Origin of the sequence: Mesorhizobium sp. M0571 (assembly GCF_040320985.1) — a bacterium.
Classification (GTDB): Bacteria; Pseudomonadota; Alphaproteobacteria; order Rhizobiales; family Rhizobiaceae; genus Mesorhizobium.
In genome coordinates, this window is sequence record NZ_JAMYQT010000040.1 from 1 (window position 1) to 47,666 (window position 47,666).

A 47,666-nucleotide genomic window follows, 5' to 3' on the forward strand; every position below is an offset into this window, starting at 1 on the left:
TGCCCATCCAGGTGCGGCCGGTGACCAGCTGGAACGGCCGCGTCGAGATCTCCTGGCCGGCGCCGGCCACGCCGATGACGACCGACTTGCCCCAGCCGCGGTGCGACGATTCAAGCGCCTGCCGCATGACTTTCGTGTTGCCGGTGCAGTCGAAGGTGTAGTCGGCACCGCCGATCTGGTCGGCGCCGCGCTTGGTCATGTTGACGAGATGAGCCACGATATCGCCGTCGATCTCCTTCGGATTGACGAAATGCGTCATGCCGAATTTCTCGCCCCAGGCCTTCCTGTCGTTGTTCAGGTCGACGCCGATGATCATGTCGGCGCCGGCAAGCCGCAATCCCTGGATGACGTTGAGGCCGATGCCGCCGAGGCCGAAAACGACGGCCGTCGCGCCTTGCTCGACCTTGGCCGTGTTGATGACAGCACCGATGCCGGTGGTGACGCCGCAGCCGATGTAGCAGATCTTGTCGAAGGGGGCGTCGGCATTGACCTTGGCCACCGCGATCTCGGGCAGCACGGTGAAGTTGGAGAAGGTCGAGCAGCCCATATAGTGGAACAGCTTGTCCTTGCCGATCGAGAAGCGCGACGTGCCGTCGGGCATCAAGCCCTGTCCCTGGGTGGCGCGGATGGCGGTGCACAGATTGGTCTTGCGCGACAGGCAGGACGGGCACTGCCGGCATTCCGGCGTATAGAGCGGGATGACGTGGTCGCCCTTCTTGACCGAGGTGACGCCCTTGCCGACGTCGACGACGATGCCGGCGCCCTCATGGCCGAGGATCGCCGGAAACAGGCCTTCCGGGTCGGCGCCCGACAAAGTGAACTCGTCGGTGTGGCAGATGCCGGTTGCCTTGATCTCGACCAGCACCTCGCCATCACGAGGACCGTCGAGGTCGACCTCCATGATCTGCAGCGGCTTTCCGGCGGCGACAGCGACTGCGGCGCGGGTTTTCATCAGGCAATCCTCCCAAGGCAATCGACAAAGTTTCACGTTCCGACATTGTTGCGGATGATCTCGAAGTCGAAGACCGCGATCCGCTCAGTCACCGTCGTATCCCCCCGCGAAAAGGCATAGGACTAAAGCAGACACGTAAGTCCACTTGCAGGGGTTTGATAAATTTTGTGGGTCCGCTAAGCTCATCGTGGGCACCTTGAATTCGCGCTGGTCCGGGAACAATCGGACTTTAGTGCAAGAACGGGCAGTTTTATCGATGACGAGCGCGGTGCCAGGCACTCTCGCGGCCTTTTTGTGCTTTTTTTCCCAGACCGCCAACGTTCCGGACGTGATGGCCCAGGAAGTGACGGGCAAGCAACCGGCTGCAACGGACAGGCCGGAAAAAAAGATAACCGAAATCAAGATAGGTTATTTGCGGGCCTACGCGCCGCAACTGGCGCTTTCGCTGCTGGACCTGCCGCCACGCGACGAGGGTGTCGCCGGCGCCAATGTGGCGATCGGCGACAACAATACGACAGGAAAGTTCCTCAGCCAGAAATTCAGCCTCGACATAACCGAGATCAAGCCGGACGCCGACGCGGTCCAGGCGTTCAACGATCTGGTTGCCAAAGGTGACCGCTATGTGGTCGCGGACCTCTCGGCGAAGCAATTGCTGTCGATCGCCGACATCGCCCGCGACAAGGGCGTGCTGGTCTTCAATGTCGGTGCCACCGACGACAGCCTGCGCGAGGAAGACTGCCGCATAAATATTTTCCATGTCGCGCCGACGCGAAGCATGCTTGCCGACGCGCTGGCGCAGTATCTCGTGGTAAAGAAATGGCCGAATTGGGTGCTGCTCTACGGTTCGCATGAGCAGGATCATCTCTATGCGGACGCGTTGCGCCGCGCGGCGGCCCGCTTCGGCGGTCAGATCGTCGCCGAGAAGGAATTCAAGGACACCGGCACGGCGCGCCACACCGACACCGGTGCCACTCAGATACAGCAGCAGATCTCCGTGTTCACGCAGGATCTGCCGGAGCATGACGTGGTGCTTGTCGCCGATGAGAGCGAGGTGTTCGGAACCTACGTGCCCTACCGCACCTGGACACCGCGGCTGGTCGCCGGCACGGCCGGGCTTGTCGCATCGTCCTGGCATCCCGCGAGCGAGCAATGGGGCGGCATCCAGATGCAGAGCCGTTTCCTGAGGACGACCGGCCGGCGAATGCTGTCCAAGGACATGTCGGCCTGGACGGCGGTGCGGGCCGTGGGCGAAGCCAGCACGCGGACCAATGGCGACGATCCGAAGAAGATCAGCGACTACATCCGTTCGGACGATTTCTCGGTCGCCGCCTTCAAGGGACAGAAGCTGACCTTCCGCAAATGGAACCATCAGCTTCGCCAGCCCATCCTGCTCGGCGATACCAAATCGGTCGTCTCGACATCGCCACAGGAGGGTTATCTCCACCAGATCTCCGAGCTCGATACGCTCGGCGTCGATCAGCCGGAAACGAAATGCGTGCTTAAGTAGAACCAATCGGGAGGAATTTTCGTGCAGAGACGAGCTTGCGCACTCGCCATTCTCGCAATCGGCTTCATGGCCAATCCGGCGTCGGCCTACACGGTCTATGTCTCCAACGAGAAAGACAATACGATAACCGTGGTCGACACGGCGACGATGCAAGTGGTGAAGACCGTCGAAGTCGGCCAGAGGCCGCGCGGCATCACCATCTCGCATGACGGCAAGTTCATCTATTTGTGCGCCAGCGATGACGATACGATCGAAATCATCGATACCGCGACGCTGCAGATCGTCGGCACGCTGCCTTCCGGCCCAGATCCTGAATTGTTCGTGCTTTCGCCCGACGGCAAGACGCTCTACGTCGCCAACGAGGACGACAATCTCGTCACCGCGATCGACATCGAGCGCAAGCAAGTCATGACCGAGATTCCCGTTGGCGTGGAGCCTGAAGGCATGGCCGTCAGTCCCGACGGCAAAACCATGGTCAACACCTCCGAAACCACCAGCATGGCGCATTTCATCGACACCGACAGCCATGAGGTGACCGACAATGTGCTGGTCGACACGCGTCCGCGGTTTGCGCAATTCAAGCCCGACGGATCACAGATCTGGGTCAGTGCCGAGATCGGCGGCACCGTCAGCGTCATCGACAGTTCCAAACGCGAGGTGGTGAAGAAGATCCAGTTCGCGATTGCGGGATTGCGGCCCGAAACCATCCAGCCGGTCGGCATCGCCATCAGCGCCGACGGCAAGAAAGCCTATGTCGCGCTCGGCCCGGCGAACCATGTCGCCGTGATCGACACCGAAACCTACGAGGTGGAAAAATACATCCTCGTCGGCCAGCGCGTCTGGCATCTCGACTTCACCCCCGATCAGAAGACGCTGATCACCACCAACGGCAATTCCAACGACATCACCTTCATCGACACGGCGACCGACGAGCCGGTTCAATCGGTCACGGTGGGCCAGCAGCCTTGGGGCGTGGCCATATCGCCCCAATAGACCGCAGTGATTATCAGGGAGGCCGACATGATGAATGTTTGCCGCGTGGTTGCTGCAAGTGCACTAGATAACCAGCACGCCCCGAAGGAGTCAGCGGCATGCAGCATGTGAGGACAAGCGGCCCTGGAGACGAGGTGGCGGCGCTCGATGTTGCCGGCGTCAGCCATTCCTATGGCCCAAAGCGGGCGCTCGACGACGTCTCGTTCTCGATCGCGCCGGGAACTTTCACCGTTCTGCTCGGCCTCAACGGCGCCGGCAAGACAACTTTGTTCTCGCTGATCAGCCATCTTTACGACACCCGCCGCGGATCGATCCGCATCTTCGGCCATGATGTCAGCCGCGCTTCCGGCGAAGCGCTCAGGCGTGTCGGCATCGTGTTCCAGGCACGCACGCTCGACCTCGACCTCAGCGTCCACCAGAACCTCTCCTACCACGCCTCGCTGCATGGCATTGGCGGACACGAAGCCCGGCAGCGCATTGCCGCGCTGCTCGATACAGTCAACATGCAGGGACGTCAGCATGACAAGGCACGCAGTCTTTCCGGCGGCCAGATTCGGCGCATCGAGATCGCGAGGGCGCTGCTCCACCGCCCTTCCCTGCTGCTGCTCGACGAGGCGACGGTCGGTCTCGACATCCAATCGCGTGCGGGCATTCTCGCCACCATCCGCAAGCTCGTCGAAACCGAGGGCATTGGCGTGCTGTGGGCGACGCATCTGATCGATGAGGTTGAAGACGGCGACCATGTCGTCGTGCTGCGGCAGGGCGACCTGGTTGCCAAGGGCAAGGTCGCCGACGTCGTCATGGCCACGAGCGCCAATTCGATCCGCGATGCCTTTTCGAAGCTCAACCGCATCGGACCCGCCGACATGGCGGAGATATCGTCATGAGCGCTCCCGCAATGCCCGGAAAAGTCGCCGCCCTCACGCCGGTGAAGTTCGAACAATTTGGCCTCCGCCACTATCTCATTTGCCTCAAAGGGATCGTCCTGCGGGAGTGCCTGCGCTTCCTGCACCAGCGCGAGCGCTTCATATCCTCGCTGGTTCGGCCGCTTGTCTGGCTGTTCATTTTTGCAGCCGGATTCCGGCAGGTGCTCGGTGTATCGATCATCCCGCCCTACAAGACCTACGTGCTCTATGAGGTCTACATCACGCCGGGCCTGTGCGGCATGATCCTGTTGTTTTCGGGCATGCAGTCTTCGCTGTCGATGGTCTATGACCGCGAAATGGGCAACATGCGCACCCTGCTGGTCAGCCCCTTCCCGCGTTGGTTCTTACTGATGTCGAAGATGCTCGCCGGTGTCGCCGTGTCGATCGCGCAGGTTTACGCGTTTCTGATCGTTGCCTGGTTTTGGGGCGTCAAGGCGCCGCCGCTCGGCTATCTCACGGTACTGCCGGCGCTGTTCCTGTCGGGCATGATGCTGTGCGCGCTCGGCATGCTTTTGTCTTCGATGATCAAGCAACTCGAAAACTTCGCCGGCATCATGAACTTCGTCATCTTTCCCGGCTATTTCGCTTCTCCGGCCCTCTATCCCTTGTGGCGCATCCAGGAGGCGAGTCCGCTGCTTTACAAGATCTGCCTCGCCAATCCGTTCACCTATGCCGTCGAACTGATCCGCTTCGCCTTCTACGGCCAGGTTGACTGGCTGTCGTTGGGCGTGGTTGCCGGCTGCACGCTGCTGTTTTTTGCCGGGGCCATCATTGCCTACGACCCTTCGCGCGGCCTGATGACCCGCAAACAGGACACGGGAGGAAATGCCTGATGGCACGAATGAGCCTTGTTCGCAGCCTGGCTGTGGTTGCCATGCTCGCGCCGGGCGTGAACGCCATGGCGGCGAACACCGATCCGGACTGGCCTTGCATACAGCGCAAGGTACCGCAACTCTCGCTCGGCCAGATCTGGAACGGTCCGGAGCTTCCGCCAGGGGCAAAGGACTTGTCGAAGGACCCCGCCGTCTCCGCCCTGGTCGAGGAGGTGGCAGCCCGGCGGATGCCGATTGCCGAAGCCCAAAAGAAGATCAAGGTTTTCGCCGGCTCGCTGCCGGCCGAGCAGCTTGCACCGAAAATGGCGATGCTGGTGCAAGGCATGTTCGATCACATGGACGCCGAGCGTTCGCACGTGATCTCCGGCATTTCCCGTTACGCCCACAAGCAGCTCGAAATGGCCGCCGCGTTGCGCAAGGAAGCGTCCGACGTCGATGCGTTGCGAGCAAAGCCGGATGCAGATCCCGACGAGATCGAACGGCGAAGCGAACAGCTGAAATTCGCAACGCGAATTTTCAATGAACGCGTACAGTCGCTGACTTACGTCTGCGATGTGCCGACGATCATCGAGCAGCGGCTCTATCAATTGTCCAAGACTGTCTCGGACGCGCTCGCCGCGAAGAAATAAGCTCTCATTCGGTCTTCGCGGCGGATCTCACGATCCCTGGCCGGGCAGCACGCGCCAGCGCTGCACGAAATAACCGGGATGCATCTCGATCCACTGGGCTACCAGCGGCTGCGCCTGCATGAAGGCGGTCCCGGGATTCATCGCCAGGCCGTCCACCATCTGTTCGCGTTGTTCACAGGTCTGCGGCACATCCGTCAGGCAGACCATCATAACGAGCGTGTAAAGCATTACCCCTTGTCCCCATCGAATCCCGAACCCCATGCCCGGGAGGTTTCCGTGATACCGACCAATTTGCAGGGGTCGCACATACAGATCGCTTACGGGTGTGAAAGGACGTGGCCCCCGCTCTTTCGCGCCGCAACATAACATGCCGCTAATCTAACGCCAATGATCGCAGGGCGTTCTCCACTCCCTTCGCAGCTATCACGACGATCTTTGGCGTTCGGTATGCGGTCGTTCAGGTTGAATTTCGCCCGTCCAACGTCATCCCGCTCCGGTGTGCGGATAGAGTTTGCCGAACAGGGGCAGATACATCGCGCCCTTGCGCATCAGGAAATCGTGGAATGTCGCCATGGCCGGCGAGATCGCGTGATCGCTGCGCATCACCGAAAACCATTGCCGCCGGATCGGCATGCCGACAACATCGAGGATAACCAGCCGGCCGGCTTCGGTTTCGGCAGCGATGGTATGGGCAGAGATGAAGGCGATGCCGAGCCCGGCCATCACCGCCTGCTTGATCGTCTCGTTCGAACCCATCTCGACGCCGAGTTCGTCGATGCGGCCGGGCACGTCGCTCAGGAATATTTCCAGCGAGATGCGCGTGCCGGAGCCGGGCTCGCGAATGAGGAAATGTTCCTCGGCGATCCGTTCCTTGGATATCTCGCGTGCCGACGCAAGCGGGTGGTCTGGCGGCGCGATGATGACCAGCGGGTGATCGCCGAAAACCGAAGCTCGCACCGGGACTTCCTTCGCCGGGCGTCCCATCAGTGCGATATCGATGTCGTGGTTCTTCAGACTGTCGATCGTTTCGGCGCGGTTGCCGATGGCAAGCCGCATGTCGATGTCGGGATGCTCCTTCATGAAGCCGGCCATCAGCCGCGGCGCGAAATATTTGGCGGTGGAAACGACGCCGAGCCGCAAGCTGCCGATGCGCACGCCCTTGATCGCATCCATCTTGTCTTCGAGCAGACGAAGCCGCTCTTCGATGGCCTGTGCCGTCTCGACGAAGGCCAGACCCGCGGCAGTGGGACGCATGCCGTCCGACGTCCGGTCGAACAAGGCCAGTTGGAACTCCTCCTCCACCTGCCGCAACTGGATCGTCACCGCTGGAGGAGACAGGCCTAACGCCTTGGCTGCGCTGACGATTTTTCCGTGGCTGATGATTGCCTGAACGGTCTTGAATTGCTTGAGCGTGAGGTTTCTCATATGGCATACTAAATTTTTTTTAGTGCCAAAGTAAAGTTATTGAATTTTACTTATCCAATATCATTTGTTTTTCATTTCCCAATCCGGCCGATCCGAGGAGAGGCGGCTGGATCGGGAGGTTACGATGCCAGCGGCAACGCTCGACGCTTTTCTGAACTCCTATCTCGGCGAGCCGGACGAACTGCGCGCTGCGGTCGTGATGACCGTCCGTCGGCTGACGCAGGCGGCCACCACGATCCGCAATACCATCAATCAAGGGGTACTCGGCACCGCCTTTGCCGGAACCCGTGGCGCCAATGCTGACGGCGATGTTCAGAAGGATCTCGATATCTTCGCTGACGACATCTTCCTCGACGCCATGCGCCACGCTCCGGTCGCGCTCTACGCTTCCGAAGAACTGGAGCAGCCGGTGCTGCTCGACAAGCAAGCGCCTCTTGCCATCGCCATCGACCCGCTCGACGGCTCATCCAACATCGACACCAACGTGTCGATCGGAACGATCTTCTCGCTCCTGCCTGCAATTGGCGCGCCGGATGGGAATCCGGCCGCCTCTTTTTTGCAGGCAGGGGTGAACCAGCTGGGCGCCGGTTTCTTCATCTACGGCCCGCAGCTGGCGCTCGTTCTGTCGCTCGGCAGCGGCACGCATGTCTTCGTTCTCTCGACCAGGCTCGGCACATTCGTCCAGGCCTACGAGAGCCGGATCATCCCGCAGCGCACCGAGGAGTTCGCCATCAACGCCGCCAACTACCGGCATTGGGACGAGGCGGTGCGGCTCTATATCGACGACTGCCTCGAAGGCACCGAAGGCCCACGCGAGAAGGACTTCAACATGCGCTGGATCGCCTCCCTGGTCGCTGACTGCTACCGCATATTGATGCGCGGCGGCGTATTCCTGTATCCAGGCGACAAGCGCAAGGGCTACAGGCAGGGGCGACTTCGCCTCGTCTATGAAGCCAACCCGATCGCTTATCTCATCGAACAGGCGGCCGGTGCCGCCACCGATACGATCACCCGCATCCTCGAAATCCAACCCGAGAGCCTGCACCAGCGCGTGCCGATGGTTTTCGGATCGGCGCGGGAAGTGGCGCGCATCACCCGCTATCACACCGAGCCGAGCGCCATCGGCGAGCGCGCGCCGCTGTTCAGCCGCCGCGGCCTTTTCAGGGCCTGAACACCATGTCGGCAAAGCACCCCATCATCACCATCACCGGGTCGTCGGGCGCAGGCACCACCTCGGTCAAGCGCATCTTCGAGTTGATCTTCCGGCGTGAGAACATCGAGGCCGCCTTCATCGAAGGCGACGCTTTCCATCGCTACGACCGCGCCGCGATGAAGGCGAAGGTGGCCGACGAAGAGAAGGCGGGCAATCCCAACTTCACCCACTTCCATGCCGAAGCCAATGAACTCGGAATCCTGGAAGAGGTGTTTGACGAATATGGCCGCCGGGGAAGGGGAAGAACCCGCACCTACATCCATGACGAGGACGAGGAAAAGCAGTACGGCACGCCGCCGGGCAATTTTACCGAATGGCGCGAATTTCCTCCCAGCGACTTGCTCTTCTACGAGGGCCTGCATGGCTGCGTCGTCACCGACAAGATCAACCTGGCCAGACACGCGGACCTCAAGATCGGCGTCGTGCCGGTCATAAATCTCGAATGGATCCAGAAGATCCATCGCGACCGCGCAACGCGCGGCTATTCCACCGAGGCGGTGATGGACGTGATCCTGCGCCGCATGCCGGACTATGTCCGCTACATCGTCCCGCAGTTTTCGCAGACCGCCATCAACTTCCAGCGCGTGCCGATCGTCGACACCTCGAACCCTTTCATCGCGCGCTGGATTCCGACGCCCGACGAATCGATGCTGGTGATCCGCTTCGCCAATCCCCGCGGCATTGATTTCCCCTACCTGCTTTCGATGATCCACGACTCGTTTATGTCGCGGCCGAATTCCATAGTGGTGCCAGGCAACAAGCTCGACCTTGCCATGCAGCTGATCCTGACGCCGCTCATCCTGCAATTGATCGAACGCAAGAATCGCGTGTCGTGAGGAGGACGCCATGAACAGCCAAGCAGCAGCCCTGAAGCCTGTCGCCGCCGTCTCGGAGCGCGAGATGGCGAACGCCATTCGCGCACTGGCGATGGACAGCGTCCAAAAGGCCAATTCCGGTCATCCGGGCATGCCGATGGGCATGGCCGACGTCGCGACGGTGCTGTTCAGCCGCTTCATCAACATCGACCCGACGATGCCGGACTGGCCCGATCGCGACCGCTTCGTGCTTTCGGCCGGGCACGGCTCGATGCTGCAATATGCGCTGCATTACCTGCTCGGCTACGAAGACATGCCGATCGAGGAACTGCAGCGGTTTCGCCAGCTGGGCAGCCGCACCGCCGGACATCCGGAATATGGCCATGCCCTTGGCATCGAGACGACGACTGGTCCGCTTGGACAAGGCATTTCGACCGCCGTCGGCATGGCGCTGGCGGAGCGCATGCTTGCTGCCCGCCACGGCGCCGATCTCGTCGACCATTTCACCTACGTGATCGCCGGCGACGGCTGCCTGCAGGAAGGCATCAGCCACGAGGCGATCGACCTTGCCGGTCACCTGAAGCTCTCCCGGCTGATCGTCTTCTGGGACGACAATGCGATCTCGATCGACGGACCGACTTCGCTGTCGACGTCGATGGACCAGCCGGCACGGTTCAAAGCCGCTGGATGGCATGTCCAATCGGTGGACGGCCACGACACAGAAGCCGTTGGAGCGGCAATCGAAGCGGCGCAGCAATCGGACCAGCCGTCTCTGATCGCCTGCCGCACGGTGATCGGCAAGGGAGCGCCCAATCTGGGCGGCTCGGAAAAGACGCATGGCGCGCCGCTGGGCGATGCGGAGATGGCAGCGACGCGCGAAAACATCGGCTGGGCCTACGCGCCGTTCGAGGTGCCGGACGACATCCTTTTTGCCTGGCGCGAGATTGCCGACCGCGGTCAAGCGGCGCGGCGCACCTGGGAGCAGCGGCTTGCCGCTTCGCCAGGGCGCCAGGCCTTCGAGAGCGCGGTCGCCGGCAGACTGCCCGACGCGGTCTTCGAAGCGCTCGGCGCTTTCCGCAAGGAGCATGTCGAGAAGGCGACCAAGGTTGCAACGCGAAAAGCCTCCGAAATGGCGCTCGCCGCAATCAACACCGCAACCGACCTGACCGTCGGCGGCTCCGCCGATCTGACGCATTCGAACCTGACGATCACCAGGGGCATGGCTCGCATAGCACCGGATGAATATACCGGCCGCTACATTCACTACGGCATCCGTGAGCACGGCATGGCCGCGGCCATGAACGGCATCGCACTGCATGGCGGCTTCGTACCTTACGGCGGCACGTTCTTGTGCTTCGCCGACTATGCGCGCGGCGCGATGCGGCTCTCGGCGCTCATGGGCCAGCGCGTCATCTATGTGATGACGCATGATTCCATCGGTCTTGGCGAGGACGGCCCGACCCACCAGCCGGTCGAGCATCTGGCGATGCTGCGGGCGACGCCAAACCTCAACGTCTTCCGTCCGGCCGACATCATCGAAACGGCGGAGTGCTGGGAATTGGCGCTGAAGAGCGAAAACCGTCCGAGCGTGCTGGTGCTCTCGCGCCAGAACCTGCCGATGCTGCGCCAGACACAGAGCGACGAGAACCGGTCGAGCCAGGGCGCCTACATCCTGCGCGAGCCAGCCGAGCACCGCGCCGTGACGCTGATCGCCACCGGCTCGGAGGTCGAAATCGCTGTTGCCGCCGCCGAACGGCTGGAAACCGAGCACGGCATCGCCGCCGCGGTCGTCTCGATGCCGTGCTGGGAGCTTTTCGAGGAACAGGATGCCGGTACCCGCAAGGCGGTCCTCGGCTCGGCGCCACGCATTGCCGTCGAAGCCGCGGCGCGGCTCGGCTGGGACCGCTGGATCGGCGACACCGGCGCTTTCGTCGGCATGGCCGGTTTCGGCGCCAGCGCCCCTGCCCCGGATCTTTACCGGCATTTCGACATCACGCCCGAAGCCGTCGCGGCAGCGGCGCTGAAGCTCATCATCTAGGAGGACCCGACAATGGCCCGCATCACCCTTCGCCAGCTTCTCGATCATGCCGCCGAGCACGGCTACGGCGTGCCGGCATTCAACATCAACAACATGGAACAGGGCCTCGCCATCATGGAGGCGGCCAAGGCCTGCGACGCGCCGGTCATCATCCAGGCCTCGCGCGGCGCCCGCTCCTATGCCAACGACATCATGCTGGCGAAGATGATGGAGGCGTTGACCGAAATCCATCCGGCCATTCCGCTATGCATCCATCAGGATCACGGCAACAACGAAGCCACCTGCCTTTCGGCGATCCGCCACGGCTTCACCTCGGTGATGATGGACGGGTCGCTGATGGCAGACGCCAAGACGCCAGCAAGCTACGATTACAACGTCGCCATCACCGAACGTGTCGCACGCATGGCGCATTGGGTCGGCGCTTCCGTCGAAGGCGAGCTCGGCGTGCTCGGCTCGCTGGAAACCGGCCAGGGCGAGGCCGAGGACGGGCACGGCGCCGAAGGCGCGCTTTCCCACGACCAGCTTTTGACCGATCCCGATCAGGCGGTCGACTTCGTGACCACCACCCAGGTCGACGCGCTGGCGATCGCCTGCGGTACCTCGCACGGCGCCTACAAATTCAGCCGCAAGCCCGACGGCGGCATTCTGGCCATGCAGGTGATCGAGGCGATCCACGAAAAGCTGCCCAACACGCATCTGGTCATGCATGGCTCTTCCTCGGTGCCGCAGGAACTGCAGGACATCATCAACAAGTATGGCGGCGAGATGCCTCAGACCTTTGGCGTTCCGGTCGAGGAGATCGAGCGCGGCATTCGTTACGGCGTGCGCAAGGTCAACATCGACACCGATTGCCGCATGGCCATGGCCGGGCAGTTCCGCCGCATCGCGACGGAGGACCCGCGCGAATTCGATCCGCGAAAATTCCTGAAACCCGCCATGGACGCCCTGCGCGACCTTTGCCGTGATCGCTTCGAGCGCTTCGGCACCGCGGGCAATGCCTCGAAGATCAGGGTCATCGCCATGGACGAGATGGCGAAACGTTACGCCGCAGGAAAACTCGACCCGCATATCGCAACTGCGAAAGCCGCCTGAGCGGCAACAGGAGACCTGTCATGAACAAGATGGACATGCCGTCAGCAGGCACGCTCAAGGAAGGCAGCGAACGCTACAAGTCGGGCGTCATTCCCTACAAGAAGATGGGCTACTGGGAGCCGGACTACCGGCCCAAGGAGACCGACCTGATCGCCATGTTTCGGATCACCCCGCAGCCCGGCGTCGACCACGAGGAGGCGGCCGCCGCCATCGCCGGTGAATCCTCTACCGCGACATGGACGGTGGTGTGGACCGACAGGCTGACCGCCTGCGAGCTTTATCGTGCCAAGGCGTTCAAATCCGAGCCGGTGCCAAACACAGGTCCCGGCACCAGGATCGAGCAGCAGTACTTCGCCTATATCGCCTACGACCTCGACCTGTTCGAGCCAGGCTCAATCGCCAACCTGACTGCATCGATCATCGGCAACGTGTTCGGCTTCAAGGCAGTCAAGGCCTTGCGGCTCGAGGACATGCGCATTCCGGTGGCTTACCTCAAAACCTTCCAGGGCCCGGCGACCGGCATCGTGGTGGAACGCGAGCGGCTCGACAAGTTCGGCCGGCCGCTGCTCGGCGCGACGACGAAGCCAAAGCTTGGCCTGTCAGGCCGCAACTACGGCCGCGTCGTCTACGAGGCGCTGAAGGGTGGCCTCGACTTCGTCAAGGACGACGAGAATATCAACTCGCAGCCCTTCATGCACTGGCGCGACCGCTTCCTCTACTGCATGGAGGCTGTGAACAAGGCGTCGGCCGCCACCGGCGAAGTCAAGGGCCATTATCTCAACGTCACCGCCGGCACGATGGAGGAGATGTACGAGCGCGCCGAATTCGCAAAACAGCTTGGCTCCTGCATCGTCATGATCGATCTCGTCATTGGCTACACGGCGATCCAGTCGATGGCCAAGTGGGCACGCCGCAACGACATGATCCTGCACCTGCACCGCGCCGGCAACTCGACCTATTCGCGCCAGAAGAACCACGGCATGAATTTTCGCGTCATCTGCAAATGGATGCGGATGGCCGGCGTCGATCACATCCATGCCGGCACGGTGGTCGGCAAGCTGGAAGGCGACCCGCTGATGATCAAGGGTTTTTATGACACGCTGCGCGAGGAGCGCACGCCGCAGAACCTCGAAACCGGGCTGTTCTTCGATCAGGACTGGGCCTCGCTCAACAAGGTGATGCCCGTCGCCTCGGGCGGCATCCATGCCGGCCAGATGCACCAGTTGATCCATTATCTCGGCGAGGACGTCATCCTGCAGTTCGGCGGCGGCACGATCGGCCATCCGGACGGCATCCAGGCCGGCGCGACGGCCAATCGCGTCGCGTTGGAGGCGATGATCCTCGCCCGCAACGAGGGCCGCGACTATCTGCGCGAAGGGACCAGAATCCTCGAACAGGCGGCCAGATGGTGCACGCCGCTGAAGGCGGCCCTGGAGACCTGGAAGGACGTCACCTTCAACTACGAATCGACCGACACGGCCGACTTCGTGCCAACCGCAACGCCCAGCTTCTAGACGAAAGGAACCGTCGCCATGATGACCAATCCGGGAAACAAGGTCACGCAGGGACAGTTTTCGTTCCTGCCCGACCTGACCGATGAGCAGATTTCGGCGCAGATCAAATACGCGCTGAAAAACCACTGGGCGGTCAGCGTCGAGTACACGGACGATCCGCATCCGCGAAACACCTATTGGGAAATGTACGGCAACCCGATGTTCGACCTGAAGGACCCGGCGGGCATCCTGCTGGAAGTGAACAATTGCCGGAAAGCCATGCCCAACATGTACGTCCGGGTGACCGCCTTCGATTCGACCAAGGGCTGGGAAGCGCCGCGCATGTCGTTCATCGTCAATCGGCCGCCCAACGAACCCGGGTTCCGGCTGCTGCGCCAGGAGCGCGACGGCCGCAGCCAGGGCTATTCGATCGTGCCCTATGCGACCGACAGGCCCGAAGGCGAGCGGAGCTAGCCCAAACCATGCTGGATGCGATAGCAAAGGGCGCTGCCGCGCAGGACGAATCGGTTGATCTGCAGGCCGAGTTCGAGGCCTCTAACATCGACGAGGTGATGGACAAGCTCGACCGCGAACTCGTTGGCCTGAAGCCCATCAAGAACCGCATCCGCGAGATCGCGGCTCTCCTCCTGGTCGACCGGCTTCGCCGCAAGTTCGGGCTGACCTCGGGCGCGCCGACGCTGCACATGAACTTTACGGGAAATCCCGGCACCGGAAAGACCACCGTGGCGCTGAGGATGGCCGAAATCCTGCATCGTCTCGGCTATATCCGCGAAGGCCACATGGTCGCGGTGACGCGAGACGATCTCGTCGGCCAGTATGTGGGCCACACCGCGCCAAAGACCCGCGAAGTGATCAAGCGCGCCATGGGCGGGGTGCTTTTCATCGACGAGGCCTACTATCTCTACAAGCCCGAGAACGAACGCGACTACGGCCAGGAATCGATCGAAATCCTGCTGCAATGCATGGAAAACAACCGAGACGATCTGGTTGTAATTCTTGCCGGCTACAAGAACAAGATGGACCGCTTCTTCGACAGCAATCCCGGCATGCGCTCGCGCATCGCCCACCACCTCGATTTTCCCGACTACGGCGTCACCGAGCTGAAATCGATCGCCGAGATCATGCTGGCGGAACAGAATTACCGTCTCAGCGAGGCGGCGGCCAAGGCGCTCGAAGAGTATCTCCCGATCCGCATGCGGCTGCCGCATTTCTCCAACGCTCGCTCGGTCCGCAATGGCCTCGACCGGGCGCGGCTTCGCCAGGCCAACCGCCTTTTCGCGTCGCGCGACCGGGCGTTGACGAAAACCGACCTTATCACCATTGAGGAATCCGACATTCGCGGCAGCCGCGTGTTCGCGGAAGGTAAGCTCGAAGGCGAACCGGAGACGAAGGCGCGCTGACAAGATGAGGCCGGTTGGTGTGCAGCGACCGGAAACGGAAGACAGAATGGGAGCCGACGACCATGGGTACTAAGACAATCATCGCGCCCTCGGTGCTTTCTGCGGACTTCTCGCGGCTCGGCGACGAGGTCGAAGCCGTCGTCCGGGCGGGTGCCGACTGGATCCACCTCGACGTCATGGACGGCCATTTCGTGCCCAACATCACCTTCGGTCCGCCGGTGATCAAGGCGATCCGTGATCGAACGGACAAGATCTTCGACTGCCATCTGATGATCGCGCCGGCCGACTCCTATCTCGCCGCCTTCGCCGATGCCGGCTGCGACATCATCACGGTGCATGCCGAGGCTGGGCCGCATCTCGACCGTTCGCTGCAGGCAATCAGGAATCTCGGCAAGAAGGCCGGCGTGTCGCTCAACCCGGCGACGCCGGAAAGCGTCATCGAGTATGTGCTCGACCGGCTCGATCTGGTGCTTCTGATGACGGTCAACCCAGGCTTCGGCGGCCAGGCGTTCATTTCGGCGGTCATCGACAAAGTCAGGCGGGTCAAGGCACTGGTCGCCAATCGCCCGATCGACATCGAGATCGACGGCGGCGTCACGCCCGAGACCGCTCCGTTGGTCACCGCGGCCGGCGCCAATGTGCTGGTCGCCGGCTCGGCCATCTTCAAGGGTGGCACCGAGGCTGCCTATCGTGCCAATATCGGCGCCATCAGACAGGCGGCCGACGGGGCGATCCGGAAAGCCGCGTAAACTGTTTCATCGGAGGGCGAACATGGCGGCAATTCCACCTGTCTGCGATTTCGGCTGGCAAGCCATCGATGCCGTCTTGCCAGGGGTCGACGGCAAATCCCATTCGATCTTCAGTCACGCCGGTCCGAACGGGCTGGTGGTGGCCTTCATCTGCAACCACTGCCCCTATGTGAAGGCAGTGATTTCACGCATGGTGCGCGACGCCAACGACCTCAAGGCCGAAGGCATCGGCTTTGTCGCGATCAACTCAAACGATGCCGACGCTTATCCGGATGATTCCTTCGACAACATGAAGCTCTTCGCCAAGACGAACGGCTTCACTTTCCCCTACCTCCACGACGAGCGCCAGACGGTGGCGCGTGCATACGGAGCCGTTTGCACTCCCGATTTCTTCGGGCTCAACAACGAGTTGACACTGCAATATCGCGGCCGGCTGGACGCCGCGCGGCGCGACGCTGGACCGCCCCGGCTGAGGCGCGACCTGTTCGAGGCGATGAAGCAGGTTGCCCGAACCGGCGACGGGCCGCTGGACCAGATCGCTTCGATCGGCTGCTCGATCAAGTGGAAGGATGCCGCATGAATGTCGGCGTGGGAAGGCCGTTGCGGTCGCCGAAAGCGATCCTGTTCGATCTCGACGGCACGCTGGTCGATTCGGCGCCCGATCTAGCGGCCGCCCTCAACGAGTTGCTGGCCGGCCGCGATCTGCCGCCGCTGCGCCTGGAACAGGTCAAAGCCATGATCGGCGGCGGCGTCAGGAAACTGGTCGAGCGCGCCTTCGCGGCTTCCGGTACGCCGCTCCTCGGCAGCGCGCTCGAAGAGGCCATCCGCGTCATGGCGCCGATCTATCGCAGACATCTGACCGGCCTGACAAAGCTGATGCCTGGCGTCAGGGAGGTTTTCACGCATTTCCATTTGAGCGGAATAGCCATGGGCGTGGTGACCAACAAGCCGCAGTTGGCGGCTCGCGAAATCCTGCTGCATTTTGGACTGACGGAATATCTCAGCGCGATCGTCGGCGGAGACGCGGTGACATACTTGAAACCGGCGCCCGACGCTCTGTTGCTGGCGCTCGACCAGCTTCAGGTCGAACCTCGTGACACGCTGATGGTCGGAGACAGCAGCGCCGACGTGGCCGCGGCGCGCGCCGCCGGCATACCCGTCATTCTGCTGCGTGGCGGCTACACCCAAATTCCCGTTGAAGAGCTTGGCGCCGACCTCGTTTGCGACAGCTTGCTCGATCTGCCGTCCGCGATGCAGAGGCTGCAAGACGCTGCTTTACCCCAAGCGTAAAGCCCAGGCAAACGCTGGCCGGACGCAGTCCAAATGGCCGGCGGAGCCGCGTTACTTCGAGAATTGCTTCAGATAAGCGATGACGTTGGCGACGTCCTCGTCCTTTTTGAGGCCGACAAACGCCATCTTCGTTCCCTTGACCATGGCTTTCGGATCGTGAAGGTAGGTGGCCAACGTGGCTTCGTCCCATTTAACACCGGATTTCCCTGCCGCGACCATGGCTTGCGAATAGCTGAATCCGGGATGCGTGCCTGCCGTCCGGCCGATGACGCCGTTCAACGATGGACCGATCTTGTTCTTATCCTGGTCGGCGATATGGCAAACCTTGCATTTGGTGAAGACTTTCTCACCTGCCGCGGCATCCTGTGCCTGGGATTGGCTCGTGAAGGTCACAACGGATACGACGGCGAAAAATGCGATTGCGCGCATGGCATTTCCTCATTTGATCGTCTGGGTGCCCTGGACGATTTGCGCGTGTCGATGCTTTGACCGCCGGCATCCGCTTTTACGCGGGAGAGCGAACTATTCGCCCTTCCTCCCTGGAATGGCAGCACATGCACGCCTCGAAAAGCTAGACTGCCGATGAAGGAAGTCAATCGTACAAAGGTCCTGTTTCGTTTCCCGACTGCGCAAAGTGGAAGTGCGTAGCGACATGCGGTTCACATTATTGACGCGTATTGGCCGAACGCGTAGCCTAACTTCAACCCGTTTCCTGTTTGGGCACCTTCAGGAAATCCGATGCAACTCCACAGCACGACTCTGGAGAGATCGCCGCAGAGGCGACGATAGGTGCCAAATGGACATGGTCGATCTCATATTAACGGTTTGCCTGAGCGCCAATCCGGGCAATTGCCGAGATGGACACCTCTATTTCGAGAGCCGCGGCTCTCTGTTCCAATGCATGTTCCTGGCGCCCGGCGAGATCGCAAAATGGTCTCAGGAACATCCAAGTCTCAAGATCGTGCGCTGGAAATGTGCCTTTGGGAGCAAGGAACGAGCGATTTGATCGACATCCCTGGTTCAGCGACGGCCCCAGGAAGAGGAGACGTCACGATGATTTCGCGGCGCAAAACGCTGCGTTTGGCGGCTCTTGGGACAGCCGCCATCCTCGCCTCAAGGCCGGTTGCTGTCTTTGCAGCAGCCAAGGTCCGAATTGGTGTCCTGAAGTTTGGCACCGTGAGCTGGGAACTCAATACGCTGAAACAACACAAGCTCGACGAGGCCAACAGGATCGATCTCGAAATTGTCTATTTCGCCGGGGAGGATGCGACCAACGTCGCGATGCTGGCCGGCGCGATTGACATGATCGTGACCGACTGGCTGTGGGTCTCGCGCCAGCGCTCCGAGGGCGGCGACCTTACAATGGCTCCTTATTCGACCGCCGTTGGGGCAATCATGGTGAAGGAGGAATCGCCGATCCGGACGATCGCCGACCTAAAGGAAAAGAAGATCGGTGTCGCCGGCGGCCCGCTCGACAAGAGCTGGCTACTGATTCAGGCGCTGGCCAGACGCGATCACGGCCTCGACCTGCCGACAGCCAGTGACGTCGCCTTTGGCGCGCCGCCGCTGATTTCGGAAAAGGCGATGCAGGGAGAACTCGATGCGGTACTCAATTTCTGGCATTTCTGCGCCCGGCTCGAGGCCAACGGCTTTCGTCGGTTGATCGGCGCGGATGATGCGGCGAAAGCGCTCGGAGCCTCGGGCGCCGTGTCGGCGCTCGGCTACGTCTTCCACGACCAATGGGCGAACGAGAATCCGGATGCCGCCCGGGGCTTTGTCAAGGCCTCCAAGCAGGCCAAGGACTTGCTGGCCAGATCCGACCATGAATGGCTGCGTCTGGCGCCGCTCATTCGCGCGGAAGGCAAGGAGCTGGAAAAACTGCGCGACCGCTATCGCCAGGGCATTCCCAGACGGCCGGTCGCCGAAGAAGCGGCCGATGCGGGCAAGCTCTATCACGTGCTGGCTGCGATAGGTGGCGAGAAGCTGGTTGGCAGGGCGCCAGAGATGGCGCCCGGCACGTTCTGGCCGGAACTCGCGAAATGACCGCACCGGAGGACATGTCCGGTCGATCCAGCCTTGCGACGGCACTGACGCCAGCGCTGACGGTAGCGGTTTCCCTGCTCGGACTTTGCCTGCTGTGGAGCCTCGCGGCCCATCTGTGGCAAAGCCGTGCTTTCCCCTCACCAGGGCAGGTCTGGCAGGTGCTGCTCAGGGAAGCGGCGAGCGGCGACCTTTTTTATCATCTTGGCGCGACGCTCGGACGGGTTGCCGCGGCATACGTCGTCGCAATGATTATCGGCTCGGTCATCGGTGTCCTCCTTGGCAGCTACCGCGGTGCGGACCGGTTCTTCAATCCCTGGGTGATCCTGTTTCTCAACATTCCCGCGCTGGTGATCATCGTGCTCGCCTATATCTGGTTCGGCCTCAACGAGGCGGCGGCGATAGGCGCTGTTGCAGTGAACAAGATCCCGAATGTCGTAGTGACCATGCGCGAGGGCGCCAGGACGCTTGACCCACGTTATGCCGAAATGGCCGCCGTCTACCGCTTCGGCCCACTCGACCGCATCCGCCATGTTCTGCTGCCCCAACTGCAGCCCTATTTTGCCGCTGCCTCGCGATCCGGCATCGCTCTCATCTGGAAGATCGTCCTGGTGGTTGAACTGCTCGGACGTTCCAATGGCGTCGGCTTCCAGATCTATCTCTATTTCCAACTCTTCGACGTCGCCGCCATTCTTGCCTACACGCTGGCTTTCGTGGCGGTGATGCTTGTCATCGAACTCATCCTGGTGCAGCCCGTTGAACGACATGCAACCCGTTGGCGCCATCGCCCCGCTTAAGGTCGATATCGCCGAAAAGACCTTCAGATCCGCGCGAGGTGTCTCGGTAACGGCGCTTCAGGGTCTGTCCTTCGAGGTCCGGCAGGGCGAATTCGCCTGTCTGCTCGGGCCGTCGGGCTGCGGCAAGACCACGACGTTGCGTATCTTGCTTGGATTGGACAAAGACTTTTCCGGCTCTTTCCAACTGCCGCAAGGCGGCTCGAACCGCATCGCCGCCGTGTTCCAAGAGCCGACTTTGCTGCCATGGCGGACGCTCGAGCAGAATGTCAGACTGGCGCTGCCGAAAGGACTGAGGACGAAAAATCTCGACGGACTGTTCGCCAGTCTCGGCCTCACCGGCATGCGCTCGCTCTATCCAACGGAGCTTTCGCTCGGCCTTGCGCGCAGGGCAGCGCTTGCCAGGGCCTTCGCCAACGAGCCGGCGGTGCTTTTCCTGGACGAACCCTTCGTCTCACTCGATGAGCGGACCGCCGTGCGGCTTCGTCACCTGCTTCTGTCGGTGTGGTCGGCGCGGCCAACCACCGCCTTGATGGTAACGCACAATTTGCATGAAGCGCTGATGCTGTCGGACCGCATTATCGTGCTCGCGCCGCAACCGACCCATGTGCTGGGCATGTTCGACGTGCGGCTGCCGCGGCAATATCGCAATGCACGGGTGATGAGCGACCTCTTGCGGTCGTTCCATCGAAAATTCCCGGGCGTGACCTGATCGCCGCGGCGGGCGAAATGCAGATCGGAAAAGCCATGTCGATCGATGGGGTACGGCGCAGGGCGTCAGGCGGCTGTTCGGCTCCCGCGGTCAAGGCATGGACGAGGCCATGGCGACGATGGGACAGATGAAACTGCGCCAGTTCCCGCCTCAAGAGACGATGACGAAGGTGCAGGAGTTGCAGTTGATGATCCGCCCCCAAACAATTCGGGCCTGCAGCGGGATTCGCTTACCCAGTATTTCATTCCCGCGCACTTCATCCACGAACTGTCGATCTCTCAAGCCGATCAGCCGATTCTCTCGATGGAGGGCGGAACATCGATTTCGGAGGATCCCAATTTCCGGTTCGATTTCACGGCGCACGGCAATGGCGAAATCCGTGTCGAGGCGACAGACACGGATGGCAAGGTATTTCGCGGCCATTGGCCGATGGAAACGGCGGGACTGTGAGGCACCGTCACGCGCCTATTCCGCCTGACTAGAAGCAACGTACGTCGGCTTCCGCCTGCGCGCGTTTCAGTTCTGTGCGCGCCGCCTTAGCTGGCGCGCTTTCGCGAAACAATCCTGCGGCCTCCCCTGTCGTCAGCGACATGCTTTTGAAGGTCTCCGCCCTCTCATAGTGATCGTAGGGAAGGATTGAGGCGATAACATCGATCGAGCAGGAACAGCTTTCAAGCGCCTGACGTGTCTGGCCATTTGTTTGCATGCAGCCGAGCACGTAGTCGGCAATGGTTGCCGTTGGGTAGTCTCCCGCGGCGCTGGCGGGGTTCGCAAAGGCCAGTGTCGCCGTAAAGACCAGCGGCAAGGTGGAAGATCCGACAGATCTGATCATGAGGAAACCTCCAGTTGGCCTGGACACTATGCATCCAGACAGGATCATCGCGCCAATTGGCGACGTGCCGCAAAGCCAGTCAAGCTCCCATGGCCTCTGTATAGGACCAAAGGAGGAATGCCCTATCGACCGACAAGAGGCCTTCACGGCAGCTTCATGGACCCGTTCCGCACCTCGCTTCCAGCGATCATTTCATGTCTCGCCCACTATCGGCAGCCAACGAGACGCACGCATACTTACCCCGAGACGCTTCGTAAAATATATCGAAACAAAATCAAATACGCACCGCACCGTGAATACGGGAGTAATAGGATCAATATATATATCGCAGCTTGCGGCCAGCCTATCAATAGTTTGACGTAAGATGCTTCTCTTATCTGCTTCTATATATTGCAGCGCATCATAATCGATATTGCGGTGCAAGAACGCGCTGCGGGTTTTTGCTTGCTTGGCCTTTTACGATGACATAGCTTTTTCCCTGTTTCCGGCTTCAAGAGCGCCATCGTCAGGGAGCGGTGGCAGTCTTTCGAAGGCCAAGTGGGGCGGGCAGTTACGGTGCCCTCTGCTTGTCGGGGTAGGTCGTGACAGCTGCCGGAAATACTTCCCCACATGAATCGCTTGGGCAAGCCCTTGTGGGCTTGACGGTCGATTTGTCACTGTGAACCTCGGGAGGATTTCGGATGCGTGTACTTGCGAAAGCTACCTATATTCTGACGACCGCGGCGTTTCTGTCGCTCGGCGCGGCCTATACGGCTTCGGCCAACGAAGACCTTGCAAAGCTCGCATCGGATGCGAAGAACTGGGCGATGCAGACGGGTGACTACGCCAACACCCGCTATTCCAAACTCAAGCAGATCACCGCGGACAATGTGAAGAACCTGCAGGTCAAATGGAGCTTTTCCACCGGCGTGCTGCGCGGTCACGAAGGCGGGCCGCTGATCATCGGCGATGTGATGTATGTCCACACGCCTTTCCCAAATAACGTCTTTGCTCTCGACCTCAAGAACGACGGGAAGATCCTCTGGAAATACGAACCCAAGCAGGATCCGAACGTTATAGCGATCATGTGCTGCGACACGGTCAATCGCGGTGTTGCCTATGGTGACGGCAAGATCATTCTCAACCAGGCCGACACCACCGTCGTCGCGCTCGATGCCAAGACCGGTAAGGTCGCCTGGTCGGTCAAGAACGGCGACAAGACCGATGGCGGCAAGGGCGAATCAGGCACCTCTGCGCCCGTTGTCATCAAGGACAAGGTGCTCGTCGGTGTCTCCGGCGCCGAATACGGCGTTCGCGGCTGGATAGCCGCCTACAATCTGAGTGACGGCAAGCTCGCATGGAAAGCCTATTCGGAAGGTCCGGACGCAGACACCCTGATCGATCCCGAGAAGACCACCCAGCTCGGCAAGCCTGTCGGAAAGGATTCCGGCACGAACACCTGGGAAGGCGAACAGTGGAAGACAGGCGGCGGCACGACATGGGGATGGTATTCCTATGATCCCAAGCTGAACCTCGTCTACTACGGTACCGGCAATCCCTCGACGTGGAACCCGGTCCAGCGCCCCGGCGACAATCGCTGGTCCATGACAATCATGGCTCGCGATGCGGATACTGGTGTTGCCAAATGGCTCTACCAGATGACCCCGCATGACGAATGGGACTTTGATGGCATCAACGAGATGATTCTCGTCGACGGCATGGAGGTCAATGGCGCCAAGCACGACGTGCTGGTGCATTTCGACCGCAACGGCTTTGCCTACACCATGGACCGCGCCACCGGCGAACTTCTCGTCGCCAAAAAATACGATCCGGCAGTGAACTGGGCGACGGAAGTCAACATGGATCCCAAGAGCGACCAGTATGGCCGCCCGCAGGTCGTGGCCAAATATTCGACCCAGCAGAACGGCGAAGACACCAACTCGACCGGCATCTGCCCGGCCGCGCTTGGAACCAAGGACCAGCAGCCGGCCGCCTACTCGCCGAAGACCGGGTTGTTCTATGTGCCGACCAACCATGTCTGCATGGACTATGAGCCTTACAAAGTGAGCTACACCGCCGGTCAGCCCTATGTGGGCGCCACCGTGTCGATGTATCCGGCGCCTGGCGGTGACGGCAACATGGGCAACTTCATTGCCTGGGATGCAGCCAAGGGTGAGATCGTCTGGTCGAAGCCCGAGCAGTTCTCGGTGTGGTCGGGCGCATTGGCGACAGATGGCGACGTCGTCTTCTACGGTACCCTCGAAGGCTACATCAAGGCGGTCGATAAGGACGGCAAGGAACTTTACAAGTTCAAGACCCCGTCCGGCATCATCGGCAACATCACGACCTACGAGCATGACGGCAAGCAGTACATCGCCGTTCTGTCCGGCGTCGGTGGATGGGCCGGTATCGGTCTGGCAGGTGGTCTGCTTTCGCCCGATAACGCCGCTGCCTGGCATGGCGCCGTCGATCAGGGCCGTGCGCAGGGCGACGAGACCGCAGTCGTTGGAACCGCAGGACTGGGTGCCGTCGGCGGTTACGCGGCACTTGCCGACTATACGACGCTGGGTGGTCAGCTCACCGTCTTCGGCCTCCCGGACTGATAGCCGGGAAGAGCCTTACGACTAGGCTTGAAAAACGAGAGCCCGGGTCACCGGGAAGCCGGGAACCGGGCTCTCGATTGCGCCGCGCACCCAACACCGATCAATGCCGCTGCACAACGGCAGCCAGTGTCCCTGGCAAATGAAGGAAGTGTCTGAATGATCGTTCGCATTGCAGTTTCCGCTCTCGCGCTGGTCCTGCTGCCTCTGGCCAGCTCAAGTCTGGCACGGGCCGAAGACAGCATGGAAAAAGCCAAGGCGGTGAAGCAAGAAGGAGGCAAATATTTAGATGCGGACGGAAATCCGACCTACAAGATCGAAAACGGAACCGTCGATTGGTACACGTTCAGCGGGTACCGCCGGTATCACTCCGATTGCCATGTCTGTCACGGACAGGACGCAACAGGCTCGAGCTATGCGCCTGCCCTGGTCAATAGTCTGAAAAACATGGATTACGCCACGTTCCTCTCGATCGTCGCCGAGGGCCGCAAGAATGTCGGCGGCGGCAAGGAAAACGTCATGCCTGCCTTTGGCGACAACAAGAACGTCTATTGCTACCTGGACGACCTCTACGTCTATCTGCGCGCGCGCGCCGATGGCGCGGCGCCCCGCGGCAGGCCGCCCAAGCATGAAGACAAGGCCCAGGCAGCCAAGGATGCCGAGGCATCCTGCATGGGTGGATGATATGACCGGCCGCGATGCATCGAAGCTGCGCGTCGTTCTGCCGATCCTCGGCGCCCTCGCCTTGCTGCCGTCGAACGCCCTGGCGCAAGGTGCCGGCCTTGGCGCTGCGGGCGAACTGGTCGATCCCGACATTCTGCGCGTGTGCGCAGATCCCTCGAACATGCCCTTCACCGACAAGAACGGCCAAGGCTTCGAAAACAAGCTGGCTGAACTGGTTGCCAAGAAGACGGGGCGGAAATCAGTCGCTTACACATGGTTTCCCACTGTCACCGGCTTCGTGCGCAACACGCTGGGGGCCAACCGATGCGACGTCATCATGGGCTACGCCCAAGGCGATGAACTGGTGCAGAACACCAACGCGTATTATCGCTCCGCCTATGTGCTGGTGCACCCGAAAGGCAAGGGCATGGAGGGCGTCGAGACGATCGAAGATCCGAAACTTTCCGGCAAGAGAATCGGCGTCGTCGAAAGCACGCCGCCAACCGCCAACATGGCCGCCAACAAGCTTTTGCGGACCGCCAAGATCTACCCGCTGGCGGTGGATACGCGCGTCACCCCTTCCATGGGAGAGGTCATGATCAAGGACATGCTCGCAGGTAAGATCGACGCGGCGGTCCTGTGGGGGCCGATGGCAGGCTACTATGCCAAGGAGCTCGGAGCCGATGTCACGATCGTTCCGCTGCTGAAGGAAAAGACCGGCTCGCGCATGTCTTACCGCATCACCATGGGCGTACGTCCGTCCGACCAGGAATGGAAGCGGACGCTCAACCGGGTGATCAGGGAAAACCAGGCGGAGATCACCAAGATCCTGCTGGGTTACAATGTGCCGCTGATCGACGAGCACGACAATCCGATCACGCAATAACTGGGATGGCCAGGCCGAGGCAGGAATGTGGCAGGCGATGAAAGGAAAGGAAGCGATTTTGTTGCCCACGGCGGGTATCCCGGGCCTTACAGAGCCTGCATGGGCAGGCGAGGTCGACGAGCCCGCCGGCTATCGGCTGGACGGAGCGGACCAATTTGCCTGCAGGAGCGATGAGGAGAGACAAGGTTAGAAAGGACGTTCGTGGCAGCACATGGCTAGCCAACCTGGGGGACGGCGCTATTTCGCAGGAGACCGCCAGCTATTTTCGCCAAGGCCCCGCAGGCCACAGCTACTTTCGATAGTTTTGTTTTTCGGCTTTCAAAAACCTACTGTTTCATTTGTCCATTTTGAGACGTGATGGACGAGCCATTGCTTCGGTGCCCTGCAATGGTTGGCTAACGACAGCATCGGCCCCTTCGGGCTGATAGAAGAGGAGAAATGATATGAAGAAGAGCTGGACAAAACCGACCATGTGTCAGGTTGCTGCGGGCTTTGAAATTTCGCGGTATCTGCCTGCTGAAATTACTCCCAAGAAGTAGGCCGCAGAGGTGCGTGTCCCTGGCAACAGGGGCGCGCATCCCTTGTCGCATGGGATTTTCGTGGAAAGGTTTTGACGCACGCAAAGCGGGCGGGACGTTTTTTGCGGCTGCAAATTGCCTGTTGGTCAGAGCAGCCGCGAGGCGGGCGTTTTCATGCGCTTGAGAATCATCGGATCGGCGGCAGGCGGCGGCTTTCCGCAATGGAACTGCAATTATCGTCTGAGTCGTGCGGCTCGCACCGGAATGGCTGGCGTGCATTCACGAACCCAATCAAGTGTCGCCGCCTCGGCGGATGGGCTCGGCTGGGTTCTTTTCAACGCCTCGCCCGACATTCGCCAGCAGATCGCGGCAACGCCTGAATTGCAACCCGCGGACGATGCGCCGCTGCGCTCGACGCCTATTCGCGCGGTGGTGCTGACCAATGCCGATGTCGATCATGTCGCCGGCCTGCTCAGCCTGCGTGAGCGGCAGCCTTTCGCTATCTATGCAACGACACAGGTTCTGGCGACGCTGAAGGCGAATTCGATTTTCAATGTTCTCGATCCGGCGCTCGTGCCGCGACGCATCTTGCCGCCGGCGAAAGAACTGGCGATCTGCGATGCAGACGGCCACGACACCGGCGTGGCTGTCGAGAGCTTTCCGGTGCCCGGGAAGATAGCGCTTTATCTTGAGGACAAAGACCATCCGGAGGCCAATTTTAGCTCCGACGCCGGTGACACGATTGGCGTCCGAATCGCTGGTGCCGGCTGTCGCGGCTCCGTCTTCTATATCCCCGGCTGCGCGCGCATCGATGCGACCCTGCGCACGCGTCTCACCGATGCCGCATGCCTTCTGTTCGACGGCACGGTCTACACCGACGACGAGATGATTGCTGCCGGCGTCGGTCAAAAAACCGGTGCGCGCATGGGGCACCTGGCGATGTCGGGAGACGCGGGGTCGATCGCCGGCTTGGCCGATGTGAGGATCGGCCGCCGTGTCTTTGTTCACATCAACAACACCAATCCGATCCTCGACGAGAATTCTGCCGAACACGCGGCGGTCAAGGCGGCAGGCTGGGAAGTCGCAGGCGACGGAATGGAGATGCAATTTTGAGTGATTTCCACGACGCGGCCAGGAATGGCCTGTCCTCCAGCGAGCTCGAAGCCGTGCTGCGGCAGGTCGGTGCCGAGCGCTATCACAACCGCCATCCTTTCCATCACAGGATGACCAGCGGTGCGCTGTCGAGGACAGAGATGCAGGCCTGGGCGCTGAACCGCTATTGCTACCAGGCTGTCATTCCGCGCAAGGACGCCATGATCCTCGCACATGCCGAGGACCCGGCGTTTCGTGCCGCCTGGCGCAAACGCATCGAGGACCATGACGGCGAGGACGGCTGGAGCGGCGGTATTGCGCGCTGGCTGCATCTGGCGACCTCGCTCGGTCTCGATGCCGATGCGGTGAAGAGTGAAAGGCTGGCACTGCCGGCAACACGTTTCGCGGTCGGCGCTTACCTCTCCTTTTGCACGAACCGGACGCTGTTCGAGGCGGTCGCGTCGTCGCTGACCGAGATGTTCTCGCCGCTCATTATCGGCGAGCGGGTGCCGGCGATGCTGGCCAAATACGATTACATCACCGAGGATACGCTGGCCTATTTCAGCCGACGCCCCGAACAGGCCTCGCGCGACGCCGACTTCGCCCTCGCCTATGTGCTCGGACATGCCGACACGGCGGAACGCCAGCAGCAGGCGATCGATGCACTGATGTTCAAATGCGATATACTCTGGGCCATGCTCGACGCGCTTCAACACGCCTATGGCGAGCCGGGAAACATCCCGCCCGGTGCCTTCCGTCCGGATGCAGCCCGATGATGGCGCTGCGCGAAAGAACCCTGGTGTCGCCGCGATCGGTGCCATCGCTGCCGAAGCACGTGCGCATACAGTACGACCCCGTGCGGCAGGCATTCGCCGTGCTTTCGCCCGAAAAAATATTCTGGCCGAACGACATCAGCCTCGACATATTGCGCCGCTGCGATGGGCGGTCCACGGTCGGTCACATCATTGCCGGTCTTGCCGCGGATTATGATGCCGAACAGGAGGCCGTGGCGGCCGACGTCATCGCCTTCCTGCAGGAATGGTCGGACAAGCTGCTGGTGAAGCTATGAGCGAGCCCCTTCTTCCTCCGATCGGCATGCTGGCGGAACTGACGCATCGCTGCCCGCTGCAATGCCCCTATTGCTCCAATCCGCTCGAATTGCTGAAGGCCAATCGCGAACTCGACACGCAGACCTGGCTCGACCTGTTCTCGCAGGCCGCCGATCTCGGCGTTCTCCAGGTGCATCTGTCCGGCGGCGAACCGACGCTGCGCCGCGACCTCCAGCAATTGATCGCAGGGCTTTCGGCGCGCGGCGTCTACACCAACCTGATCACCGCCGGCGTCGGCATTGCCGAAGGCCGCATCGAGGCGTTTGCCGAAGCCGGGCTCGACCATCTGCAGCTGAGCTTTCAAGGCGCACGGCCGGCGACCACCGACCGCATCGGCAACCACAAAGGCGGCCACGAAAAGAAGCTGGAGACGGCACGCCGGGCTCGCGCGGCCGGCCTGCCGCTTACCATCAACGCGCCGATCCATCGCCACAACATCGAGGAGGTGCCGGAATTCATCGATCTGGCCCTTTCGCTGGGTGCGGAGCGTCTCGAGATCGCCAACGTCCAGTACGCCGGCTGGGCGCTGACCAATCGCGATCAACTGATGCCCGAGCGTGCTGCGGTCGACCGGCAGGCGGAGATCGTCGCGGCGGCGCGGGAACGACTCACCGGCGTCATCAACATCGATTTCGTCACGCCGGACTATTTCGCCATCTATCCCAAGCCGTGTATGGGCGGCTGGGCGCGCGACGCCTTCATGGTGACGCCGGACGGCACCGTACTGCCATGCCATGCCGCACAGACCATCCCGTCGCTCAGCTTCGAGCGTTTCGGACCACGCAGCCTGGCCGCGATCTGGACCGATTCGCCGGCATTCAATGCCTTTCGCGGCACGGACTGGATGCAGGAGCCCTGTCGCAACTGTGAGCGGCGCGAAATCGACTGGGGCGGCTGCCGCTGCCAGGCGATGGCGATCGCCGGCGATGCCGCCGCAACGGACCCGGCTTGCGCGAAATCGCCGATCCATGCGCGCATGGCAATGCTGATCGACGAAGCCCAGCGCGCTGCGACAGTTCCCTCGAAGGACGAACCGTTCGTCTACCGGCGTATCGGCGTCGTTACCGAGCCCGCCTGACCCGCTGAGCTATTCCTATAGTAGTTAGTCTTAGTCTCGTGAAAGCCGTTCGGCATGCCACGTCATATGGTCATCCATGAATGTCGAAATGAAAAAATATGAGTGATCGTATCCGTCCTGCATCCGCAATTTCAACGGAATGCCGGCCTTGGAGCAGGCGTCCTCGAGCAGCCAAGGCCTGAGGCCCTCCTGGAGGAAACCATCTGATGTTCCCTGATCGACCAGGAATTCCGGGAAACGGTGTCCATTCTCGATGAGCGAAGTGGCATCGTAGCGCCGCCACGAGGCCTCATCCACGCCGAGATATTTTTCGAAAGCCGGCCTCGACCAGCCGGCTGTGCTTGGCTGCACGATCGGCGCAAATGCCGAGCAACTCTTGAAACGCGCGGGATTTCTCAGTGCGATCGTCAGCGCGCCATGCCCGCCCATCGAATGGCCGAAGATCGACTGGCGCGCCATATCGGCGGGAAATTCGCGCCCGATCACGGCTGGCAGCTCCTCGAGGATATAGGAATACATGCGATAGTTCTTCGCATACGGCTCTTGCGTCGCATCGAGGTAGAAACCAGCGCCGCTGCCCAACTGCCAATTGCCCTTTTCATCCGGAATGTCGGCACCACGCGGGCTGGTGTCGGGACAGACGACGATCAAGCCAAGTTCGGCGGCCATACGTCTATATTCGCCTTTTTCCATTACATTCGCATGGGTGCAGGTGAGTCCAGAGAGGTACCACACCACGGGGCAACGCCTTTCCCGTGCCTGCGGAGGCACGAAAATGGCAAACGTCATTTCGCACGAGCAGCTCGTCGAGAGATGAGAATAAACATGCTGGGCGCCGCCATGCGACTTGGCAGTGGAGACGAGTTTCGGGTGCTCTGGCATGTATTGTTCTCCGCCAATTTTAAAAACGCCGACCATGGCCTCTACGACATCAGGAGTGATCGCGGCAACCTTGGCTCGTTCCCACTTTGGTTGAAGTATTGAACATCCGCCGCGATCTTGGGTCCGACGGCGGCGGGTGGCTCCTCGGCGAGGTGAATACTCGGCCCAACGAGCTTGCACATTCTGGTGCTCTGGTTATATTACCGGTAATACCCTCGGCAGGCCCTGAATGAGCAAGAGTCCTCAACGACGCGCGGTTGATAGCTATCGGAGCCGCCTGACTGGCCGAGGCATGGCGCGCTTCGAGGTTGTCGGCCGCGATGACGACCGTGAGCTGATCCGCTCGGTAGCTCGACGCCTGGCGGAAGGCGGTGCAGACGCCGACCGTTTGCGCGCGGCCGTCAAGCAAACAATCTCAGGTGAGCCTGCGAAGAAAGGCGGCATCCTCAAGGCTTTGCTTGCATCGCCTCTCATTGGTTCCGAACTGGAGCTGACCCGTCCCCGTGAGGAGGGACGAAGGGTCGACATCTAATGCGGTATCTGATCGACACCAATATCATCAGCGACTTCACGAAGCCGGTGCCCTCCGAGTCGTTGATCGCCTGGATGGCCGAGCAGATCGACGACGACCTTTTCATCTCCTCGTTGACTCTTGCCGAGATCCGACGCGGCGTTCTCGAAAAGCCGGCGGGGAAGCGGCGCGATCAACTCGATGCCTGGTTCGTCGGTCCAACTGGACCACGAGCGCTCTTCGACGGTCGCATACTATCCTTTGACGAGAAAGCGGCCCTTTCGTGGGCAAAACTTATGGCAGACGCCAAAGCCAAGGGGCGGCCGCGAAGCGGTCTCGACACCATCATCGCAGCTGTCGCAGAAGCGAACGGCTGCGTCGTCGTCACGGATAACGAGAAAGATTTCGAAGGCATCGAGATCCTCAATCCGCTGCGTAGTTCCCGCACCGAAGAGGCCGACAGATAGCCATCTCAAGTGGAGAGTTGTTCCGAACCCATCACCTCCGATTCAGGAGGCATGGCAATTCTCGCGCCCAGTTCATCGCACGATAGCTCGAAGCGTCCTGATTGAACAAATCCGGTTCCGCCAGCGGCATGGCCGCGGCCTTCAAGTTCCTAGATCGGGAATTGGTGCGGATGGCCGAAATCAATTCAACACTTGTTCGGGACCCGATTTGAAGCCGTCGACGAGGGGCTAGTATGAGCCTCGTCGCATGCAAAAGGGTATCCCATGGACATGGACCGGCGGTCCGCTCGTGTGCATGAATTTTAAACGAAAATCATTGCAAAATGGAGCGCAGCGTCTTAAGTGGAGGACGAAGGATTTGACGATGTCCGCATTGAACGAACTGAAGAAGCGGTTGCGGCCTGGACAGGTCTATCGGCGCAAGGACCTCGAGAAGTGGTCCACGGCTGTCGATCGCCACCTGCGTCAGCTTATCGAGGAAGGTCGGCTGGAGAAGGTGTCGGGCGGACTGTACATGGCTCCGCGCAGCACGCGTTTCGGCAAGGCTCCGGCTGCGGCGGAGAAACTGGTCGAGACGTTCCTCAACGACGATCGCTTTCTGATGGTCTCCCCCAGCGCCTATAACAGCCTGGGGGTGGGCACGACCCAGCTCTACAACGAACCGGTCGTCTATAATCTCAAGCGTCATGGACGCTTTCAGCTCGGCGGCCGTTTTTACGACTTCCGCAAGAAGCCTTCGGTGCCTGCGAAACTGACCCAGGAAGTGTTGCTGGTCGACCTTCTCCAGAATCTTGACCGTCTTGCCGAGAACAAGGCTGAGGTGTTGCCTCGCGCCCTCAAGCGCGCCCGCGACATGAACCCCGCTCATCTGGCCAAGGCGGCGCGGGATTTCGGTTCGGTTCGCGCCGAGCGGCTGGTGAGCCAAGCGCTGGAAGCGGCCTGATCTGCATGCCGCTTCTACACGACCTCGGGGATTTCAGCTATCTGATCACGGTCGCCGCCGCGGACATGAAGATCGATTCCGGCCTGGCTGAGAAGGACTACTGGATCATGCATGCCCTGTGGGGCCTGCAGCAGCTCGGTTTCCGTTTCGAGCTCAAGGGCGGCACCTCGCTGGCCAAGGGATATCAGCTGATCCACATCGACATTCTGATCCATCCTCTCTGTTGGAAGCGGGCTTCGATCGGGTCGCGCCCAATCAGGCCCGCCTCATCTCCTCCTGGGCCTATGATCGTGCGGTGGCATCGGGCGTGCCGGACCTGATCGATAACCGCGCCGTCGATGTTCTCTGCTATGAGCCCGGCTACACGTTCGTCGAAAAGCTGCAGACCCTTTCCACCAAATTCCGGCAGCAGCAGGCTTCCGGAGAGATGCCCGTCAACTTCATGCGTCACTACTACGACGTCTTCTGTCTTCTGGAGGACGAGGGCGTCAAAGCCTTTATTGGCAGCCCGGAATACCGCGCACACAAGGCCGATCGGTTCCGAGGCGGCGATGAGCCGGACCTGCGGCGGAATGAGGCTTTTCGCCTCACCGATCCCGCGACCCGACAGATCTACGCCAACGCCTATGAGCGAACTCGCGCCCTCTACTTCAGGGATCGGCCTTCACTCGACGCAATCCTCGCTCAGCTGGACGCGCATCTCGATCGATTGTGATCCCTTGAGGGCACCGCGGCATGCTCGCCTTCAAAGTCCCTTGGCCGGGAAGTTGGTGCCGATAGTCGGGATCAGGCAACACTCGTTCCGAACTGGATTTTGAAGCGGTGGATGAGCGGCTATGATGAGCGTCGCCGAAGGCAAGTAAGGTCAAGAAGGCCTCCTACAATCGGCTTTAGAGGAGATCATGTTGATGACGAAAGTTCGCGCCCTTGTCCTCGAACGTCAGCACGAGCTCAAGCTGCGTGACATCGATCTGCCGCAGACCGTTGGTCCGGGCGAGGTTCGCATCAAGATCCACACGGTGGGCGTCTGTGGCTCCGATGTGCATTACTACACTCATGGTCGAATCGGCCCGTTCGTGGTCGAAGCGCCGATGGTCTTGGGCCATGAAGCCGCCGGCACGATCGTGGAAACAGGCGAAGGCGTCGAGCACCTGAAGGTCGGCGACCGCGTCTGCATGGAGCCGGGTATTCCAGATCCCAATTCGCGGGCGAGCCGGCTGGGTCTCTACAACATCGACCCGGCAGTCAGGTTCTGGGCGACGCCGCCGATCCACGGCGTGTTGACCCCCTATGTCGTTCACCCCGCCAACTACACCTTCAAATTGCCCGACAATGTCAGCTTCGCCGAAGGCGCAATGGTCGAGCCCTTCGCTGTCGGCATGCAGGCTGCGGCCAAGGCGAAGCTCGTGCCGGGCGACACGGCGGTGGTGATTGGCGCAGGGCCGATCGGCACGATGGTGGCGATCGCCGCCCTTGCCGGCGGCTGCGCCCGCGCGATCGTCGCAGACCTCGCCCAACCCAAGCTCGACATCGCCGCCGGCTACCAAGGTGTGGTCCCGGTCAATATCCGCGACAAGAGCCTGACGGCGGAGGTAAAGCGCCTGACCGAGGGCTGGGGCGCCGACGTCGTCTTCGAATGCTCCGGCTCGTCCAAAGCATGGGAGACCCTGCTCGATCTGCCGCGGCCCGGTGGCACGGTGGTGGTGGTCGGCCTGCCGGTGGCGCCGGTGGCGATCGACATCGCTACTGCTTCGACGAAGGAAATCCGCATCGAAACGGTGTTCCGCTATGCCCACCAATATGACCGGGCGATCGCGCTGATGGGATCGGGGCGGGTCGACCTCAAACCGCTGATTTCAGCGACCTTCCCCTTCGAGGACTCTATCGCAGCCTTCGACCGCGCCGTCGAAGGCCGGCCGGCGGACGTGAAGCTCCAGATCAGACTGCCGGATTAGTGTGAGCTCCCGGAAAGAGGCTCGGGTCGCTGTCCCAATCTCATCGATGCCCCATGGCCTGTTCACGCCCTCGGTGACGTAGACGCTGCCCCGGTTCGACAAAAACGAAATCGTAGCCATGGTCACCGGGCTTCAGCATTCTATAGCTGGTGGCCCGAGCTATGCAGCATCACAATTCTTGACGTCCACCCCTTTTAGATATACATTTCTTCCACCGTATATCCAGACGAGAAAGTAACATGCAGATCGGTAAATGGGGAAACAGTCTCGCCGTTCGACTTCCAACGGCAGTGGTCGAAGCCCTTGAGCTTAGGGAGGGCGATGAGATCGAAATCCATGTCGCCGACCTCCGCCAGCTTGGCGTCGCGCGCAAGCCAGGGCGCGACGAATTGCTGAAGCGCCTCCGCGCCTTCCGAGGTCGGCTTCCCGCTGACTTCAAGTTCGACCGAGACGAGTCGAATGCCCGCTAGTTTTTTCGACACCAACGTCCTTGTCTATATCGCGTCAAGCGACATAGCGAAGGCGGATCGGGCTGAGGCGGTCATTGCCGCTGGCGGGGCAATCAGCGTGCAGGTTCTCAATGAACTCGCGAACGTCGCGCGTCGGAAGATGCACATGTCCTGGGCCGAAACCAATGCGCTGCTGACCATGTTACGCGGGCTGTTGACGACCTATCCGCTCACGATCGAGACCCACGAAACAGGATTGAGGCTCGCGGAGCGATACGGCCTTTCCACCTATGACGCCATGATCGTCTCCGCAGCGATTCACGCCGGCTGCGATACACTTTGGTCGGAGGACATGCAGCACGGAATGGCTCTCGACGAGGGCTTACGCATCATCAATCCCTTTCGCATTGCGTACTGACGACCATCGCTGCGGTGATCGCCCAATGTGGGGCAGCCAGCAAACCCAGGGGCGTTCATCGAACCGGTGCTTGACAAATTGACGGCCGTCCCACACGCTGCCTTAACAAAAGACACAACAAACTTACAAAAGTTCAAGTTGGCACGATCTGGCCGATAGGGAGAGGGCCGATGCATCTCTGTCACCAAGCGGAGATTTGCGCGTGAGCACCGCGACCTTCACGCGCGAGAGGCCTAAATGGGTCCTGCCCCGGTTCATGACGGCCGAGCATCCTTTTCCCTGGCTCGCGCCGATCACGGTGATGCTTCTTGTTTTCGGCATCTATCCCCTCGCCTATTCGGTCTGGCTGTCATTTCACAAACGCAATGTCGTTTCCCGGCAGCTTGACTTCGCCGGAGTCCACCAATGGACGCGCGCATTCTCGGATGCGCGTATGTGGCATTCGTTGGAAACCACGCTGATCTACACCTTCGTCGCGCTTGCCGTTCAGCTTGCGCTTGGCATCCTGATCGCGCTTCTGCTTGACACCGATCGCAAAGGTTACGGCGTGCTGCGGGCGTTGATGACATTGCCGCTGGTCGTGCCCCCTGCCGTGACCGGAATGATGTTCTTGCTGATGCAGGACGGCTCCTTTGGTGTCCTGTCGTTCTACCTTTACGCCCTCCACCTGCTCTCGCCGGCACAGCCGATCCTGACGCAGCCGGTAACCGCACTGCTGGCGATCCTGCTGGCAGACATATGGCAATGGACGCCGTTCATGGTGCTCATCATGCTGGCAGGGCTCAGGGCGCTGCCGAGGGAACCTTTCGAAGCCGCTGCGATCGATGGCGCCAATGGTCTCCAGACATTCTTGCGCCTCACATTGCCGATGCTGCGCAAGGTGATAGCGGTCGCGGTGCTGATCCGCGGCGTCGATCTCTTTCGCATCTACGACTACGTTTACATCATCACCGCCGGCGGGCCAGGCACGGCCACCGAGACGCTTTCATTCTACGCTGGTCGTATCTACTTCACCGGAGACTTCCCCTATGCCGCGACCCTGTCGCTGATCGTGCTCGTCGTCTTGATCGGCGTGTCGAACGTCTTCGTCAGGCTGTTCAAGGTGAGGTTCTGATGGAGCCGTCCCGCGCCCGAATGATCGCCCGTGACGTGCTCGCCGTCTTGGTGGTGGCGATCTTCATGTTCCCGATCGCATGGTGGGCGCTGTCGTCCATCAAACCCTATTCGGCGATCTTCGACCGCAGCGGACCGGTCTACGTCGGTTTCACGCCGACGCCGGATAATTACCGCGTGACGCTGCTTGGCGTCTCGCGCGTCGACATCGGCATGGAACAGGGCGGCGAGGCGGCGGGGGTGATCAAGGGCGGCGCCAGCTCCTACGATTCCCGCCAGTCGCTGCTCGACAGCGCGATCATAGCCGTTGGATCGACAACACTGACGCTGTTGCTGGCGACGCTGGCCGCCTATTGCCTGTCACGAATGCAGTTCAGCGGCCAACAGTCCTTCCTGTTTTGGATCCTCTCGCAGCGCTTCATGCCGCCAATCGCCATCGTCGTACCGGTCGTTTTCATGTTCCGGGATCTCGGCTTGCGCGACACCTATACGGGGCTCATCCTCGTTCACAGTTTGATCAACCTGCCGCTGGCGGTTTTGCTTTTGAAGTCGTTCTTCGACGATGTCCCGCGCGAGGTCGATGAGGCAGCGCTGATTGACGGCGCGACGCGCTGGCAGACCTTTCGCCGTGTGGTCCTGCCCATGGTCAAGGGTGGCATCGCCGCGACAGCTGTGCTGTGTTTCATTTTTTCATGGACCGAGTTCCTGCTCTCACTGTTCTTGACAACGTCGATCCGCACCGTGCCGGTGAAGATCTCGACCTTTGTCACCTCGACCGCGACCGAGTGGGGCTACATCACGGCGCTCGGCACCTCGGCGATCATACCCAGCTTCATCTTTATCCTACTGGTTCAACGGCATCTGGTCCGCGGCCTCACTCTCGGATCGCTGAAGGAGTGAGGCCCGGACGAGAAGAACGACGACAAAATCGCAACGGAGGAACGATCATGAGCTTCAGAGATCACGACAAGAAGACATTCGTCGCCGACACCTGCAACGACTTTACGGCGCGCCGAATAACCAAACGCGACTTCATGAGGAAGATGGCGCTCGCTGGCGTCGGCTTTTCTGCCTTCGGATCGGCCATGCTGGGCGGCGGCCGCTCCAATCGGGGGGTGCTGGGCCTGGGGGTTGAAGAAGCCCGCGCCCAGGACACGGATATGCTGAAGTGGCTGGCCGATGTCGGCAAACCATATGCCGGCACCAAAATCCGCTACACTTCGGAAGCCACGCCGCCGACGATCGTCGCCAATCAGCTTGTTGCGGGTGAGTTCACGAAGGCAACCGGTATTGAGGTGGAAGTCGAGATCGTGCCGCTGGAGCAGGTTCTCGCAAAGGCGACGCAAGACGTACAGGGCCAGCTGGGCACCTATGACGTCTACTACCTCGACCAGTCCTGGATGGCGACATTTGCACAGGATGTCGTCGATCCGCGCGAGTATTATGACCAGAACAAAGAACTGGCGATGCCCGACTTTGACTGGGATGATTTCTCCAAGCCGCTGGTCGACGGCATCGCCATGTACAACGGCAAACAATGCGGAATTCCATTCGATATTCCGATCTTCATCCTGATGTACCGCAAGGACCTCTTCGACAAACACAATATTGCGTTGCCGACAGACCTCGACGCCTACCTCAAGGCCGTGCAGGCGCTCACAGAGGCGGAAAAAGGCAATGGCATCTTTGGCACCGCATGCCAGGCGAAGTCCGGCCATTATTCGCTGGAATGCGACTGGACCTTCGCACTGTGGGGCCATGGCGGTTCGGTCTTCAACAAAGACAAGAAATTCGTCGGCAATGACGAGCGCGGCGTGGCCGGGCTGCAATTCTATCAGGAACTGGTCAAGAACTCGCCGCCCTCTGCGACGACATGGACCTGGGACGGTCAGGGTCAGGCCCTGACACAGGGGCAGGCCGCCATGGCAATCACCTGGGGCGAAGATTTCCCCGGCTTCGACGCCAACGATTCCAAGGTCAAAGGCCTGTTCGAGGCCTTGCCGGCGCCCAAAGAGGTTCCTGGCCGTCGCGCCGCCGCCGATTGCGGCTTCAACGAAATCCCGGCCGTCGGCCACCAGGGTGGCTCGACGATTTCGTTGTCGCAATATTCCAAGAACAAGGAAGCGGCATGGCTGTTCATGCAGTGGGTCTGCTCGAAGGATGTGATGGCGCGGGTGTCGACGCTCGGCGGCGGCGCCTCACCGATGCGCAATTCCTCCTTCACCGATCCTCGGGTCAAGGCAAAGGCCGTCGTTGGACCCGGAACGACACGCCATTTCGACGCGATCAAATACACCATCGACAACCAGATGGGATCGGAGCCGGACATGCCGATTTGGGCGGATTTGTCGAACAACGACATTCCGGTTGAGCTCGGCAAGTTGCTTACGGGCCAAGACTATGGCGGCGACGCCAAGGCATGCCTGGATGCCATTGCCGGCATTGTCGACGGCAAAGTCAAGGATGCCGGCCTTTAGCGGCATCCCCCGGTGATTTCGGCGACGGCGGCTTCAACCGCCCTCGCCCTCTGGCAATGTGGCGGCAATGGTTCCGGATCTCGTCATCGGCATTGATTCCTCGACCTCGGCAACCAAGGCGATCGCCTGGGACCGCAATGGTCGCGCCGTGGCGGAGGGCCGTGCGTCGATTGCAATGTCCAACCCGCGTTCGGGCTATTTCGAGCAGGATCCGGCCGAGTGGTGGACCTCGACGGTCACAGCGCTCCGCGCTGTGGCAGCAACAGTTTCGCCGAAACGCATTGCCGCCCTTGCCATTGCCAACCAGCGCGAAAGCTTCGGTCTTTTCGACGAGCAAGGTGAAGCGATCAGGCCCGCAACGCTATGGCTCGATGAGCGCGCCCGCCAGAAGGTCCGCCGTTTCGGCGAAAGCTTCGGCGCGGCACGCGTCCACGCAATATCCGGCAAGCCGCTGGACGTCATTCCTTGCCTTTACCGCATGATCTGGTTTCGCGAGGAAGAGCCCGAGATTTTTGCCCGGGTGGAGCGAATAGCCGAAGTCCACGGCTACCTGGTGTTTCGGTTGAGCGGCCGGTGGGTGACGTCCACCGCGTCCGCCGACCCAATGGGCGTGCTCGACATGCGAGCCATGGACTGGTCGAACGATATACTGGACGCAGCAGGCGTCGCCCGGCGAATGATGCTGGACCTGGCGCGGCCCGGCGCCATTGTGGGCCAACTAACGTCGGAAGCGGCCATGCTGACGGGCTTGCGCGAGGGCACGCCGATCGTCGCCGGCGGCGGCGACGGTCAATGCGCCGGAACGGGCGCTGGTGTGTTGCAGCCGCGATGCGCTTACATCAATCTCGGCACGGCGGTCGTCTCCGGCAGTTTCGGCATCGACTACGTCCATGACCCGGCCTTCCGCACCGAAACAGCGGTCGCCGAGGATGGCTATATCTACGAGACGTGCCTTCGCGCGGGCACTTTTCTCGTTGATTGGATGGCGCGCGAAATGCTCGGCGTCGATCTGCATGGCTCAAGCGACGGCCTGGCGGCGCTCGAGGCCGAAGCCGCCGCCAGCCGCATCGGCGCAGGCGGCATAATGCTCCTGCCGTACTGGCAGGGCGTCATGGATCCGCACTGGGATAGCGAGGCCCGTGGTGTGATTGCCGGGCTGTCTGGCTCGAGCCGCCGCGGCGACATCTATCGCGCCGTGCTGGAAGGCATAGCGCTGCATCAGGCCGCGACAAGTCGGCGAGCCGCTGCGGCCGCCGCCCAGACGATCGATCACCTCATAGCGATCGGCGGAGGAGCGAAGTCCGACCTGTGGATGCAGATTCTGACGGATGCACTCGATCTTCCCGTAAAACGTTCGACGACCGTAGAAGCCTCCTCGCTTGGCGCGGCGATGGCAGCGGCAAAGGGCGTGGGCTGGTTTTCCACCATCGCCGAAGCGTCGCTCGCAATGGCCAGCGAGCCGACCAAAACCTTCGAGCCGGACGCGAAACGGGCCCAGCTCTACGCCGACCTTCTTGCGATCCATGCCGATCTTTGGCCAACGCTTTCAGCCTGGAACCAGCGACTCGCGGCTTTCATGGAGGCCGATCATGGCTGAAACCACCAACTGGAACGCCTTGATCGAGGACGTTGTCGCAGGACGCTGGAAAGATCCTGAGACAGGCGCGGCCGCTACCCTGCCGTTCCAAACAATTGAATTGCTGGAGACGACGGAGGGCCGCGAGGCGGATCTCGTAGCGCCTCTGATGCTAGGCAGCCACATCGCTACTGTCTCTGACACCAACACCGTCGACGTGATGGGTCGGCGCGTCGCCAAGGCGCTGCGCGCCGTCGCCGACATCGACGAAATCGTGCTGCCGCAGGGCCTGGAGTGCGACGAGGCGACGATCCAGATGGTCAGAGAGAAGACGCGTCACGCCGACGGGGTCGTGGCCGTCGGATCCGGCGTCCTCAATGACAGCTGCAAGCATGCAACCTTCCTCGACAACCGGCCCTATGCCGTCTTCGGCACGGCAGCCTCGATGAATGGCTACGGCGCCTCAACAGCGTCGGTGACCTTGGCTTCAGGGCTCAAGATCTCGCTGCCCTCACACGCTCCGCGTGGCATCTTCCTGGACCTTGGCGTGTCGGCCGCAGCGCCCACCTGGCTCAGCGCCGCCGGGCTTGGCGACAGCCTCTGCCGTTCCACGGCCCAAATCGACTGGTGGGCTTCGCATCGGCTGTTCGACACCTACTATTCTGACGTGCCCTACCTGCTGCAGGCGGGCGATGAGGAACCGATGCTGGCCCATGCGCCTGGCCTGGCCAGGCATGACGTGACCGCCGTCGGGCATCTCCAGCGCGTCTTGACGCTGTGCTCGATGGGTGTCTGCTTCGCCGGCGTTTCCCATCCTGGCTCCATGGGGGAGCACCAAATTTCCCATTGGGTTGACATGTTCGCTGGAGACCATCATCCCGGCACCACGCACGGTCAGCAGGTCGGGGTTGCCTCGCTGGTTATGGCGCGTCTGCAAGCGCGGCTCCTCGACATGGAAGAGCCGCCGCAGGCAAGGCCGACCCTCATCGATGAGGCGGCGATGCTGGCCCGCTATGGCGCGCAACTTGGACCACTTTGCATTGCTGAGATGAAGAAGACAGCTCTCGATGCTCGTCAGACTGAAGCCTTCAACCGGAGGCTTGCGGAAATCTGGCCGGCGCTGCGCCAGGAGGTTCGGCCGATGGCAATGCCGGTTGCCCGCATGGAGGCAGCGCTCAAGGCTGCGGGGGGGCCGGTCACCGGCGCAGAATTAGGCCTGCCGCGAGCGCTTTGGCACGATGCCATTCGCTATTCGCGAGAAATCCGTGGCCGATGGTCCTTTGTCAATCTGGTCGCCGATGCAGGGCTGCTGGAAGACTTTCTGGTGAGCGAATGGTGAGACCGCATCGGATCGTCGCCAATGACTCGCATGGCGACGTGGAACCCAACCGGCAAGGGCAATCGAAGGATAGCAATTTATGGCGTCTGTCACCATCAGCAACATAAAGAAGGACTATGGCGCCCTCTCGATTATCCATGGACTCGATCTCTCGATCGAGGATGGCGAGTTCGTCGTTCTGTTGGGGCCGTCCGGGTGCGGCAAGTCCACGCTGTTGCGCATGATAGCCGGTCTTGAGCCCATCACGTCCGGTGAGATCACCATAGGAGACAGGGTCGTCAACACTCTTCATCCCAAAGACCGCAACATCGCGATGGTCTTCCAGAATTACGCGCTTTACGCGCACATGACCGTCTTCGACAACATGGCCTTTTCCATGCAATTGAAGAAACGCCCCAGCGAAGAGATCAAACAGAAGGTCGGATGGGCGGCGTCGATCCTCAATTTGACCCCCTATCTGGAACGGTATCCCCGCCAGCTTTCGGGCGGCCAGCGGCAACGCGTCGCCATGGGCCGCGCCATCGTGCGGGATCCAACTGTGTTCCTGTTCGATGAGCCGCTGTCCAACCTCGACGCCAAACTGCGCGTGCAGATGCGCACCGAAATCAAGGAACTCCACCAGCGGCTGAAGACCACCACCGTGTATGTCACGCATGACCAAATCGAGGCCATGACCATGGCCGATGTCATCGTCATCATGCGCGACGGCCACATCGAGCAGATCGGGCGCCCGCTCGATGTCTACGATCGCCCGGCAAACCTCTTCGTCGCCTCGTTCATCGGCTCGCCCGCAATGAACATGTTCCATGGCGAGGTGGCATCTGAGCGCGGCGCCTGGGTGGTGCGGACTGACGAACTATCCCTCCCGCTTCCGCCACAGGCCGCAGTCCGGCCCGGCCAAAAGGTGATCTATGGCATCCGTCCAGAACATCTTCGACCAGTGGCAGACGGGCGAGGCATCCCGGCGAGGGTTACGGTTGTCGAGCCGACTGGCCCCGAAATCCATATCTTTGCCAGCATGGGCAACGTCGCGATCTGCTCGGTGCTGCATGATCGCATGGAACTCTCTCCTGGAGCTGTGATCCATCTGGAGCCGACGCCTGACCGAATCCACCTGTTCGACCAAGGCAGCGGCGAGCGGCTGGACAAGGGAAGAAGTTGAATGGCGCAGATCATTATCCTCGGCGCCGGCGTCATGGGCTCTGCCATGACGCTTCCGGCCGCTCACGCGGGTAACCGCATTACTCTCGTCGGCACCCATCTCGACGAGGAGATCGTCGGCTCGGTGGCCAGCGCAGGTCGTCATCCGCGCCTCAACATCACTCTGCCTGGCGCGGTAACCGCCTGTTCCTGGACTGAATTCGGAGCGGTGATGAACGATGGACCCGATCTCCTTGTACTCGGCGTCTCGTCGGCCGGCATTCCTTGGGCGATCGACCGCATTGCCGAAAGCATCAAGTCGCCCGTGCCGATACTGATGATTACGAAAGGACTTGCCGCGAGTGACGACGGCATCGAAATCCTGCCACATCTGCTTGCCCGCGAGATTGAGCAGCGCACCGGCTTGTCGGTCCCGGTGATGGCCGTCGGCGGACCTTGCATCGCTGGCGAACTGGCCGCACAGCGCGATACCTCTGTGATCGTGGCCGGGCACGATCCCGACAAGATTGCCGCAGCGTCCCGCATTCTGCGCGCGCCTTTCTATCATGCGCGACCGTCATCCGATCTCGTTGGCGTCGAGATCTGCGCCGCTTTCAAGAATTTCTACACGCTGGCCATTGGATCCCCCGTCGGGCTGCTGGAGCGCGACAACAAAGCGTCAAATGGTGCGCTCATGTACAATCTTGCCTCGTCACTTTTCTCGCAGTCCCTCGCCGAGATGGCGATTCTGGTCGAAGCTCTGGGTGGAAAAATCGAAACAGTGCTGGGGCTGGCCGGCTCCGGCGATCTTTATGTGACCTGCCAGGCGGGTCGTAACGGTCGCATGGGGCGCCTGCTTGGCCGGGGCCTGCCTTATTCCGTGGCGAAGCGCGAACATATGAGTTCAGACACGGTCGAGGGGGCGCAACTGGCGCTGGACCTTGGTCAGACTTTGAAGAATATGATGGCCAGGGGTGTACTTCCTTACGATCGCCTGCCGCTGACGAGCGCCATCATCGACGCGATTTGTGATGATGCTCCGCTGGTTTTGTCCTTCGACCGCTATCACCGAGGCTAGCGGAGCGGGGAAACTCGATTGATGCCTGATATCGATGAGCACATGGCTCCGCCGAGCCTGCTCTGATCCCGCTGCCGCGGAGTGGACAGGATGGTCTGATGGAGAAACCACCACCAAAGAAACGCGACGGCCGCCACGCCGTAACGAGTTCCGTCACGGCCGATCGCGAGGAAGGGCTCCTCGTCCGCGCCGCCTGGCTTGCTTATGTCGGTGACCTCACGCAGGCGCAAATCGCCAAGTCTCTTGGCCTGACCCGCGTTCGCGTCAACCGGATGTTGGCGCATGCCCGCCAGCGGGGGATAGTTCAGATTCGCATCAATTCCAAGGTGGCGAACTGCATCGAGTTGGAGAACCGGTTGCGGGACGCCTATGGCGTCTCCGATCCGATCGTGGTTCCGACACCGCCCGATCCTGCCCTGGTGCCACAGGTCATCGCAGCCGCCGCCGGTGAAGCCCTGTCGCTTAGAATACGTGACGGGATATCGGTGGGCGTGGGATGGGGACGGACGCTCCAGCTTAGCCTGCGGTCAGTGACCGTACGCCCGGTCAAAGGGATGTCGGTCGTTTCCCTGCTTGGCGGGCTCACGCGTGGATCGGCGATCAACATCTACGAGATCGCTTCCCGGCTCGCGGCGCTTTTCGACGCGGAATGCTTCTACGTCGCAGCACCGGTGTTCACGGACACCGAGGCCACGCGCGATCTGCTTATGCGCCAGTCTATTCTGGAAGATGCCTTCACCCATGCCCGCGACGTTGATGCCGCTTTCGTTTCGGTGGGTGCGGTGCACAAGGACGCCACCATCTTTCGGATCGGACTGGTAGGCGACGATGATCTCATATCGCTTCGCGAAGCCGGCGCCGTCGGCGATATTTGCGGCCACTGGATCGATGCCGAGGGACAACTCGTCGATCATCCGCTCAACCGTCGCGTTATCGGCCTCGCCCCCGAACATCTGCGCGACGTCGACACTGTGATCCTGCCCTCCGGTGGCCTCGATAAGGTTCCGGTGCTGCGCGCCGTGCTACGTCTTGGTGTCGTCGATGTTCTGATCACCGACGAGAAAACCGCCGAGGCGATCCTTGCGGAAAAGCCATAGCGCAGACGGGTCGCGGCGAGGAATTGTCTCGCACCTGAATGGTGCCAACCTGGGCCGCGCGATATCTGCAGTGCCTGCGCAGAACGGATAAACACTCACGCTAGAGCACGTCCGGCTTAATCCGGATCATATCCTGCCGCCTTGAAGTAGTTTTCGCACTCGGCCGGTGAGAACAGCTCGACGATCGAACCGACGGCATCCCACAGGGCCTTGATGGTTCGCTCTGCTTTGGCGCGCAGAAGCGCCTTGAGCTTTGAGAAGGCGTTCTCGATCGGGTTGAAGTCGGGGCTGTATGGGGCAGCAAGCTGAGTGTCGCGCCGGCCTGCTCGATCGCGCCGCGGACACCTGCCGCCTTGTGCGCCGGCAGGTTGTCCATGATGACGATGTCGCCCGGCTTCAGGGTCGGGACGAGGACCTGCTCGACATAGGCGAGGAAGACGGCGCCGTTCATAGCACCATCATAGACGAACGGCGCGGTCATGCCGGTAAGGCGCAGCGCCCCGGTGAAGGTGGTGGTCTTCCAGTGGCCATGAGGCACGCCGGCCCGGCAACGCTCGCCGCGTGGGGCGCGGCCCCGCAGCCGCGCCATCTTGGTCGACAGTCCGGTCTCATCAATGAAGACGAGCCGGGCAGGATCGAGATCGAGCTGGCCATCGAACCAAGCGCGGCGGCGCTTCAGGATGTCTGGACGGTCCTGCTCCAGTGCATGTGCGGACTTTTTTTGAACGTCCAGCCGCGCCTGCAAAGCCAAGCGCTCAATGCGCTGCGTCCGATACGTGCCGACCGCTCGGTCGCAAGCCGCTCGACCATCTCGTTCAGTGTGATGTCCTTGCGCTCCTCGATCAGCCCGACGATGAAGGCTTTATGCGCATCGAGACTTGAACCTCGCCGCCAACCCTGCGGCCGAGGCGTTCGCTCGCCGATCTTGGCGCGCGCGACCCAACGGATCGCAGTCGATATCCCGACCCCGAACCGGGCTGCCACCTGCCGCGCGGACATGCCCTCGCTCGAAGCCCTCAAAACCCGCCAACGAAGATCGCCGCTCAGTGCTCTTGCCATCGTCCACCTCTTCAAAGTGGACGTTGAATCAGCCGGCCAAGCCTGTGTCACCTCACAATCGATTCATCGATCGCCGGATATGCTCTAGCGCGATGCGCATCGCGTCATCTGCCGGAAGACTATCCGCACGGATCGCCTTGAAGACGGGACGGTGACGGTCAATCTGGGGCCGCTGGTCGCGGCCGACTTCGACCAGGTCCTGCTTGTGGGATCGCGCACCAGAGCGCAAGCCATCGCTCCGCGAAAGACGTGGCTGAGCATAGGCAGCATGTCGCCGTTGGAGTGGTAGGTGCCGGTCACTGATATTTCGATCGGCGCACCCCATATAAGCGGAAAGAGTGTCGTAAGGATTTGTCTATGTTGATTTCGCGTTCGGGACGGTTTGCAGTTTTGCTTGCAGGGTTGTTCCTGGCATTTTCCATGGTCGCTGTGGATCACGCCGATGCGCGCCGTGGCGGCAGCTTCGGCAGTCGCGGCACGCGCACTTTCCAGTCGGTCCCGCCGACCAGAACTGCGCCACAGCCTGCCGCACCGGTCGAGCGCTCGATGACGCCCAATGCGGCAACGAACAATGCGGCCCGTCAGCCGCAGGCATTCCAGCGCCCGGGCTTCTTCAACGGCCTCGGCGGATCGATGATACGAGGGCTGCTTCTCGGCGGTTTGATCGGCGTTCTCTTGGGCCATGGTTTCGGCGGCTTGGCCGGCATGTTGGGTCTTTTGCTTCAAGTGCTGCTGATCGGCGGTGCGATCATGCTGGCGATCCGCTTTTTCCGCTCGCAGTCGGCGCAAAACCCAGCGCCCGCTATGGCCGGTGCCTCGCGAGGTGCTGGGAGCTTTGGGCGAAGCGCAGCAGCCCGGCCCGAAACGAGCAACGCCCCAGCTTCCTCCATTCCAGGTATCGGGTCGGGATTTGGCGGAACGAGCCAAGCCAATATTTCCGATGAGATCACGCTCACTAAAACCGACCTCGACACGTTCCAGCAAAGGCTGACGGAAGTTCAGGAAGCATTCGGGCGCGAGGACCATGCTGCCTTGCGCCGGTTGGTGACGCCCGAGATGGTGTCCTATCTGTCCGAGGAACTTGCCGATAATGCCAAAAAGGGCGTCAGGAATGACGTATCGGACGTCAGCCTGTTGGAGGCCGATATTGCGGAAAGCTGGCGGGAGGGTGATCGCGACTACGCGACGGCTGCTTTGCGCTATGAGTCTCGCGACGTGACCCGCGATCGCATCAGCGACAAGATTGTCGAGGGCCAGGCCGATCAGCCGACGGAGACAACCGAACTGTGGACCTTTACGCGGCAGAACGGCGGTGACTGGAAGCTTGCCGCAATACAGCAGCCGAGCTGATGTGCCCGGCCTTGATGTCTGCCAAGAGTTTTGTTCAGGTTTCTCGCTACCACTCGAAGGCCAGCCCGCCCCTTCCGCGCGCTTCTTTCCCCCAACGCGCGTTGAGTTAACACTATACCACCGGCTTCCACCG

50 protein-coding genes and 1 pseudogene are annotated in these 47,666 nt (G+C 61.2%); 43 read left to right on the plus strand and 8 right to left on the minus strand.

Features of this window, described 5'->3' with window-relative positions; all coding sequences use genetic code 11:
• Nucleotides 1–952: alcohol dehydrogenase catalytic domain-containing protein (locus NKI85_RS29365; RefSeq protein WP_352779659.1), on the minus strand; the 952-nt coding region annotated here is incomplete at its 3' end.
• A gap of 331 nt (nt 953–1,283) precedes the next feature.
• Here NKI85_RS29365 and NKI85_RS29370 point away from each other — a divergent pair.
• From NKI85_RS29370 to NKI85_RS29390, 5 genes are all read left to right on the plus strand, one after another.
• Nucleotides 1,284–2,459 (plus strand): ABC transporter substrate-binding protein, encoded by a 1,176-nt coding sequence (locus NKI85_RS29370; RefSeq protein WP_502900740.1) that lies wholly within the window; start codon nt 1,284–1,286, stop codon nt 2,457–2,459.
• A gap of 21 nt (nt 2,460–2,480) precedes the next feature.
• Nucleotides 2,481–3,452 (plus strand): YVTN family beta-propeller repeat protein, encoded by a 972-nt coding sequence (locus NKI85_RS29375; RefSeq protein ID WP_352779663.1) that lies wholly within the window; start codon nt 2,481–2,483, stop codon nt 3,450–3,452.
• A 98-nt stretch (nt 3,453–3,550) separates the two neighbouring features.
• Nucleotides 3,551–4,339: a lanthanide ABC transporter ATP-binding protein PedB/LutE gene (locus tag NKI85_RS29380; RefSeq protein ID WP_352531221.1), complete on the plus strand. Its 789-nt coding sequence runs from the start codon at nt 3,551–3,553 to the stop codon at nt 4,337–4,339.
• Nucleotides 4,340–4,350: 11 nt separating this feature from the next.
• A complete protein-coding gene (locus tag NKI85_RS29385; RefSeq protein ID WP_352531231.1) occupies nt 4,351–5,211 on the plus strand; it encodes a lanthanide ABC transporter permease protein PedC in 861 nt (286 codons plus the stop codon).
• Nucleotides 5,211–5,840 carry a hypothetical protein gene (locus NKI85_RS29390; RefSeq protein ID WP_352779665.1) on the plus strand — a complete coding sequence of 210 codons (630 nt, stop codon included), beginning with the start codon at nt 5,211–5,213 and terminating at the stop codon, nt 5,838–5,840. Before NKI85_RS29385 ends, NKI85_RS29390 begins: the two co-directional genes overlap by 1 nt.
• Before the next feature lie 27 nt (nt 5,841–5,867).
• On the opposite strand, the gene NKI85_RS29395 is transcribed toward NKI85_RS29390, so the two are convergent.
• Together NKI85_RS29395 and NKI85_RS29400 are read right to left on the minus strand one after the other, a co-directional pair.
• Entirely contained in the window at nt 5,868–6,068 is a 201-nt protein-coding gene (locus tag NKI85_RS29395) for a hypothetical protein (RefSeq protein WP_352531217.1), read from the minus strand.
• 255 nt (nt 6,069–6,323) lie between these two features.
• Nucleotides 6,324–7,265 carry a LysR family transcriptional regulator gene (locus tag NKI85_RS29400; RefSeq protein ID WP_352779667.1) on the minus strand — a complete coding sequence of 314 codons (942 nt, stop codon included), beginning with the start codon at nt 7,263–7,265 and terminating at the stop codon, nt 6,324–6,326.
• A 124-nt stretch (nt 7,266–7,389) separates the two neighbouring features.
• On the opposite strand from NKI85_RS29400, the gene NKI85_RS29405 reads away from it, so the two are divergent.
• The 10 genes from NKI85_RS29405 to gph all read left to right on the plus strand — a co-directional run bounded on the left by NKI85_RS29405 (nt 7,390) and on the right by gph (nt 17,376).
• Complete coding sequence (locus NKI85_RS29405) at nt 7,390–8,436, plus strand: class 1 fructose-bisphosphatase (protein WP_352779669.1); 1,047 nt, start codon at nt 7,390–7,392, stop codon at nt 8,434–8,436.
• Nucleotides 8,437–8,441: 5 nt separating this feature from the next.
• Nucleotides 8,442–9,314 carry a phosphoribulokinase gene (locus NKI85_RS29410; RefSeq protein WP_352779671.1) on the plus strand — a complete coding sequence of 291 codons (873 nt, stop codon included), beginning with the start codon at nt 8,442–8,444 and terminating at the stop codon, nt 9,312–9,314.
• A gap of 10 nt (nt 9,315–9,324) precedes the next feature.
• The gene (gene tkt / locus NKI85_RS29415) at nt 9,325–11,331 is read left to right on the plus strand and encodes a transketolase (RefSeq protein WP_352779673.1); all 2,007 of its coding nucleotides are present in this window, start codon (nt 9,325–9,327) and stop codon (nt 11,329–11,331) included.
• Nucleotides 11,332–11,343: 12 nt separating this feature from the next.
• On the plus strand, nt 11,344–12,423 hold the full coding sequence (gene fba, locus NKI85_RS29420; RefSeq protein WP_352779675.1) for a class II fructose-bisphosphate aldolase: 1,080 nt from the start codon (nt 11,344–11,346) through the stop codon (nt 12,421–12,423).
• Nucleotides 12,424–12,452: 29 nt separating this feature from the next.
• Complete coding sequence (locus tag NKI85_RS29425) at nt 12,453–13,937, plus strand: ribulose-bisphosphate carboxylase large subunit (protein ID WP_502900741.1); 1,485 nt, start codon at nt 12,453–12,455, stop codon at nt 13,935–13,937.
• An 18-nt stretch (nt 13,938–13,955) separates the two neighbouring features.
• Entirely contained in the window at nt 13,956–14,390 is a 435-nt protein-coding gene (locus tag NKI85_RS29430) for a ribulose bisphosphate carboxylase small subunit (protein WP_127206186.1), read from the plus strand.
• An 8-nt stretch (nt 14,391–14,398) separates the two neighbouring features.
• Complete coding sequence (gene cbbX / locus NKI85_RS29435) at nt 14,399–15,337, plus strand: CbbX protein (protein ID WP_352779677.1); 939 nt, start codon at nt 14,399–14,401, stop codon at nt 15,335–15,337.
• A 62-nt stretch (nt 15,338–15,399) separates the two neighbouring features.
• Nucleotides 15,400–16,086 carry a ribulose-phosphate 3-epimerase gene (gene rpe, locus NKI85_RS29440; RefSeq protein ID WP_352531201.1) on the plus strand — a complete coding sequence of 229 codons (687 nt, stop codon included), beginning with the start codon at nt 15,400–15,402 and terminating at the stop codon, nt 16,084–16,086.
• A gap of 22 nt (nt 16,087–16,108) precedes the next feature.
• The gene (locus NKI85_RS29445) at nt 16,109–16,666 is read left to right on the plus strand and encodes a thioredoxin family protein (protein ID WP_352531199.1); all 558 of its coding nucleotides are present in this window, start codon (nt 16,109–16,111) and stop codon (nt 16,664–16,666) included.
• Nucleotides 16,663–17,376 carry a phosphoglycolate phosphatase gene (gene gph / locus NKI85_RS29450; RefSeq protein WP_352779679.1) on the plus strand — a complete coding sequence of 238 codons (714 nt, stop codon included), beginning with the start codon at nt 16,663–16,665 and terminating at the stop codon, nt 17,374–17,376. Before NKI85_RS29445 ends, gph begins: the two co-directional genes overlap by 4 nt.
• A 51-nt stretch (nt 17,377–17,427) precedes the next feature.
• Here gph and NKI85_RS29455 read toward each other — a convergent pair whose 3' ends face one another.
• Nucleotides 17,428–17,805 (minus strand): c-type cytochrome, encoded by a 378-nt coding sequence (locus NKI85_RS29455; protein ID WP_352531195.1) that lies wholly within the window; start codon nt 17,803–17,805, stop codon nt 17,428–17,430.
• A gap of 367 nt (nt 17,806–18,172) precedes the next feature.
• On the opposite strand from NKI85_RS29455, the gene NKI85_RS29460 reads away from it, so the two are divergent.
• From NKI85_RS29460 to NKI85_RS29480, 5 genes are read left to right on the plus strand one after another with little or no spacing between them, the layout of a single operon-like run.
• Entirely contained in the window at nt 18,173–18,382 is a 210-nt protein-coding gene (locus NKI85_RS29460) for a hypothetical protein (RefSeq protein ID WP_352779681.1), read from the plus strand.
• A 47-nt stretch (nt 18,383–18,429) separates the two neighbouring features.
• On the plus strand, nt 18,430–19,419 hold the full coding sequence (locus NKI85_RS29465) for an ABC transporter substrate-binding protein (protein WP_352779683.1): 990 nt from the start codon (nt 18,430–18,432) through the stop codon (nt 19,417–19,419).
• Entirely contained in the window at nt 19,416–20,213 is a 798-nt protein-coding gene (locus NKI85_RS29470) for an ABC transporter permease (RefSeq protein ID WP_352531189.1), read from the plus strand. The genes NKI85_RS29465 and NKI85_RS29470 overlap by 4 nt, the downstream gene beginning before the upstream one ends.
• Nucleotides 20,182–20,922, plus strand: coding sequence for an ABC transporter ATP-binding protein (locus NKI85_RS29475; RefSeq protein ID WP_352531227.1), 741 nt, complete (start codon nt 20,182–20,184; stop codon nt 20,920–20,922). Before NKI85_RS29470 ends, NKI85_RS29475 begins: the two co-directional genes overlap by 32 nt.
• Before the next feature lie 45 nt (nt 20,923–20,967).
• The gene (locus NKI85_RS29480; RefSeq protein WP_352779684.1) at nt 20,968–21,372 is read left to right on the plus strand and encodes a thiosulfate oxidation carrier complex protein SoxZ; all 405 of its coding nucleotides are present in this window, start codon (nt 20,968–20,970) and stop codon (nt 21,370–21,372) included.
• A gap of 28 nt (nt 21,373–21,400) precedes the next feature.
• On the opposite strand, the gene NKI85_RS29485 is transcribed toward NKI85_RS29480, so the two are convergent.
• Nucleotides 21,401–21,754: a hypothetical protein gene (locus NKI85_RS29485; RefSeq protein WP_352531185.1), complete on the minus strand. Its 354-nt coding sequence runs from the start codon at nt 21,752–21,754 to the stop codon at nt 21,401–21,403.
• An 806-nt stretch (nt 21,755–22,560) separates the two neighbouring features.
• Between NKI85_RS29485 and NKI85_RS29490 the strand changes: the two genes are divergently transcribed.
• The 7 genes from NKI85_RS29490 (at nt 22,561) to pqqE (ending at nt 29,679) form a co-directional block, all read left to right on the plus strand.
• Complete coding sequence (locus NKI85_RS29490; RefSeq protein WP_502900742.1) at nt 22,561–24,336, plus strand: methanol/ethanol family PQQ-dependent dehydrogenase; 1,776 nt, start codon at nt 22,561–22,563, stop codon at nt 24,334–24,336.
• Nucleotides 24,337–24,492: 156 nt separating this feature from the next.
• Nucleotides 24,493–25,017 (plus strand): c-type cytochrome, methanol metabolism-related, encoded by a 525-nt coding sequence (locus NKI85_RS29495; RefSeq protein WP_352531181.1) that lies wholly within the window; start codon nt 24,493–24,495, stop codon nt 25,015–25,017.
• A gap of 1 nt (nt 25,018) precedes the next feature.
• The gene (locus tag NKI85_RS29500) at nt 25,019–25,882 is read left to right on the plus strand and encodes a substrate-binding domain-containing protein (protein ID WP_352779690.1); all 864 of its coding nucleotides are present in this window, start codon (nt 25,019–25,021) and stop codon (nt 25,880–25,882) included.
• A gap of 692 nt (nt 25,883–26,574) precedes the next feature.
• Nucleotides 26,575–27,513 carry a pyrroloquinoline quinone biosynthesis protein PqqB gene (gene pqqB, locus NKI85_RS29505; RefSeq protein ID WP_352779692.1) on the plus strand — a complete coding sequence of 313 codons (939 nt, stop codon included), beginning with the start codon at nt 26,575–26,577 and terminating at the stop codon, nt 27,511–27,513.
• The gene (pqqC, locus tag NKI85_RS29510; RefSeq protein ID WP_352531175.1) at nt 27,510–28,268 is read left to right on the plus strand and encodes a pyrroloquinoline-quinone synthase PqqC; all 759 of its coding nucleotides are present in this window, start codon (nt 27,510–27,512) and stop codon (nt 28,266–28,268) included. Before pqqB ends, pqqC begins: the two co-directional genes overlap by 4 nt.
• On the plus strand, nt 28,265–28,561 hold the full coding sequence (gene pqqD, locus NKI85_RS29515; protein ID WP_352531173.1) for a pyrroloquinoline quinone biosynthesis peptide chaperone PqqD: 297 nt from the start codon (nt 28,265–28,267) through the stop codon (nt 28,559–28,561). Before pqqC ends, pqqD begins: the two co-directional genes overlap by 4 nt.
• Entirely contained in the window at nt 28,558–29,679 is a 1,122-nt protein-coding gene (pqqE, locus tag NKI85_RS29520) for a pyrroloquinoline quinone biosynthesis protein PqqE (protein WP_352779695.1), read from the plus strand. Before pqqD ends, pqqE begins: the two co-directional genes overlap by 4 nt.
• Before the next feature lie 30 nt (nt 29,680–29,709).
• Here the strand turns inward: pqqE and fghA are convergent, their stop codons facing one another.
• On the minus strand, nt 29,710–30,561 hold the full coding sequence (fghA, locus tag NKI85_RS29525; protein ID WP_352531969.1) for an S-formylglutathione hydrolase: 852 nt from the start codon (nt 30,559–30,561) through the stop codon (nt 29,710–29,712).
• 229 nt (nt 30,562–30,790) lie between these two features.
• On the opposite strand from fghA, the gene NKI85_RS29530 reads away from it, so the two are divergent.
• The 3 genes from NKI85_RS29530 (at nt 30,791) to NKI85_RS29540 (ending at nt 32,482) form a co-directional block, all read left to right on the plus strand.
• Nucleotides 30,791–31,093 (plus strand): hypothetical protein, encoded by a 303-nt coding sequence (locus NKI85_RS29530; RefSeq protein ID WP_352531936.1) that lies wholly within the window; start codon nt 30,791–30,793, stop codon nt 31,091–31,093.
• Nucleotides 31,093–31,539, plus strand: a complete 447-nt coding sequence (locus tag NKI85_RS29535; protein ID WP_352779697.1) for a type II toxin-antitoxin system VapC family toxin — start codon at nt 31,093–31,095, stop codon at nt 31,537–31,539. Before NKI85_RS29530 ends, NKI85_RS29535 begins: the two co-directional genes overlap by 1 nt.
• A 364-nt stretch (nt 31,540–31,903) precedes the next feature.
• Nucleotides 31,904–32,482: a hypothetical protein gene (locus NKI85_RS29540; protein ID WP_352779719.1), complete on the plus strand. Its 579-nt coding sequence runs from the start codon at nt 31,904–31,906 to the stop codon at nt 32,480–32,482.
• A gap of 14 nt (nt 32,483–32,496) precedes the next feature.
• Here the strand turns inward: NKI85_RS29540 and NKI85_RS29545 are convergent, their stop codons facing one another.
• Complete coding sequence (locus tag NKI85_RS29545; RefSeq protein WP_352531942.1) at nt 32,497–32,697, minus strand: hypothetical protein; 201 nt, start codon at nt 32,695–32,697, stop codon at nt 32,497–32,499.
• Nucleotides 32,698–32,705: 8 nt separating this feature from the next.
• Here NKI85_RS29545 and NKI85_RS29550 point away from each other — a divergent pair, with 8 nt between their 5' ends.
• The 12 genes from NKI85_RS29550 (at nt 32,706) to NKI85_RS29605 (ending at nt 45,124) form a co-directional block, all read left to right on the plus strand.
• Nucleotides 32,706–33,197, plus strand: coding sequence for a nucleotidyl transferase AbiEii/AbiGii toxin family protein (locus NKI85_RS29550; RefSeq protein ID WP_352531944.1), 492 nt, complete (start codon nt 32,706–32,708; stop codon nt 33,195–33,197).
• Nucleotides 33,198–33,390: 193 nt separating this feature from the next.
• On the plus strand, nt 33,391–34,437 hold the full coding sequence (locus tag NKI85_RS29555; RefSeq protein ID WP_352779700.1) for an NAD(P)-dependent alcohol dehydrogenase: 1,047 nt from the start codon (nt 33,391–33,393) through the stop codon (nt 34,435–34,437).
• A gap of 239 nt (nt 34,438–34,676) precedes the next feature.
• A complete protein-coding gene (locus NKI85_RS29560; RefSeq protein WP_352531948.1) occupies nt 34,677–34,907 on the plus strand; it encodes an AbrB/MazE/SpoVT family DNA-binding domain-containing protein in 231 nt (76 codons plus the stop codon).
• Complete coding sequence (locus NKI85_RS29565) at nt 34,897–35,304, plus strand: PIN domain-containing protein (RefSeq protein ID WP_352779702.1); 408 nt, start codon at nt 34,897–34,899, stop codon at nt 35,302–35,304. The genes NKI85_RS29560 and NKI85_RS29565 overlap by 11 nt, the downstream gene beginning before the upstream one ends.
• Before the next feature lie 202 nt (nt 35,305–35,506).
• Nucleotides 35,507–36,418: a carbohydrate ABC transporter permease gene (locus NKI85_RS29570; protein WP_352779704.1), complete on the plus strand. Its 912-nt coding sequence runs from the start codon at nt 35,507–35,509 to the stop codon at nt 36,416–36,418.
• Nucleotides 36,418–37,317 carry a carbohydrate ABC transporter permease gene (locus NKI85_RS29575; RefSeq protein WP_352531954.1) on the plus strand — a complete coding sequence of 300 codons (900 nt, stop codon included), beginning with the start codon at nt 36,418–36,420 and terminating at the stop codon, nt 37,315–37,317. The genes NKI85_RS29570 and NKI85_RS29575 overlap by 1 nt, the downstream gene beginning before the upstream one ends.
• Before the next feature lie 47 nt (nt 37,318–37,364).
• Nucleotides 37,365–38,894, plus strand: a complete 1,530-nt coding sequence (locus NKI85_RS29580) for an ABC transporter substrate-binding protein (RefSeq protein WP_352779706.1) — start codon at nt 37,365–37,367, stop codon at nt 38,892–38,894.
• 67 nt (nt 38,895–38,961) lie between these two features.
• Nucleotides 38,962–40,491 carry a xylulokinase gene (locus tag NKI85_RS29585; protein WP_352779708.1) on the plus strand — a complete coding sequence of 510 codons (1,530 nt, stop codon included), beginning with the start codon at nt 38,962–38,964 and terminating at the stop codon, nt 40,489–40,491.
• Nucleotides 40,484–41,809: an iron-containing alcohol dehydrogenase gene (locus NKI85_RS29590; protein ID WP_352779710.1), complete on the plus strand. Its 1,326-nt coding sequence runs from the start codon at nt 40,484–40,486 to the stop codon at nt 41,807–41,809. The genes NKI85_RS29585 and NKI85_RS29590 overlap by 8 nt, the downstream gene beginning before the upstream one ends.
• 79 nt (nt 41,810–41,888) lie before the next feature.
• Nucleotides 41,889–42,971: an ABC transporter ATP-binding protein gene (locus tag NKI85_RS29595; RefSeq protein ID WP_352779712.1), complete on the plus strand. Its 1,083-nt coding sequence runs from the start codon at nt 41,889–41,891 to the stop codon at nt 42,969–42,971.
• A complete protein-coding gene (locus NKI85_RS29600) occupies nt 42,972–44,027 on the plus strand; it encodes a hypothetical protein (protein ID WP_352779714.1) in 1,056 nt (351 codons plus the stop codon).
• Between the two features lie 98 nt (nt 44,028–44,125).
• Nucleotides 44,126–45,124 carry a sugar-binding transcriptional regulator gene (locus NKI85_RS29605; RefSeq protein ID WP_352779715.1) on the plus strand — a complete coding sequence of 333 codons (999 nt, stop codon included), beginning with the start codon at nt 44,126–44,128 and terminating at the stop codon, nt 45,122–45,124.
• A 116-nt stretch (nt 45,125–45,240) separates the two neighbouring features.
• Here NKI85_RS29605 and NKI85_RS29610 read toward each other — a convergent pair.
• A pseudogene (locus NKI85_RS29610) lies at nt 45,241–46,183 on the minus strand (IS630 family transposase).
• A gap of 357 nt (nt 46,184–46,540) precedes the next feature.
• Between NKI85_RS29610 and NKI85_RS29615 the strand changes: the two are divergent.
• Nucleotides 46,541–47,533, plus strand: coding sequence for a Tim44 domain-containing protein (locus NKI85_RS29615; protein ID WP_502900739.1), 993 nt, complete (start codon nt 46,541–46,543; stop codon nt 47,531–47,533).
• Nucleotides 47,534–47,666: the final 133 nt, after the last annotated feature.

What these genes read in the sequence shown, in the direction of transcription:
- NKI85_RS29370 (WP_502900740.1), top strand. Translation starts at nt 1,284, where the DNA reads ATGGCCCAGGAAGTGACGGGCAAGCAACCGGCTGCAACGGACAGGCCG.
- NKI85_RS29380 (WP_352531221.1), top strand. Translation starts at nt 3,551, where the DNA reads ATGCAGCATGTGAGGACAAGCGGCCCTGGAGACGAGGTGGCGGCGCTC.
- NKI85_RS29385 (WP_352531231.1), top strand. Translation starts at nt 4,351, where the DNA reads ATGCCCGGAAAAGTCGCCGCCCTCACGCCGGTGAAGTTCGAACAATTT.
- NKI85_RS29390 (WP_352779665.1), top strand. Translation starts at nt 5,211, where the DNA reads ATGGCACGAATGAGCCTTGTTCGCAGCCTGGCTGTGGTTGCCATGCTC.
- NKI85_RS29395 (WP_352531217.1), bottom strand. Translation starts at nt 6,068, where the DNA reads ATGCTTTACACGCTCGTTATGATGGTCTGCCTGACGGATGTGCCGCAG.
- NKI85_RS29400 (WP_352779667.1), bottom strand. Translation starts at nt 7,265, where the DNA reads ATGAGAAACCTCACGCTCAAGCAATTCAAGACCGTTCAGGCAATCATC.
- NKI85_RS29405 (WP_352779669.1), top strand. Translation starts at nt 7,390, where the DNA reads ATGCCAGCGGCAACGCTCGACGCTTTTCTGAACTCCTATCTCGGCGAG.
- NKI85_RS29410 (WP_352779671.1), top strand. Translation starts at nt 8,442, where the DNA reads ATGTCGGCAAAGCACCCCATCATCACCATCACCGGGTCGTCGGGCGCA.
- tkt (WP_352779673.1), top strand. Translation starts at nt 9,325, where the DNA reads ATGAACAGCCAAGCAGCAGCCCTGAAGCCTGTCGCCGCCGTCTCGGAG.
- fba (WP_352779675.1), top strand. Translation starts at nt 11,344, where the DNA reads ATGGCCCGCATCACCCTTCGCCAGCTTCTCGATCATGCCGCCGAGCAC.
- NKI85_RS29425 (WP_502900741.1), top strand. Translation starts at nt 12,453, where the DNA reads ATGGACATGCCGTCAGCAGGCACGCTCAAGGAAGGCAGCGAACGCTAC.
- NKI85_RS29430 (WP_127206186.1), top strand. Translation starts at nt 13,956, where the DNA reads ATGATGACCAATCCGGGAAACAAGGTCACGCAGGGACAGTTTTCGTTC.
- cbbX (WP_352779677.1), top strand. Translation starts at nt 14,399, where the DNA reads ATGCTGGATGCGATAGCAAAGGGCGCTGCCGCGCAGGACGAATCGGTT.
- rpe (WP_352531201.1), top strand. Translation starts at nt 15,400, where the DNA reads ATGGGTACTAAGACAATCATCGCGCCCTCGGTGCTTTCTGCGGACTTC.
- NKI85_RS29445 (WP_352531199.1), top strand. Translation starts at nt 16,109, where the DNA reads ATGGCGGCAATTCCACCTGTCTGCGATTTCGGCTGGCAAGCCATCGAT.
- gph (WP_352779679.1), top strand. Translation starts at nt 16,663, where the DNA reads ATGAATGTCGGCGTGGGAAGGCCGTTGCGGTCGCCGAAAGCGATCCTG.
- NKI85_RS29455 (WP_352531195.1), bottom strand. Translation starts at nt 17,805, where the DNA reads ATGCGCGCAATCGCATTTTTCGCCGTCGTATCCGTTGTGACCTTCACG.
- NKI85_RS29460 (WP_352779681.1), top strand. Translation starts at nt 18,173, where the DNA reads ATGGACATGGTCGATCTCATATTAACGGTTTGCCTGAGCGCCAATCCG.
- NKI85_RS29465 (WP_352779683.1), top strand. Translation starts at nt 18,430, where the DNA reads ATGATTTCGCGGCGCAAAACGCTGCGTTTGGCGGCTCTTGGGACAGCC.
- NKI85_RS29470 (WP_352531189.1), top strand. Translation starts at nt 19,416, where the DNA reads ATGACCGCACCGGAGGACATGTCCGGTCGATCCAGCCTTGCGACGGCA.
- NKI85_RS29475 (WP_352531227.1), top strand. Translation starts at nt 20,182, where the DNA reads ATGCAACCCGTTGGCGCCATCGCCCCGCTTAAGGTCGATATCGCCGAA.
- NKI85_RS29480 (WP_352779684.1), top strand. Translation starts at nt 20,968, where the DNA reads ATGGGGTACGGCGCAGGGCGTCAGGCGGCTGTTCGGCTCCCGCGGTCA.
- NKI85_RS29485 (WP_352531185.1), bottom strand. Translation starts at nt 21,754, where the DNA reads ATGATCAGATCTGTCGGATCTTCCACCTTGCCGCTGGTCTTTACGGCG.
- NKI85_RS29490 (WP_502900742.1), top strand. Translation starts at nt 22,561, where the DNA reads ATGCAGACGGGTGACTACGCCAACACCCGCTATTCCAAACTCAAGCAG.
- NKI85_RS29495 (WP_352531181.1), top strand. Translation starts at nt 24,493, where the DNA reads ATGATCGTTCGCATTGCAGTTTCCGCTCTCGCGCTGGTCCTGCTGCCT.
- NKI85_RS29500 (WP_352779690.1), top strand. Translation starts at nt 25,019, where the DNA reads ATGACCGGCCGCGATGCATCGAAGCTGCGCGTCGTTCTGCCGATCCTC.
- pqqB (WP_352779692.1), top strand. Translation starts at nt 26,575, where the DNA reads ATGCGCTTGAGAATCATCGGATCGGCGGCAGGCGGCGGCTTTCCGCAA.
- pqqD (WP_352531173.1), top strand. Translation starts at nt 28,265, where the DNA reads ATGATGGCGCTGCGCGAAAGAACCCTGGTGTCGCCGCGATCGGTGCCA.
- pqqE (WP_352779695.1), top strand. Translation starts at nt 28,558, where the DNA reads ATGAGCGAGCCCCTTCTTCCTCCGATCGGCATGCTGGCGGAACTGACG.
- fghA (WP_352531969.1), bottom strand. Translation starts at nt 30,561, where the DNA reads ATGCCAGAGCACCCGAAACTCGTCTCCACTGCCAAGTCGCATGGCGGC.
- NKI85_RS29530 (WP_352531936.1), top strand. Translation starts at nt 30,791, where the DNA reads ATGAGCAAGAGTCCTCAACGACGCGCGGTTGATAGCTATCGGAGCCGC.
- NKI85_RS29535 (WP_352779697.1), top strand. Translation starts at nt 31,093, where the DNA reads ATGCGGTATCTGATCGACACCAATATCATCAGCGACTTCACGAAGCCG.
- NKI85_RS29540 (WP_352779719.1), top strand. Translation starts at nt 31,904, where the DNA reads ATGTCCGCATTGAACGAACTGAAGAAGCGGTTGCGGCCTGGACAGGTC.
- NKI85_RS29545 (WP_352531942.1), bottom strand. Translation starts at nt 32,697, where the DNA reads ATGGATCAGAATGTCGATGTGGATCAGCTGATATCCCTTGGCCAGCGA.
- NKI85_RS29555 (WP_352779700.1), top strand. Translation starts at nt 33,391, where the DNA reads ATGACGAAAGTTCGCGCCCTTGTCCTCGAACGTCAGCACGAGCTCAAG.
- NKI85_RS29560 (WP_352531948.1), top strand. Translation starts at nt 34,677, where the DNA reads ATGCAGATCGGTAAATGGGGAAACAGTCTCGCCGTTCGACTTCCAACG.
- NKI85_RS29565 (WP_352779702.1), top strand. Translation starts at nt 34,897, where the DNA reads ATGCCCGCTAGTTTTTTCGACACCAACGTCCTTGTCTATATCGCGTCA.
- NKI85_RS29575 (WP_352531954.1), top strand. Translation starts at nt 36,418, where the DNA reads ATGGAGCCGTCCCGCGCCCGAATGATCGCCCGTGACGTGCTCGCCGTC.
- NKI85_RS29580 (WP_352779706.1), top strand. Translation starts at nt 37,365, where the DNA reads ATGAGCTTCAGAGATCACGACAAGAAGACATTCGTCGCCGACACCTGC.
- NKI85_RS29585 (WP_352779708.1), top strand. Translation starts at nt 38,962, where the DNA reads ATGGTTCCGGATCTCGTCATCGGCATTGATTCCTCGACCTCGGCAACC.
- NKI85_RS29590 (WP_352779710.1), top strand. Translation starts at nt 40,484, where the DNA reads ATGGCTGAAACCACCAACTGGAACGCCTTGATCGAGGACGTTGTCGCA.
- NKI85_RS29595 (WP_352779712.1), top strand. Translation starts at nt 41,889, where the DNA reads ATGGCGTCTGTCACCATCAGCAACATAAAGAAGGACTATGGCGCCCTC.
- NKI85_RS29600 (WP_352779714.1), top strand. Translation starts at nt 42,972, where the DNA reads ATGGCGCAGATCATTATCCTCGGCGCCGGCGTCATGGGCTCTGCCATG.
- NKI85_RS29605 (WP_352779715.1), top strand. Translation starts at nt 44,126, where the DNA reads ATGGAGAAACCACCACCAAAGAAACGCGACGGCCGCCACGCCGTAACG.
- NKI85_RS29615 (WP_502900739.1), top strand. Translation starts at nt 46,541, where the DNA reads ATGTTGATTTCGCGTTCGGGACGGTTTGCAGTTTTGCTTGCAGGGTTG.